The organism is Marinobacter sp. UBA3607, from assembly GCF_002375525.1.
GTDB classification, from domain to species: Bacteria; Pseudomonadota; Gammaproteobacteria; order Pseudomonadales; family Oleiphilaceae; genus Marinobacter; species Marinobacter vinifirmus.
Map to the genome: position 1 here is coordinate 1 of NZ_DFLY01000023.1, position 56,754 is coordinate 56,754.

General features: G+C 60.0%; 53 protein-coding genes (1 of these 53 only partly in view). 30 read left to right on the forward strand and 23 right to left on the reverse strand.

The window, feature by feature from the left end; all coding sequences use genetic code 11:
- Window positions 1-74: 74 nt before the first annotated feature.
- Window positions 75-1,466: a deoxyribodipyrimidine photo-lyase gene (gene phrB / locus B2589_RS08055; RefSeq protein WP_286816201.1), complete on the reverse strand. Its 1,392-nt coding sequence runs from the start codon at window positions 1,464-1,466 to the stop codon at window positions 75-77.
- Window positions 1,467-1,604: 138 nt separating this feature from the next.
- Between phrB and B2589_RS08060 the strand changes: the two genes are divergently transcribed.
- From B2589_RS08060 to astD, 6 genes are read left to right on the forward strand one after another with little or no spacing between them, the layout of a single operon-like run.
- Window positions 1,605-2,423 (forward strand): hypothetical protein, encoded by an 819-nt coding sequence (locus B2589_RS08060; RefSeq protein ID WP_286816202.1) that lies wholly within the window; start codon window positions 1,605-1,607, stop codon window positions 2,421-2,423.
- 23 nt (window positions 2,424-2,446) lie between these two features.
- Window positions 2,447-3,334: a mechanosensitive ion channel family protein gene (locus B2589_RS08065; protein ID WP_286816203.1), complete on the forward strand. Its 888-nt coding sequence runs from the start codon at window positions 2,447-2,449 to the stop codon at window positions 3,332-3,334.
- Window positions 3,315-3,806 (forward strand): ATP-dependent zinc protease, encoded by a 492-nt coding sequence (locus B2589_RS08070; RefSeq protein ID WP_286816204.1) that lies wholly within the window; start codon window positions 3,315-3,317, stop codon window positions 3,804-3,806. Before B2589_RS08065 ends, B2589_RS08070 begins: the two co-directional genes overlap by 20 nt.
- A gap of 2 nt (window positions 3,807-3,808) precedes the next feature.
- A complete protein-coding gene (rimK, locus tag B2589_RS08075) occupies window positions 3,809-4,714 on the forward strand; it encodes a 30S ribosomal protein S6--L-glutamate ligase (protein ID WP_286816205.1) in 906 nt (301 codons plus the stop codon).
- Between the two features lie 6 nt (window positions 4,715-4,720).
- Complete coding sequence (locus tag B2589_RS08080; RefSeq protein ID WP_058340343.1) at window positions 4,721-5,788, forward strand: succinylglutamate desuccinylase/aspartoacylase family protein; 1,068 nt, start codon at window positions 4,721-4,723, stop codon at window positions 5,786-5,788.
- Window positions 5,789-5,818: 30 nt separating this feature from the next.
- Window positions 5,819-7,288, forward strand: coding sequence for a succinylglutamate-semialdehyde dehydrogenase (astD, locus tag B2589_RS08085; protein WP_286816206.1), 1,470 nt, complete (start codon window positions 5,819-5,821; stop codon window positions 7,286-7,288).
- 7 nt (window positions 7,289-7,295) lie between these two features.
- Here the strand turns inward: astD and B2589_RS08090 are convergent, their stop codons facing one another.
- The gene (locus B2589_RS08090) at window positions 7,296-8,249 is read right to left on the reverse strand and encodes a biotin-dependent carboxyltransferase family protein (RefSeq protein WP_286816207.1); all 954 of its coding nucleotides are present in this window, start codon (window positions 8,247-8,249) and stop codon (window positions 7,296-7,298) included.
- On the reverse strand, window positions 8,246-8,935 hold the full coding sequence (pxpB, locus tag B2589_RS08095) for a 5-oxoprolinase subunit PxpB (protein ID WP_286816208.1): 690 nt from the start codon (window positions 8,933-8,935) through the stop codon (window positions 8,246-8,248). Before pxpB ends, B2589_RS08090 begins: the two co-directional genes overlap by 4 nt.
- A gap of 321 nt (window positions 8,936-9,256) precedes the next feature.
- Between pxpB and B2589_RS08100 the strand changes: the two genes are divergently transcribed.
- The 4 genes from B2589_RS08100 (at window position 9,257) to B2589_RS08115 (ending at window position 15,704) form a co-directional block, all read left to right on the forward strand.
- Window positions 9,257-10,234 (forward strand): TAXI family TRAP transporter solute-binding subunit, encoded by a 978-nt coding sequence (locus B2589_RS08100; protein ID WP_094624636.1) that lies wholly within the window; start codon window positions 9,257-9,259, stop codon window positions 10,232-10,234.
- 79 nt (window positions 10,235-10,313) lie between these two features.
- Complete coding sequence (locus B2589_RS08105; RefSeq protein ID WP_094624637.1) at window positions 10,314-12,509, forward strand: TRAP transporter permease; 2,196 nt, start codon at window positions 10,314-10,316, stop codon at window positions 12,507-12,509.
- Between the two features lie 94 nt (window positions 12,510-12,603).
- Entirely contained in the window at window positions 12,604-14,355 is a 1,752-nt protein-coding gene (locus B2589_RS08110; protein WP_286816312.1) for a sensor histidine kinase, read from the forward strand.
- Window positions 14,352-15,704: a sigma-54-dependent transcriptional regulator gene (locus tag B2589_RS08115; RefSeq protein WP_273134182.1), complete on the forward strand. Its 1,353-nt coding sequence runs from the start codon at window positions 14,352-14,354 to the stop codon at window positions 15,702-15,704. Before B2589_RS08110 ends, B2589_RS08115 begins: the two co-directional genes overlap by 4 nt.
- A gap of 10 nt (window positions 15,705-15,714) precedes the next feature.
- On the opposite strand, the gene B2589_RS08120 is transcribed toward B2589_RS08115, so the two are convergent.
- From B2589_RS08120 to B2589_RS08140, 5 genes are all read right to left on the reverse strand, one after another.
- The gene (locus tag B2589_RS08120) at window positions 15,715-17,373 is read right to left on the reverse strand and encodes an acetolactate synthase large subunit (protein WP_286816209.1); all 1,659 of its coding nucleotides are present in this window, start codon (window positions 17,371-17,373) and stop codon (window positions 15,715-15,717) included.
- 52 nt (window positions 17,374-17,425) lie between these two features.
- Entirely contained in the window at window positions 17,426-19,039 is a 1,614-nt protein-coding gene (locus B2589_RS08125; protein WP_286816210.1) for an FAD-dependent oxidoreductase, read from the reverse strand.
- A 110-nt stretch (window positions 19,040-19,149) separates the two neighbouring features.
- Window positions 19,150-20,535: a PhoH family protein gene (locus tag B2589_RS08130; protein WP_206768803.1), complete on the reverse strand. Its 1,386-nt coding sequence runs from the start codon at window positions 20,533-20,535 to the stop codon at window positions 19,150-19,152.
- 24 nt (window positions 20,536-20,559) lie between these two features.
- Window positions 20,560-21,051, reverse strand: coding sequence for an HPP family protein (locus tag B2589_RS08135; RefSeq protein ID WP_286816211.1), 492 nt, complete (start codon window positions 21,049-21,051; stop codon window positions 20,560-20,562).
- A gap of 81 nt (window positions 21,052-21,132) precedes the next feature.
- Window positions 21,133-21,870 carry an START domain-containing protein gene (locus B2589_RS08140; RefSeq protein ID WP_286816212.1) on the reverse strand — a complete coding sequence of 246 codons (738 nt, stop codon included), beginning with the start codon at window positions 21,868-21,870 and terminating at the stop codon, window positions 21,133-21,135.
- Between the two features lie 137 nt (window positions 21,871-22,007).
- Between B2589_RS08140 and B2589_RS08145 the strand changes: the two genes are divergently transcribed.
- Entirely contained in the window at window positions 22,008-23,015 is a 1,008-nt protein-coding gene (locus B2589_RS08145) for a DUF2804 domain-containing protein (protein ID WP_286816213.1), read from the forward strand.
- A gap of 14 nt (window positions 23,016-23,029) precedes the next feature.
- Here the strand turns inward: B2589_RS08145 and minE are convergent, their stop codons facing one another.
- The 5 genes from minE to B2589_RS08170 all read right to left on the reverse strand — a co-directional run bounded on the left by minE (window position 23,030) and on the right by B2589_RS08170 (window position 25,597).
- Window positions 23,030-23,281: a cell division topological specificity factor MinE gene (gene minE / locus B2589_RS08150; RefSeq protein ID WP_094624645.1), complete on the reverse strand. Its 252-nt coding sequence runs from the start codon at window positions 23,279-23,281 to the stop codon at window positions 23,030-23,032.
- A gap of 3 nt (window positions 23,282-23,284) precedes the next feature.
- On the reverse strand, window positions 23,285-24,097 hold the full coding sequence (gene minD, locus B2589_RS08155) for a septum site-determining protein MinD (RefSeq protein ID WP_094624646.1): 813 nt from the start codon (window positions 24,095-24,097) through the stop codon (window positions 23,285-23,287).
- Window positions 24,098-24,162: 65 nt separating this feature from the next.
- Window positions 24,163-24,933 (reverse strand): septum site-determining protein MinC, encoded by a 771-nt coding sequence (minC, locus tag B2589_RS08160; RefSeq protein WP_094624647.1) that lies wholly within the window; start codon window positions 24,931-24,933, stop codon window positions 24,163-24,165.
- A 23-nt stretch (window positions 24,934-24,956) separates the two neighbouring features.
- Window positions 24,957-25,319 (reverse strand): HopJ type III effector protein, encoded by a 363-nt coding sequence (locus B2589_RS08165; RefSeq protein ID WP_286816214.1) that lies wholly within the window; start codon window positions 25,317-25,319, stop codon window positions 24,957-24,959.
- The gene (locus B2589_RS08170) at window positions 25,319-25,597 is read right to left on the reverse strand and encodes a DUF1244 domain-containing protein (protein ID WP_058340325.1); all 279 of its coding nucleotides are present in this window, start codon (window positions 25,595-25,597) and stop codon (window positions 25,319-25,321) included. Before B2589_RS08170 ends, B2589_RS08165 begins: the two co-directional genes overlap by 1 nt.
- Before the next feature lie 114 nt (window positions 25,598-25,711).
- Between B2589_RS08170 and dinB the strand changes: the two genes are divergently transcribed.
- A complete protein-coding gene (gene dinB, locus B2589_RS08175; protein WP_286816215.1) occupies window positions 25,712-26,776 on the forward strand; it encodes a DNA polymerase IV in 1,065 nt (354 codons plus the stop codon).
- Here the strand turns inward: dinB and B2589_RS08180 are convergent.
- Entirely contained in the window at window positions 26,751-27,332 is a 582-nt protein-coding gene (locus B2589_RS08180) for a phosphatase PAP2 family protein (RefSeq protein ID WP_286816216.1), read from the reverse strand. The genes dinB and B2589_RS08180 overlap by 26 nt on opposite strands.
- The gene (locus B2589_RS08185) at window positions 27,298-28,545 is read right to left on the reverse strand and encodes a glycosyltransferase family 4 protein (RefSeq protein ID WP_286816217.1); all 1,248 of its coding nucleotides are present in this window, start codon (window positions 28,543-28,545) and stop codon (window positions 27,298-27,300) included. Before B2589_RS08185 ends, B2589_RS08180 begins: the two co-directional genes overlap by 35 nt.
- Window positions 28,546-28,646: 101 nt before the next feature.
- Here B2589_RS08185 and B2589_RS08190 point away from each other — a divergent pair, with 101 nt between their 5' ends.
- The 4 genes from B2589_RS08190 (at window position 28,647) to B2589_RS08205 (ending at window position 33,038) form a co-directional block, all read left to right on the forward strand.
- The gene (locus tag B2589_RS08190) at window positions 28,647-29,684 is read left to right on the forward strand and encodes an NADP(H)-dependent aldo-keto reductase (protein WP_058340322.1); all 1,038 of its coding nucleotides are present in this window, start codon (window positions 28,647-28,649) and stop codon (window positions 29,682-29,684) included.
- Between the two features lie 196 nt (window positions 29,685-29,880).
- Window positions 29,881-30,234, forward strand: a complete 354-nt coding sequence (locus tag B2589_RS08195; protein ID WP_058340321.1) for a hypothetical protein — start codon at window positions 29,881-29,883, stop codon at window positions 30,232-30,234.
- Between the two features lie 114 nt (window positions 30,235-30,348).
- A complete protein-coding gene (locus B2589_RS08200; protein WP_286816218.1) occupies window positions 30,349-32,562 on the forward strand; it encodes an acetyl-CoA hydrolase/transferase C-terminal domain-containing protein in 2,214 nt (737 codons plus the stop codon).
- Window positions 32,562-33,038: an FKBP-type peptidyl-prolyl cis-trans isomerase gene (locus tag B2589_RS08205; RefSeq protein WP_058340319.1), complete on the forward strand. Its 477-nt coding sequence runs from the start codon at window positions 32,562-32,564 to the stop codon at window positions 33,036-33,038. The genes B2589_RS08200 and B2589_RS08205 overlap by 1 nt, the downstream gene beginning before the upstream one ends.
- On the opposite strand, the gene B2589_RS08210 is transcribed toward B2589_RS08205, so the two are convergent.
- Window positions 32,998-33,810, reverse strand: a complete 813-nt coding sequence (locus tag B2589_RS08210) for a lysophospholipid acyltransferase family protein (protein ID WP_286816219.1) — start codon at window positions 33,808-33,810, stop codon at window positions 32,998-33,000. The two genes, B2589_RS08205 and B2589_RS08210, sit on opposite strands and share 41 nt — an antisense overlap.
- 6 nt (window positions 33,811-33,816) lie before the next feature.
- Complete coding sequence (locus B2589_RS08215; RefSeq protein WP_286816220.1) at window positions 33,817-34,578, reverse strand: GNAT family N-acetyltransferase; 762 nt, start codon at window positions 34,576-34,578, stop codon at window positions 33,817-33,819.
- A gap of 243 nt (window positions 34,579-34,821) precedes the next feature.
- Between B2589_RS08215 and B2589_RS08220 the strand changes: the two genes are divergently transcribed.
- The 3 genes from B2589_RS08220 (at window position 34,822) to glpK (ending at window position 38,919) form a co-directional block, all read left to right on the forward strand.
- Window positions 34,822-35,556, forward strand: a complete 735-nt coding sequence (locus B2589_RS08220) for a response regulator (protein ID WP_286816313.1) — start codon at window positions 34,822-34,824, stop codon at window positions 35,554-35,556.
- A 53-nt stretch (window positions 35,557-35,609) separates the two neighbouring features.
- Window positions 35,610-37,178 (forward strand): ATP-binding protein, encoded by a 1,569-nt coding sequence (locus B2589_RS08225; protein ID WP_286816221.1) that lies wholly within the window; start codon window positions 35,610-35,612, stop codon window positions 37,176-37,178.
- A 259-nt stretch (window positions 37,179-37,437) separates the two neighbouring features.
- Window positions 37,438-38,919, forward strand: a complete 1,482-nt coding sequence (glpK, locus tag B2589_RS08230; protein ID WP_286816222.1) for a glycerol kinase GlpK — start codon at window positions 37,438-37,440, stop codon at window positions 38,917-38,919.
- An 11-nt stretch (window positions 38,920-38,930) separates the two neighbouring features.
- Here glpK and B2589_RS08235 read toward each other — a convergent pair whose 3' ends face one another.
- Together B2589_RS08235 and argF are read right to left on the reverse strand one after the other, a co-directional pair.
- Window positions 38,931-40,004 carry an ABC transporter ATP-binding protein gene (locus tag B2589_RS08235; protein WP_286816223.1) on the reverse strand — a complete coding sequence of 358 codons (1,074 nt, stop codon included), beginning with the start codon at window positions 40,002-40,004 and terminating at the stop codon, window positions 38,931-38,933.
- Between the two features lie 3 nt (window positions 40,005-40,007).
- Window positions 40,008-40,922: an ornithine carbamoyltransferase gene (gene argF, locus B2589_RS08240; RefSeq protein ID WP_286816224.1), complete on the reverse strand. Its 915-nt coding sequence runs from the start codon at window positions 40,920-40,922 to the stop codon at window positions 40,008-40,010.
- Window positions 40,923-41,129: 207 nt separating this feature from the next.
- On the opposite strand from argF, the gene grxD reads away from it, so the two are divergent.
- Window positions 41,130-41,456, forward strand: coding sequence for a Grx4 family monothiol glutaredoxin (gene grxD / locus B2589_RS08245; RefSeq protein ID WP_036219402.1), 327 nt, complete (start codon window positions 41,130-41,132; stop codon window positions 41,454-41,456).
- A 9-nt stretch (window positions 41,457-41,465) separates the two neighbouring features.
- Here grxD and B2589_RS08250 read toward each other — a convergent pair whose 3' ends face one another.
- The 4 genes from B2589_RS08250 to B2589_RS08265 form a co-directional block, all read right to left on the reverse strand.
- Entirely contained in the window at window positions 41,466-42,224 is a 759-nt protein-coding gene (locus B2589_RS08250; protein ID WP_286816225.1) for a TonB family protein, read from the reverse strand.
- Between the two features lie 5 nt (window positions 42,225-42,229).
- Window positions 42,230-44,431: a DUF1631 domain-containing protein gene (locus B2589_RS08255; RefSeq protein ID WP_286816226.1), complete on the reverse strand. Its 2,202-nt coding sequence runs from the start codon at window positions 44,429-44,431 to the stop codon at window positions 42,230-42,232.
- 126 nt (window positions 44,432-44,557) lie between these two features.
- Window positions 44,558-45,838, reverse strand: coding sequence for an HlyC/CorC family transporter (locus B2589_RS08260; RefSeq protein WP_286816227.1), 1,281 nt, complete (start codon window positions 45,836-45,838; stop codon window positions 44,558-44,560).
- A gap of 75 nt (window positions 45,839-45,913) precedes the next feature.
- The gene (locus B2589_RS08265; protein ID WP_094624664.1) at window positions 45,914-46,720 is read right to left on the reverse strand and encodes a cytochrome C assembly family protein; all 807 of its coding nucleotides are present in this window, start codon (window positions 46,718-46,720) and stop codon (window positions 45,914-45,916) included.
- A 159-nt stretch (window positions 46,721-46,879) separates the two neighbouring features.
- On the opposite strand from B2589_RS08265, the gene ffh reads away from it, so the two are divergent.
- From ffh to recJ, 10 genes are all read left to right on the forward strand, one after another.
- The gene (gene ffh / locus B2589_RS08270; protein WP_022988903.1) at window positions 46,880-48,265 is read left to right on the forward strand and encodes a signal recognition particle protein; all 1,386 of its coding nucleotides are present in this window, start codon (window positions 46,880-46,882) and stop codon (window positions 48,263-48,265) included.
- Between the two features lie 164 nt (window positions 48,266-48,429).
- A complete protein-coding gene (gene rpsP, locus B2589_RS08275) occupies window positions 48,430-48,669 on the forward strand; it encodes a 30S ribosomal protein S16 (protein WP_058340306.1) in 240 nt (79 codons plus the stop codon).
- 29 nt (window positions 48,670-48,698) lie between these two features.
- Entirely contained in the window at window positions 48,699-49,226 is a 528-nt protein-coding gene (gene rimM, locus B2589_RS08280; protein WP_022988901.1) for a ribosome maturation factor RimM, read from the forward strand.
- 3 nt (window positions 49,227-49,229) lie between these two features.
- Window positions 49,230-49,988 carry a tRNA (guanosine(37)-N1)-methyltransferase TrmD gene (gene trmD, locus B2589_RS08285; RefSeq protein WP_058340305.1) on the forward strand — a complete coding sequence of 253 codons (759 nt, stop codon included), beginning with the start codon at window positions 49,230-49,232 and terminating at the stop codon, window positions 49,986-49,988.
- A 25-nt stretch (window positions 49,989-50,013) separates the two neighbouring features.
- Window positions 50,014-50,370, forward strand: a complete 357-nt coding sequence (gene rplS, locus B2589_RS08290; RefSeq protein WP_022988899.1) for a 50S ribosomal protein L19 — start codon at window positions 50,014-50,016, stop codon at window positions 50,368-50,370.
- Between the two features lie 100 nt (window positions 50,371-50,470).
- Complete coding sequence (gene xerD / locus B2589_RS08295; RefSeq protein ID WP_022988898.1) at window positions 50,471-51,382, forward strand: site-specific tyrosine recombinase XerD; 912 nt, start codon at window positions 50,471-50,473, stop codon at window positions 51,380-51,382.
- Window positions 51,383-51,509: 127 nt separating this feature from the next.
- On the forward strand, window positions 51,510-52,244 hold the full coding sequence (locus B2589_RS08300) for a DsbC family protein (protein ID WP_199456292.1): 735 nt from the start codon (window positions 51,510-51,512) through the stop codon (window positions 52,242-52,244).
- A 145-nt stretch (window positions 52,245-52,389) separates the two neighbouring features.
- Window positions 52,390-53,691 carry a homoserine dehydrogenase gene (locus B2589_RS08305; RefSeq protein WP_022988896.1) on the forward strand — a complete coding sequence of 434 codons (1,302 nt, stop codon included), beginning with the start codon at window positions 52,390-52,392 and terminating at the stop codon, window positions 53,689-53,691.
- Between the two features lie 11 nt (window positions 53,692-53,702).
- Entirely contained in the window at window positions 53,703-55,103 is a 1,401-nt protein-coding gene (thrC, locus tag B2589_RS08310; RefSeq protein WP_199456293.1) for a threonine synthase, read from the forward strand.
- A 6-nt stretch (window positions 55,104-55,109) separates the two neighbouring features.
- Window positions 55,110-56,754 carry the 5' portion of a single-stranded-DNA-specific exonuclease RecJ gene (gene recJ / locus B2589_RS08315; RefSeq protein ID WP_286816230.1) on the forward strand. 89 nt of this gene lie beyond the right edge of the window, so 1,645 of the gene's 1,734 nt are visible here — the first part of the coding sequence; its start codon is at window positions 55,110-55,112; its stop codon lies off the right edge, out of view.

A 56,754-nucleotide genomic window follows, 5' to 3' on the forward strand; every position in this document is an offset into this window, starting at 1 on the left:
CGCTTCTGCTCCGCCATCCATGGCTCCGCAAATTTTTGGAAAGGCGAACCCAACCCCGCCCACCAGCTTCTGAGTTAGTCCTTTAGCGCCTGAAACCTTGCTATGGCTTCTTTTCGGGATTCTTTCAGGTCCACTATGGGTCTGGGGTAGCCTTTCGGGATAACGCCCCCCTTGGATGGATCATGAATCCGCTTGTTATCCAGTTTGGCCAACTCCGGCACCCACTGCCGAATAAATTCCCCTTTCGGGTCAAAGCGCTCGCTCTGTGTTACCGGGTTAAACACCCGGAAATAGGGCGCTGCATCTGTACCGGTTGAGGCACTCCACTGCCAGCCGCCGTTATTGGATGCTAGAAAACCATCCACCAGATTCTGCATGAACCAGGCCTCACCCAACCGCCAGTCTATGAACAGGTTCTTGGTCAGGAACATGGCGGTGATCATTCGCAGACGGTTGTGCATCCAGCCGGTCTCCTTCAGTTGGCGCGTACCGGCATCCACAATCGGGATGCCGGTACGACCTTCTTTCCAGGCCTCAAAGTGCTCCCCCGGCTCGTTCCAGACTAAAGCCTCTGTTTCTTCCTTGAACGCCCGCCCCATGCTCACTCTCGGGTAGTGGTAAAGGATGTTGATGTAAAAATCCCGCCAGGCTATTTCGTTTATCCAGGTTTCGATGCCATCACCAGAGGCACCGGACTGTTTGGCGGCGATGAGGCACTGTTTGCCGGACAGTACGCCGTTTGCCAGGTATGGCGATAGCTGGCTGGTGCCGTCCAGGGCCGGGAAGTCTCGGTTGTCTTTGTAGTCTTTGGCTCGCTCGGCCAGGAATTCTTCCAGCTGGTCGTGGGCGGCGTCTTCTCCGATGGGAACCAGGGGTTCCGGTGCATCGCTGAACGGTGCGGGTAGAGTGTCGGTCTGCTCGGCCTGTACTTCAGGGGCCTGGGCTGAGGGCGCCGGGTAAAGCGTGGGCTGGGTTTCTTCTATCCAGGTGCGCCAGCGCCGCGAAAACGGGGTAAACACCGAATAGGGTTCGTTCTGCTGGGTAAGTATCTGGCCCACCGGTGCCACGGTCTGGTCACGGTATTTGTTTACCTTTATAGACAGTTCGTCCAGGCGGTCGTGGACCTGCTTGTCGCGGCGGCGTTCGTTGAGGCCGTACTCTTCGTTGAAGTGCAGGGCGGTAATGCCATGCTCTTTGCAGAAAGATTCAAGCGTGCCGAGGCTGTCGGCAAAGGTGTCGGCGTTCAGGAATGACAAGCCTATGCCCAGCCTGGCGAGCTGCCGGGCCAGGCTGTTGGCGTGTTCCAGCACAAACTGTACCCGGGCCGCAGACCAGTCGTGTTCCTGCCACTGTGTCGGGGTAACAATAAAGCAGGCCCGAACGGGGTTGCCGCTGCGGCAGGCCGCGGTCAGGGCGGGGTTGTCGGCAAGGCGCAGATCGTTGCGGAACCAGACCAGCTGTGTCATTGGAACATCCATTTTGGCCAGAGGGTGAATAAGGGTAATTACACTCTTAAATCATTGGCTTGTATATTCGCTGCCGGGGCGATACTGGATTATAGTTAAACATCACGGCCTGCCATGAAAAGGAGCATTTTCCGCAGCATGACTGTTTACCCCGAAGGCCAGCGCGACGGTGTCTGGGCACACCCGTATCAACTGGCTTCCGGCCAGACCCAGCAACACCGGTTGGGGCATACGCATTTGTGGGTCACCCTGCTGGACCAGGAGTGGCAGGTGCGTTTTGTGGTGCAGCAGCCGGAAGATTCGGCAGACCCGCTTACCTGGTTCGAGACCATCGGCCACAGCCTGCCGTCGTCGGAAATCCCTGTTCAGCGCTTCGTGCGTTCCGGTGATAACGGCGAGGTGTGTTTTATTCCCGCAATGGCCAGCTTGCCCACAGTCATCCGCCCGTCCCAGCCTTTAACGGTACCGGCCGGTGGCCGCTGCGTGCTTTATGTGGGGACCAATCTCTGGATGAAGGTATGCGTGGGCGAAGGCCGTAGTGAGCTCACAGAAGTGCCGCTGGCGGTGCCGTCACGCACCTGGCTTGGCCGGAACTCGATGGAAGGGGAAATCTGCTACGCATCTTCCACCTATGGCCGGCTGGCCCTGGAGGCAGTACCCAAGCGGCCGTGGCGGGCGGTTACGCCAGTTACCATCATCAACCGCCGGGAAAGGCCTTTGTTGCTTGAGCGGTTCAGCCTGCCCACACCGCTGCTGTCGGTGTACCGTAACGGCCAGGGACTGCTCTGGACGCCGGGGATAACCGTCGAATGCGAAACGGATATGAACTCCGCCAGCCTGCGAATTGATCAATCAGCACCGCAGGCTGCCGGTGAATGCGAGTTGCTGGCACCGGCCAGGGAAAAACTCGCCAAGGGCCGGAGACTGGTGCGTGCGTTTGATCATATATTCGGTTAATCACGGCACAGGGAGCCGAGAAGGTGCTTGAAACGTTACAGACAACCATCGCACAGGTGATCGGAAGTATTGCCTGGGGCAAGTGGCTTTCGGCGGGCTTTTTGCTGGTGCTGGGTATTGTGCTGGCCACCTTTGTTGCCCGCAGTGTCGGCCGCCTGGTAGAAACCAGGACAACCCGCCATCACCAGGTGATGATCCGGCGGGTGTTCTTTTACCTGGTGTTTCTGCTGTTTGCCATTGCCGCGCTCAGGGAGGCCGGTTTCTCCCTGGAAGTGGTGTTGGGCGCTGCCGGTATTCTCACGGTCGCTATCGGATTTGCCTCCCAGACCTCCGCCTCCAACATCATCAGTGGCCTGTTCCTGGTGATGGAAAAGCCGTTCGAGATTGGTGACACCATCGAGGTGGATGCCACCATCGGGGAAGTGGTAGCAATCGACCTGCTCAGCGTGAAGCTCAGGACGGCCGACAACCTGTACGTGCGCATACCCAACGAAACCCTGATCAAAACCCGGGTGATCAACCGCTCCCGCTTTCCAATCCGCCGGATCGACCTGGTTCTGGGCATCGCCTACGCGGAGGACGTGGAAAAAGTGCAGGATTTGCTGCTGGAACTGGCGCAGCAGAACACCGTGTGCCTGGAAGAGCCGAAACCCTTTGTTCTGGTTACCGGGTTTGGGGCGTCTTCGGTCGATTTACAGTTCTCCTTCTGGGTGCCCAGAGAAGAATTCCTTGATGGTCGGGGCAGCATGATGATTGTCGTCAAGAAAGCCCTGGACGAGCACGGCATTGAAATACCTTTCCCCCATACCAGCGTGTATGCCGGTAGTCATTCCGAGCCCTTCCGGGTGCAATTGATGGCCCCGGAACAACAAAAAGATAAGGATTCCCCGGATGTCGACAGAAACGACTGAAGTGATCAAAACCACTCCGCCCACCGAAGCTGAAAACAAGGTGTCACTTGGCTGGCGCGAATGGGTGGGCCTGCCGGACCTGGGCATTAGCCGGATCAAGGCCAAGGTAGATACCGGCGCGCGCACCTCGTGCCTGCACACGTTCCGGACGGAACCCTACACTGAAAACGGCGAGCGCCGGGTGAAGTTCTGGGTGCACCCGATACAGAACGACCTGCACCATGTGGTGGAATGCGACGCCCGGGTGCTGGATGAACGCACCGTGTCGGATTCCGGTGGCCACAAAGAACAACGGCTGGTGATCGAAACCACCCTGGTACTGGGTGACGAGAGCTGGCCCATTGAAATGACCTTAACAAACCGGGACTCCATGCGGTTCCGGATGTTGCTGGGGCGCACTGCCATGGCGGGGCGAACCACCATTTATCCCGAAGCTTCTTACCTTGCCGGCAAGCCGGCACCAAGGAACTGATTATGAAAATTGCGGTACTGTCGCGAAACCGTCACCTGTATTCCACCCGTCGCCTGGTGGAGGAAGGCATCAATCGTGGCCACGAAGTGAAGGTGATAGACGCGCTGCATTGTTCCATGAACATCACGTCTGCCAACCCGCTGATCCATTACCACGAAGAAGTGCTGGAAGACTTCGATGTGGTGATTCCGCGAATCGGCGCCTCGGTGACGTTTTACGGCACCGCGGTGTTGCGCCAGTTCGAGATGATGGGTGTATTTCCACTCAACGAATCGGTGGCCATTACCCGCTCCCGTGACAAGCTGCGTTCCTTGCAACTGCTGGCCCGTAAGGGCGTGGGCATGCCGGTAACCGGGTTTGCCAACAAACCGGACAACGTGCCGGAGCTGCTGAAGATGGTGGGTGGCGCGCCGGTGGTCATCAAACTGCTGCAGGGTACCCAGGGCATTGGTGTGGTGCTGGCGGAAACCCGCAAAGCCGCCGAGTCTGTGATTGAAGCCTTTATGGGCCTGAAAGCCGACATCCTGGTGCAGGAATTCATCAAGGAAGCCGGCGGTGCCGATATCCGCTGCTTTGTCATCGGCGACAAGGTTATCGCCGCTATGAAGCGCCAGGGCGCGGAAGGTGAATTCCGCTCAAACCTGCACCGGGGCGGTACCGCTTCGCTGGTGCGGATTACCCCGGAAGAGCGCCGTACCGCCATTACCGCTGCCAAGGCCATGGGCCTGAACGTGGCCGGTGTGGATTTGCTGCGTTCCAGCCGTGGCCCGCTGGTGATGGAAGTAAACTCTTCACCGGGCCTGGAAGGCATCGAGAGTGCTACCGGCAAGAACGTGGCCGGCATGATCATCAACTGGACTGAAAAGAACTACAAACCCTGGAAAACCAAGACCCGGGGCAGAGGATAAGCGCGCATGGCAAGAGCACCGTTCGAGATTGCCGGAGTACAGGTAAAGCCGGGTACCCGTGTGACTGTGGAAGTTCCGGTAGCCAAACTCTACACCCACACCCCGCTGCATATTCCGGTGGAAGTGGTGCATGGCCGCCGTGACGGGCCTGTTCTGATGGTGTGTGGAGCCATTCATGGCGACGAGATCAACGGTGTGGAAATCATCCGCCGGGTACTGAAGAACGGCGCCTTGCGGCACCTTCGCGGCACCCTGGTGGCGGTGCCGATCGTCAACATTTTCGGCTTTGTGCAGCGCACCCGCTACCTGCCGGACCGGCGTGACCTGAACCGGTGTTTTCCCGGCAGCGAGAGCGGTTCGCTGGGTGGCCGTATTGCCTACCTGCTGCGCACCCAGATCATGGAAAACGTTACCCATATTATCGACTTGCACACCGGGGCCATTCATCGGTTCAACCTGCCGCAGATCCGCGCCGAGCTGAAAAACCCGGAAACCTCCCGCATGGCAGACGCCTTTGGTGCGCCTATCATTATCAATGCCGGTTTGCGGGAAGGCAGCCTGCGGGCCTACGCCGACTCACTGGATATCCCGGTGATCACCTTTGAAGGTGGCGAAGCCCTGCGCTTTGATGATGTGGTGATTGCCAGCGGCGTAAAAGGCATCATCCGGGTGATGCGCGAGCTGGAAATGGTGCCCGCCAAGAAAGGCCCGAAAGCGCCGAAAAAACGCTCGGAAACCGCCGCAAACTCACAGTGGGTGCGGGCAGATATGGACGGCATCATGCGCCCGGTGGCCAGCCTTGGCCAGAAAGTGCGTAAAGGCCAGAAGCTGGCCATGGTGGCGGACCCCTTCGGCGAAACCGAAGTGGCCATTACCTCGCCCTGTTCCGGCATTGTTATCTGTGTGAACAACCTGCCGCTGGTGAACGAGGGCGAAGCCATCTACCACATCGCCCGATTTGACGAGCTGGGTGAGGCAGAAAAAGCCATGGACTATTTCCGAAGCTCGTTCGAGAGTGAAGTATCGGAAGACGCAGTGGTGCCCGTACACCCGTGGGATGAACTGCAAAAATAGTTGTGATGGCCGCCAAAAGGAGTGCCAGATATGACATTACCGGTTCTTATCAATAACCAGTGGCAAGAAGGCAACGGGCCTTCTTTATCTTCCCTGAACCCAGCCACGGGAGAAGTGTTCTGGCAGGGTAATGCGGCCGATGAGGCCCAGGTGGCGAGTGCCGTAGAGGCCACCCGGGCGGCCAGTACCGGATGGTCCCGGGCAGGGTTTGAGCATCGGGTGGCCATCGCCCGCCGTTTTGGCGAACTGCTGGGCGAAAATAAAGAAGCCATGGCCCGCTGCATCGCTTCGGAAACCGGAAAGCCGTTCTGGGAAGCCCTGACCGAAGTGGCGGCCATGATGGGCAAAATCGAAATCTCGGTGAAAGCCTACAATGAGCGTACCGGCCAGCGCAGTACCGATATGCCGGGCGCAAAGGCTGTGCTTCGGCACAAACCCCACGGCGTGGTTGCAGTATTTGGCCCCTATAACTTCCCCGGCCACCTGCCCAACGGGCATATTGTTCCGGCCCTGATTGCCGGCAACACCGTGGTGTTCAAGCCCAGCGAACAAACCCCGGCCGTCGCCGGCAAAACAGCCGAGCTGTGGCTGGAAGCCGGGTTGCCCGCCGGAGTCCTGAACCTGGTGCAGGGCGCCAGGGAAACCGGCATCGCCCTGGCCAATCATCCGGATATTGATGGCCTGTTCTTTACCGGCAGCTCCCCGACCGGTGAAATTCTGCACCGGCAATTCGCCGGCAATCCGGGCAAAATCCTGGCCCTGGAAATGGGCGGCAACAACCCGCTGATTGTGGATGACACCGTAGACGTCACCGCCGCCGTGCACGAAACCATCCAGTCTGCCTACATTACCTCCGGCCAACGCTGCACCTGTGCCCGACGGCTGATGGTGCCGGCAGGAGAGTGGGGCGACAACTTCCTGGATGCCCTGGCCCGGGCCGTGGAAGCGATCCAGGTGGGTGGCGCCTTTGACGAGCCGGCGCCATTTATGGGCAGTGTCATTTCCGAAGCAGCCGCGCAGGGTGTGCTTGAGGCCCAGAGCCGGCTGCTGGAACTCGGTGGCCGTGCACTGGTAGCGAGCCAGCACCTGAAACCCGGCACAGGCCTGCTGTCACCGGGGCTGATTGATGTCACCGCTGCCGTGAATGTGCCCGACGAAGAGATCTTCGGGCCGGTACTTCAGGTTTACCGCTACCGGGACTTTGACGAAGCGATTCGACAGGCCAACAACACCCGTTTCGGGCTGTCTGCCGGTTTATTCAGTGAAAGCCGGGAGGGCTTTGAAGACTTCTACGACCGGATTCGGGCCGGCATCGTTAACTGGAACAAGCAGCTGACCGGTGCTTCCAGTGCCGCGCCCTTCGGTGGCATCGGCGCCAGCGGAAACCACCGTGCCAGTGCTTACTACGCGGCAGACTACTGCTCGTATCCGGTGGCGGGCATTGAGGCAGACCAACTGGCGTTGCCGGCCAGTCTGTCGCCCGGCCTTAAAATCATTTAAACAGGCTTTAGCGCTGGCTTCCGGTTGCGGTGAAGAAGGAAAGAAACTGTCTCTCCTCGATCTGCGCCTCGTGCAGCGTAACCGGCCGGAACCTGAGCGTTGTGCCTGGTGTTCGCTGGGCCAGGGCATCCAGGCTGCGGGGTGTAACGGCTCCGAGCTTTGGATATCCGCCGATGGTCTGGCGGTCATTGAGCAGCACGATCGGTTGCCCGTCGGCCGGAACCTGAATGGCGCCCAGGCTGGTGCCTTCTGAGATCAGGCGCTCTCCCAGCGGTTCCAGTGCCGGGCCTTTCAGGCGCGCACCCATGCGGTCGGTTTGCCGGGTCAGGGTGTAGGGATTGTTGAAAAAGGTGTCGAGAACGGACGCAGGAAAACGGTCGATCTGGGCACAAGGAATCACCGAAAGCACCAGCTCTTCCTTATAGTCCGGCCGCCAGCGCTCCGAGACTTTTCGGTTCAGAACCCTGGCGCTATCCGCGTGGCAGGGCAGGTGGTCGCCTTCCTGCAGTGGGCGACCATCCTGATTCAGGCCTCCGAGCCCCTCTCGCGTAAACGTGGCACAGCTGTTACCCAGCCCCGGCGCTACCTGAAACCCGCCAAGCACTGCCAGATAGTTTCTTATCCCCACCTTCGGTGCACTGAGGGCAATTCTGTCGCCGGCCTGAATATTGATAACGCTCCAGAGCGGCCGGGACTCGCCGTTAACCCGGCATTGTACTTCTGCTCCGGTAATCGCGATCTGGGTAGCAAGGTGACTGGTGAACTCAACCCCGCCGAAAGTGATTTCCAGCGCGGGCGTGCCGAAGGGATTATCCAGCAACCGGTTGGCCCAGGCCCAGGCGTTCCGGTCCATGGCGCCGCCAGTCGCCAGCCCCAGGTGCATCACACCCTGGCGCCCGCCATCCTGCAGCAAACTGAGAAAGCCGGGTTTTGTAAAAGTCAGGCCTGGCTGGGTGCTCATAGCTGGCCTCCGAGTGCCAGGTATTCCTCCCGGCCGATGGGCCGAAAGCGAACCCGCTGGCCGGCTTGAAGCAGGGAAGGCTGGCCCCGGCCAGGATCAAACAGCGTCAGAGGCGTTCGGCCGATCAGGTTCCAGCCACCGGGGGACTGCAGCGGATAGATGGCGGTTTGGGTATCTGCAATGCCCAGGGTTCCGGCTGGTACCCTGGCGCGCGGCGTTGCCAGGCGAGGTGTGGCCAGCTCCGCCGGTACTTCACCCAGATAGGCAAAACCGGGCGCAAAGCCGATGGCAAACACGTAGTACTCTTCAGCAGAATGCTTCTGGATGACCTGTTCCCTTGATAACCCGGCCTTGGCCGCAACCGCGTCGAGGTCCGGCCCTGTGGAGGGATCATAGTAAACCGGAATCTCTACAACATCGCCTTTGGCCGCGTTGGTTCCAACCTCGGGAAGCGTTGCTAACGCGTTGGTGATATCCGCCACCAGCGAGGCCAGGTCATCTTCCAGCACGTTGTAGCGCAGCAGCAGCGTGGTATAGGAAGGCACCATATCGATCAACCGGGGGCCCAGCCTGTGCGAAAGTGCCCGGGCGGCCCGCTGGATCCGCTCGGTCAGCGCAATATCAATAGCATCACCGAAGTGAAGCGTAATGGTATCAACGCCGGTTACTTCATATCGCCAGAACATTGCGGCTGTTCTCCGGGGGCTTTGGGTGGCTCTTTCCATGCGAAGAATACTATCTGACCCCCGAGGTATCACAAAGCCTGTTACCACGGGCCGAGTGTGTTTCAAAGAACTGAGTTGATGGGTGGAATCCCACCCAAATCGACTTCCATGACGGGTGAGATTTCACCCAACGGATGCCGGCGGCGCCGGCCTCAAAAATCCAACAGTCTGTTTTATAAGTATTTTCCCTGACTGGCCCGCTGCTTGCTCCCATATTTGCCAGCGAGGCCATCAAGGTCTCTCCAGCACCCAACCAACAAAATGAATCGGGAGCATTCCTTTATGAAACTTCAAACCGTTCTGGCGGCTGCGCTCGCCACCTCCGTTGTTGCAGGCCCTGTGGTTGCCCAGGACCGTGACGGCTGGCCGGATAACTTCACTGTCGGTACTGCCAGTCAGGGCGGCACCTACTTTGCCTACGGCTCTGGCTGGGCGAACTTCGTGGCTGAAAACCTGGGCGTATCCGGCGGTGCCGAAATCACCGGCGGCCCGGTTCAGAACATGGCACTGGTGCACACCGGTGACCTGAAGTTTGGCCTGACCACCATGGGCCCGGCCCGGGAATCCCGTGACGGCGAAAGCCCGCTGGCTCCGGGTATGAAGATGGATAACGTGTGCGCGATGTTCCCGATGTATGAAACCCCGTTCTCCATTACCGCCCTGTCCAGCTCCGGCATTGCGTCTATCTCTGATATCCCGGATGGCGCCACCATCGGCTTTGGCCCGGCCGGTTCAACTTCTGACACCTACTTCCCGCGCATGATGGAAACCCTGGGTGTGAAGTTCGAGCGTCGTAACGGTAGCTGGTCTGATCTGGGCGGCCAGCTGCAGGATGGCCTGATTGACGTGGTGGCCTTTGCCGCCGGTATTCCGATTCCGGCTGTTAGCCAGCTGGAAGTGCAGACTGACGTGAACATCATCGGCATGAACGATGACGAGGCGAAGAAGGTGATCGAAAACTTCCCGGTCTCCGAGTTCATCATCCCGGCCAGCACTTACCAGTCCCTGGAGGAGCCGTCCCGCGTGGTGTCCATGTGGAACTTCGCCATGGTGAACTGCGACATGCCGGAAAGCTTCGTGTATGAAATCACCAAGCTGACCATGGAAAACAATGACAAGATGGTGTCTATCCACAAAGCCGCCCGTCATTCCATTCCCGAGAACTACACCAAGAACAACGTGCTGCCCTGGCATCCGGGTGCTGCCCGCTGGTTTAACGAAAACGGTTACACCATCGAAGCAAGCGCCATCAAGCAGTAAGGCCTGAGCCCGGGGTGCCTGCATGGCGCCCCGGGTCTGGTTGTTCGAATTACCGCCTTACCTCCAGGCAGGACTTAACATGACCAAAGAACACACGCATTCCGAGGGTGAACAGCAACTGGCTGAGAACCTGACGATCAACGAAGACCACCTGCTTGCCCACAACGTGGATGAAGAGCCGGTTGAAGCCAACCGCCGGATGTTCACCGGGTTGCTGCTCAAGTTTGTGGTAATGCTGGCCATCGCCTACTCGGTGTTCCACCTGTACACCCTGAACGTAGCGCCCATGGAAACCTGGTCGTTCCGGATTGTGCACGTAGCCGGTGCCCTGGTACTGGGCTTTATCCTGTTTGCCGGCGCCCGCTTTGTATCAGCCGAAGAAGGCCCTGCCCGGCACAAGTGGACCACCTGGATTGGCGGCGCAGCCATGATTCCTGCGTTGTACGCCCTGTACCAGACCTGGTCTTTCAACCAGATGGTCCAGAACGGCACCATGCGTATTCCTGCCGAGCTGGAAACCTGGCATTTTGGCTGGCCGTTGCTGGCGGCGTCTGCCATTGGCATTGTCATGAGCTGGTTCCACCAGCGTGACCGCGCCCGCTTCAGCGTGCCCGACCTGGTGCTGATTGTGTGTTCAGTTGCAGTTGCCGCCTACCTGCTGATTGTCTTTAACACCTCCATGCGGATGACCACCGGCACGGCGTTTGCCCCGGTCGGCATTTCCTTTGCCGCAGTTGCCGGCACCGCGCTGATTATGGAACTGACCCGCCGGGTGGCTGGCCTGGCCCTGGTGGTTATCGGGCTGGTGTTCCTGGTTTATGTGTTCGCCGGGCCGTACCTTCCGGGCTTCCTGGGTTATCCGGGGCTGTCTGCCCAGCGTTTCTTCAGCCAGGTGTACACCGATGCGGGCATTCTTGGGCCCACCACCGCGGTGTCATCTACCTACATCATTCTGTTCATCATCTTTGCGGCCTTTTTGCAGGCCTCCAAGGTGGGTGACTACTTTGTGAACTTTGCCTTTGCAGCAGCCGGTCGCTCCCGTGGGGGCCCTGCCAAGGTGGCGATTTTTGCCTCCGGCCTGATGGGTATGATCAACGGCACCAGTGCCGGTAACGTGGTGTCTACCGGTTCCCTGACCATTCCGCTGATGAAGCGGGTAGGTTACAGCAAGGAATCGGCTGGTGCGGTGGAGGCTGCAGCCTCTACCGGTGGCCAGATCATGCCGCCGATCATGGGTGCCGGCGCCTTCATCATGGCGGAGATTACCGGTATTCCCTATACCGAGATTGCCATTGCCGCGATTATTCCGGCCATCCTGTACTTCGCGTCTGTGTTCTTCATGGTGGACTTTGAAGCCAAGAAGCTGGGCATGCGTGGAATGCGCAGTGACGAACTGCCGAACCTGCGCCTGATGATGCGCCAGGTGTACCTGTTTGCACCGATCATTATCCTGATTGTGGCGCTGTTCCAGGGCTACTCCGTGATTCGGGCCGGCACCCTGGCGACCGTATCTGCAGCGGTGGTGAGCTGGATTTCACCCAACAAGATGGGGTTGAAGTCTATCCTTCGGGCCTTTGAAATCGCCGCCTACATGTCTATCCAGATCATCGTGGTGTGTGCCGCGGCGGGTATCATTGTGGGAGTTATCTCCCTGACCGGTGTGGGTGCGCGTTTCTCGGTACTGCTGCTGGATGTGGCCGCCCACAGCCATCTGCTGGCACTGGTGTTTGCCATGTTCATCTCGATCTTGCTGGGTATGGGCATGCCAACCACGGCCGCCTATGCGGTGGCGGCCTCTGTGGTAGCGCCGGGCCTGGTGCAGCTGGGTATCGAGCCACTGACCGCGCACTTCTTCGTGTTCTACTTTGCCGTGGTGTCTGCCATCACGCCGCCGGTTGCCCTGGCGTCTTACGCTGCGGCCGGTATTTCCGGTGCCAATGCCATGTCTACCTCGGTAGCGTCGTTCCGCATCGGTATTGCCGCGTTCATCGTGCCGTTCATGTTCTTCTATAACGGTGCGCTGTTGATGGAAGCCGGCTGGGTCGAGATCGCCCGGGCACTGGTTACCGCTACCTTCGGCGTGTACCTGTTGTCTGCCGGTGTGCTGGGCTGGTTTGCCCGCTCTGCCGCCCCGGTTCTGGTGCGCCTGTTGCTTGTCGCCGCTGCGCTGATGACCATCGAAGGCGGAGTGTGGACAGACCTGGCCGGTATCGGGCTTGCGGTGGTGGCGTTCCTGATCCAGCGCAAGCGGGCACCCGGGTTGGCTGCGGCCTGATATGGCAAGGCAAGGGCAGGGCAGCGGTCATGACGGCCTGTTGTCCTGCCCGGATTCCGGCGCTAGTCTAGAGGCTTTGCCGGAATCCGAACCCATGCTTAACCGGATCAGCATTACTGTTGTTCTGATTATTACCCTGCTGCTGTCCTGGCTGCTCGGGGGCTGGTCTGGTTACCGGCAACTGGAGCAGGACAGCCTGCAGGAAGCCTTTCGTTATCGCCAGCTGGTCGCCAACGAGCTTAACCGCTACCTGCCGGTGCCTGCCCTGATTGCCGAACACCCCCTGCTGGCGGACGCCCTGAAAGAACCGGATAACGCCGTTACCCTGCTCCGCGCCAACGAGCAGATGCAGCGGATGGCCACCATTGTGGGCGGCTCCGATATCTACCTGATGGACCTGACCGGGATGACCATTGCGGCCAACAATTTTGGCCAGCCAAATACTTTTGTGGGCAACAATTACGCCTTCCGGCCGTATTTTTCAGAAGCGGTTGCCACCGGCGGGTCGGTAGCCTACTTCGCCCTGGGCAATATCTCCTCGGAGCGGGGCCTGTATTTCACCAACCCGGTTCGTGACCAGCGCGGCAATATGCTGGGTGTTGTTGCTATCAAGGTTCTGGTACACGAGCTGGAATCCCAGTGGCACCGGCCGGAATCCCGCCAGCAGGCGGAGATGGTGGTGCTGGATGGCGACGGCATCAGCTTTTTGTCCAGCCGGACGGACTGGCTCTATCGGGATTTCAGGCCGACGGATAATGCCGAAGAGAATGCCAGGGTTCGCCAGCGCTATCCCGAGCGGGAACTGAAGCCCGTTGACTTTGTGGAGCAGGGCAAGCCCTGGGTGCTGGCGGACGAGTCAGCCCGCATCCGGTTAAGAGAAAGTGACAAGGCCGGAACCTACCTGACGGTTGAAACCGGTTTGCCCCGGCTGGACTGGAGCCTGCTGGTGCTGACTGACACCCGGCCGATACTGTGGACCCGCATCGGGTTTATGGCCGGTGGCCTGGCCCTGTTCCTGGCCTGTTTCCTGACCTGGCTGTACCTGCGCGAGCGTTATCGCCGGGAGCGGGAGCTGGCACTCAGGGGTGAACAGCTGGAGCGCCGGGTGGCCCAGCGCACCGCAGATCTCCGTGAAACCCAGCAGGAGCTGATCCAGGCCGCCAAGCTGGCGGTACTGGGCCAGATGTCCGCCGGCCTGAACCATGAAATCAACCAGCCCCTGACGGCGATCCAGGCCTATGCCCGTAACAGCCGGAAGTTCCTGGAGCGGGGTGCCACCGACATGGTGGATGCCAACCTGGGAGAGATTGTTGCCCTGTGCGACAAGATGGCGGAGCTGATCCGGCAGTTCAAGGTGTTCGCCCGCAAGTCTGAGGGGCCGCCGTCCGTGGTGGATCTGCGCCTGCCGGTTGATGCGGCGCTGAAGATTATCCGCGCCCAGAACGCCAGCGAGGGCATTAACATTCGCTGGCAGCGACCGGACAACCCGGTGATGTGCCACGGTGACCTGATCCGGGTGGAGCAGGTGATGGTTAACCTGCTGGCCAATGCGGTCCAGGCGGTGGAAGGCTGCGAGCAACCGCAGATTGATATCCTGGTTGCCGATGAAGACGACGACTGGCGCTGCGTGGTGAAGGATAACGGCCATGGCTTGCCGGGTAATTCCGAGCAGGTGTTCGAGCCGTTCTTTACCACCCGATCGGTCAAGCAGGGGCTGGGGCTCGGCCTGTCGATTTCCCGGCAGATTGTCGAAGCACTTGGCGGCAGCCTGACCGGCCAGAACCGGGTCGACGGCCCCGGGGCGGAGTTTGTTCTGACACTGAAACAGCGTAAGGCAGAGGGATGACAATACCATCAGTGATTTTTGTGGATGATGACCCGGATATCCGGCCGGTTATGGAACAAACCCTCACCCTGGAAGATATCCCGGTAGCCTGTTTTGCCGACGGAGCATCGGCGCTGAAGCTGGTGCAGCCAGAGTTCGAAGGCATCGTCCTGTGCGACTACAACATGCCGGGCATGGATGGCATGCAGCTGTTGCACGAGGTACGGAAGATTGATGAAGACATCCCGGTGATTCTGCTCACCGGCCAGGGCGACATCAGCACGGCGGTGTCGGCCATGCAGCAGGGGGCCTATGACTTCATTGAAAAGCCCTTTGACCACGATGAGCTGATCGAACTGCTGCGGCACGCCCTGGAAAAACGGCACCTGGCACTGGAAAACCGGCGCCTGAAGGCCCAGTTGCGGCAGCTGGCCAAGCCCGGGCCGCGGGTTTTGGGTGATTCGCCGGCGATGCAGGCGGTAATGTCGACCATCGGGCCGATCCTGGATATTTCCGCAAACGTGCTGCTGCATGGTGAAACCGGTTCCGGTAAGGATGCCCTGGCCCGGTACATTCACGAAAGCAGCCCCCGCAGTGCCCACAACTTTGTCGCCATCAACTGCGGCGCGGTGCCCGAAAACCTGATCGAGAGTGAGCTGTTCGGCCACGAAGCCGGGGCCTTCACCGGTGCCGAGAAGCGGCGGATCGGCAAGATTGAGCATGCCCACCGGGGTACTTTGTTCCTGGATGAAGTGGAAAGCATGCCCATGGCGCTGCAGGTGAAACTGCTTCGGGTGCTTGAGGAGTTGCGGGTGGAGCGGCTGGGCAGCAACCAGTCAATAGATGTGGATGTGCGCATTATTGCTGCCACCAAGGCCGACCTGAAACAGCTCAGCGATGAGGGAGAGTTCCGGTCTGATCTCTACTACCGGCTGAATGTGGTGAAGGTGGACATTCCGCCCCTGCGGGAGCGCAAGGAAGACATTCCCACGCTGTTTCACCACTTTGCCCTGATTGCCGCCGCCCGTTACGACCGGGAGAGCGTTCCGCTGGATGCCCGGCAGGCGGCCCGGCTGATGCAGCACTCCTGGCCGGGCAACGTGCGGGAATTGCGGAACCTGGCGGAGCGTTACGTACTGCTGGGGCCGGCAGCCCTGGATGGTGGTGACAGTTCCGAACAGGGCAACCTGTCCGGCCGCCAGACACTATCCGAGATGATGGACGGGTTTGAACGCACGGCCATCGTGAGCGCGCTCAACGCCAGCCATGGCAGTATCAAAGACACCATGCTTCAGCTGGGAATTGCCCGCAAAACCCTGTACGACAAGATGAAGAAGCACGGTCTGGACAAGGCCCAGTTCAAAGACTAGCGCCCCTCAATCAGGGCGCAATCTTCTTCTTTAGTGCCTTGGTCAGCGGCCGTGGCAAACTCGGCAGCGACTTCAGCAGCCAGGGCAGTACCTTCCGTTTAACGCCATTCAGTGACTCCGGCACCACCGCTTCAATGAGGTGGGGCCCGGGGTGCGCCTGGGCGTACTCCATGGCTTTGATCAACTCTTCCGCCGTGCGCACTCGCACACCGTGCACACCCATGCTCTGGGCCAGCTGGGCGTAGTGGGTGACCGGCCCGCTGATGTCCAGCTGGGACTTTGCCTTGGCGCCGGCTTCTTCTGCGCCTACTCGTTCCAGCTCCACGTTCAGGATGGAGTAGGAGGCGTTGTTGAAGATGATGCTGGTCACGTTCAGGTTTTCCCTCGCCATGGTCCACAGGGCCTGGATGGTGTACATGGCGGTGCCGTCGCCGATCAGGGCGAACACCGGGCGGTCCGGGCAGGCGATGGCGGCGCCCACGGCATTAGGCAGACCCTGGCCGATGGCGCCCCCGGTGAGGGTGATCATGTCGTGGCGCGGAGCGCCTGCGGTCATGGCGTTGAGCATCAACCCGGAGGTGATGGATTCATCCACGATGATGCTGTTCTCCGGCATCAGCTCGCCCATGGCCCGGCACACTTTTTCAGCGGTCAGCTTGCCCTTGGGCAGTCCCGGCCGGCCTTCGGCCTGCAGCCTGGGCTCGGCACCGGCCGCGCCCAGGGCTTCAGCCAGTTTGTTCAGGCTGGCGGCGGCGTCTTGCTCCGGAGTGCTGAGCGTGAGGGCGGTGCAGTTGTCAGGCACCAGGTAACTCTGCTTGCCCGGGTAGCCAAAGAACGACACCGGCGCCTTGGCGTCTACCAGCACCAGGTGGTCGAATTCAGACAGCTGCAGGGTGGCCAGCTCTGCCAGGTAGGCAATTCGTTCCACCGGCGGTAAGCCGGCTCCCCGTTCAATTCGGGTCGGGAAGGTTTCGGCAAACAGGGTAACGCCACTGTGGGCGGCAATGCGGGCCGCGGCCATCAATGCCGGCTCGCGCAGGGCGCGGCCACCGAGTAACAGGGCGGTTTTCCGGCCACTGGCGATGGCGTCTTTTACCGCCTGAACGGCGGCATCGTCCGCCGCCTGGGCTTCCGGCTGTGGCAGTGGCGCACAGGGTTGGCCGCCTTCGCCCCAGGATACATCGGCGGGCAGGATCAGGGTCGCTACCTGCCCGGGCAGGCCCTTGGCCACTGCGATGGCTTCGGCGGCGTCCTCGCACAGGGCTTCGGTGCTTTGAGAGGTGCGCACAAAGCCCGGAGACACGTTGCGGGCCACGGTTTTGATGTCGGATTGCAGCTGGGCGTCGTACTTCACATGGTAGGTGGCGTGGTCGCCAACAATGTTCACCACCGGCACCTTGCCTTTGCGGGCGTTGTGCAGGTTGGCCAGGCCATTGCCCAGGCCGCAGCCCAGGTGCAGCAGCGTTGCTGCCGGCTTGTCGGCCATGCGGGCGTAGCCGTCGGCCGCACCGGTGGCCACACCTTCAAACAGGGCCAGTACGGCGCGCATTTTCGGCTCGCTGTCCAGGGCGGCCACAAAGTGCATCTCGCTGGTGCCGGGGTTGGTAAAGCAGACTTCAATGCCGGCATCGACCAGTGTTTTCATCAAGGCTTGGGCGCCGTTTGGCATGTTCTCTCTCCTGATCCTGTCGGATTCTTGTTTTCGCTTGATAGTCGGTTAGTTAACGGCCGCTGACGATGGACCTTGCCGCCGCCCGGGCGGTCATGATGCAGCCGGGCAGGAAGGTGCCTTCCAGTGATCGTTTACCATTGGCGCCACCACCACCAAAGCCTGCGGCTTCGCCTACACAGTAAAGCCCGCTGACCGGCTGGCCGCTGGCGTCCAGCACCCGGCTTTGCAGGTCGGTACGAAGGCCGCCCAGGCTTTTTCGGGTGGTCAGCTGCATGTGGATGGCAATAAACGGCCCCGCGCCGGGTTTCTGCAACGGCGCCGGTTTGCAGGTGCGCAGCTTGTCTGGTCCCCACTGGCGGGCATGCAGGATTTTGCGGATTTGCGGGTCGTTATTCAGCTGGCTGCCCTTGCTGAAATTGGCGTCGAAGGCATCGGCGGTGGCTTTCAGGGTGGTGGGGTTGATGTCCAGCGAGCTGGTGAGCGCGTTCATTTTCTCTGCCAGTCCTTCCAGGGTGTCGTCCACCAGGAAGTGGGGGCTTTCGTGGGCCATCTGGTTGACCAGCGGTTTGTTGCCCAACAGCAGTTCTTTCAGGAACAGCGGGAACTGCTTGTCGCGTATGCGGGCGTTGTGCTCGGCGCCGGAGATGGCAAATTCTTTCAGGGCAATGCGCCGGTTCAGCAGGTGCCAGGTCCAGGGCTTTTCCTGCTCCGCTACGCGCTGGCACAGCCAGTGGGTGTCGAAACCGGTTACCAGGGGCTCCGGCCCGATGCGCTCACCACGATGGTTCAGCCACAGGGCGGATTTGCACGGAATGGTCGACAGACCGTGGCCGGGAAAGTGCGGGTAGGGGTGGGGAAAGCCTGCTGCGTAGTTCCACATTTCGCCGGCGTGGGTAATTTTTGCGTCCAGGTGGTCTTCGGCCCAGTGGTGCAGCTTGCCGTCGGCAAAGGGGTGGGCGCCATTGAGCAGGGTGGCCGGTTGTGGCCGGTCTTTGGGCCAGTTGGCCCGGCATTCGGCATGGCTGCCGTTGATGCCACCCATGGCCAGTACCACGGTGGGTGCGCTCAGCCGGACTTCCTCGCCAGTGGATTCCTTGATGGCGACGGCGCCGCTGATGTTGCCCGCCTGTTGCTCCAGGGCCGTTACCTTGTGGCCGTGCAGGATGGTCAGGCCATGTTGGGTGTCGGCGTTGTGCAGGGCATTGATCATGCGGCGGGTCAGTTCCCGGGACGTGCCCCAGACTATGTGGTAGCGGGGTACGGAGTTGCCGTCACCAAACCGGCCGCGTTCTACCCAGTTGACCGCCGGCATGAATTTCAGGCCTTCGTCGATCAGCCAGTCGTGCACCTCGGCGCGGGAGTTTTCCACGTAATAGCGGGCCCACTGCATGGGCCACTCGTCGGTCGGGTCCAGCTCTCCGAAGCTTATCCAGTCTTGCAGGGCCCGCTCCGGGGAATCGGCAATTTTCATGCGCCGTTGCAGGGGGGTGTCGATCAGCGCCATGCCGCCAAAGGCCCAGAGTGCAAGCCCGCCAAGGCGCTCCGGGGTGTCCCGGTCGACAATGGTCACGGTTTTGCCGGCCCGCAGGGCTTCCAGGGCGGTGACAATGCCGGCCAGGCCGCCTCCGGCAATTACGATGTCTGAGGCTATGTGTCTGGCCATTAACGCTATCCCCTTTGTTTTTTGGTGTTTTTATAGCAGAGACAATATACCGCAAGACAGGATTCTGAATTGACCTTCGAGGCCAACATGGTTGGCCTCGAATGCCATGATCAGAGGTTGGCTTCGGCGAACTCCGCCAGTACCGAGCGCGGTACGCCCTGAAGGTGGATGTGGCCGCCATGGCGGAAGCCCTTGAAGCGTTCGGTCATGTAGGTCAGGCCGGAGCTCAGGGGGCTCAGGTACGGGGTGTCGATCTGCGCCAGGTTACCCAGGCAGATCACCTTGGAGCCGTTACCGGCCCGGGTGATGATGGTCTTGATCTGGTGCGGGGTCAGGTTCTGGGATTCATCAATGATGATCAGGCTGTGCTGGAAGCTGCGGCCCCGGATGTAGTTCATGGATTTGAAGTGCAGGGGCACCTTGCTGAGGATGTAATCCACGCTGGCAGTCATGTTCTCGTCGTCTTCATGCAGGGCTTCAAGGTTGTCCACGATGGCGCCCAGCCAGGGCTCCATTTTTTCCGCCTCGGTGCCCGGCAAAAAGCCGATATCTTCGTCCAGTCCCTGGGTAGATCGGGTGGCGATGATGCGCTTGTAGAGCTTGCTGGCCACAGTCATTTCAATGCAGGCTGCCAGGGCCAGGATGGTTTTACCGGAGCCGGCAGAACCGGTCAGGTTCACCAGGTGGATATCCGGGTCCAGCAGCAGGTGCAGGGCCATGGCCTGGTAGATGTCCCTGGGTACCAGGCCCCAGACTTCTTCGTTCATCAGGTCGTGCTGGTGCAGGTCTTTGATCACCAGCTGGTCGTCCGAGATATCCACCACCTGGCCGATAAAGCCCCGCTCATCAATCACGAATTCGTTGATGTTCAGCCTGGCCAGTTCGCCTTCCCGTTTGAGCAGGTGTTCGGTCACCCCTTCCCGCTGCACGGTTTCCACCTTGGCGATGTTGTCCCAGAAGGAATTCGGAAATTCTTTGTAGCCCCTGGGCAGCAGGTCGATGTCATCCAGCAGCTGGTCGTTGTGGTAGTCCTGGGCTTCTACGCCAAAGCCCCGGGCTTTCAGCCGCATGTTGATGTCTTTGCTGACCAGGATGATGTCGCGGGATTTGTGCCGGGCCTGCAGGGCCGCCAGGGTGTTGATGATCTTGTTGTCGTTCAGGTGTTCGGGTAGCGAATGGGTGCCGGCACCCTCGGTACTCATGATGATCGACAGGCTACCCAGTGGGTCCGCTTTTTTGCCGCGCAGAATGGGTACGCCTTTTTCAATGTCCTTCGGGCTGGCATCGCCCAGCAGTTTGTCGATGTTGCGAATGGCCTGGCGGCAGTCGGCGGCAACGGTCTGTTTGCCGGACTTCAGGCTGTCGAGTTCTTCGAGGACGGTCATCGGAATGATGACATCGTGTTCTTCAAAGTTCAGGAGGGCATTCGGATCGTGGATCAGGACATTGGTGTCGAGGACGTACATTTTCTTGCGAGCTTGCGGTGCTCTGGGCATAGGGTGAGTTACCTCTCTGGTGGCTCAGTCGTTCTCGGCGCAGCGCCGGCTCAGTTCCTGGTTGGAAACCAGCTTCAGCATGTCGTAGGTAGTAATGATGCCGGTGATTTTTGAATCCCGGGTGACAAAGATCCGGTGCAGGTGTTCGCGCATCATGATGTTGGCAATGTCTCGCACCGGGGTGTCCTCGTCAACCGAGAGTACGATCGGTGTCATGATATCCCGCACTTCTACCGGTACCTTGCCCATTTCCTCGAAAATAACCATGCGCAGGCGCCTGGCTTCTTTCTGTTCTTCTTCGGTGAGCTTGGGCTGGTCTCCGGAGCGGGCAGCATTCCAGCGGAATTCGGTGATGTCTTTGAGGGTGGCAATGCCGATGATATCGCCGTTGTCATCGGTTACCGGGCTGCCGGTAATTTCGTTATCGGTGAGGAATCGGGCCAGCCTGTCCATGGTCCAGTGGTGGGGGACGGCTTTGATGGTGGGGGTCATGATCTCATGGGCGAGAACAGTCATTGGCAGGCGTCTTCCATTTGCGGTGCTTTTGCTGAAGCTTAGTCGTTCCGTGGCCCGCAGTCACCCCTGTTTGTGCGCCGGTTAGCGGTTGTCAGGCACAACGCCTTGCAGGTTGCCGTCTTCGGCCCATTCCAGCCGGTAGCCCTGATACTTGTCAGACTGAGCCACTGCTTCCAGCGCCTGCATGGACTTGACGGGGATATCCACCAGGAGGTTGTTCACCAGCCAGCCGGGCAGGGAGCCGTTGGGCTCGGTGTGCTGTACCCACACCAGGTGGGTGCGCTCGCCCCGGGGCGTGAACTGGTAGAGGGTATTGGATACGTCAACCCGAACCCGGCTGCTGTACTCTGCCCGCATGCCCGGGGTGGCGTTCAGGTCCATGATGACCTGGCCGGTGTCGGCATCGCCCCGGGTGCGGATGCGCAGAACATAGTCCCGGTCGGTTACCGGCCAGGGCATGTCGTTTACCGAGTAGGCGTAGCGGTCGTGGAAATCTCCCTGGCCGAAGGCATAGGATTCTGAGCAGTTGAGCACCCATTCCTCGCAGGATTCCGGGTTGATCATGACCGCCATCAGGTTTTCGACAGAGGCGTCCAGTTCGGCGACGGCTTTGAAGGCCTGGAAGCCGGAACCGGGCTGGTCCATTGTGTAGATGCGGATGTTGTCGACTTCTTTCTGCAGGGCCCATTGCGCGGCGTCGATGGCCGGCAGGTTACCCGTTTCGGCGCCTGTGGCGGGGGCGGACAGGACAATGCCGGTAACAAGGCCGGCCAGACTGATCAAGGAGGCCCTGAAGCCAAGGGCTCTGGTAAACAGCATAAGCTACACTTTGATGAGGAAGTTGGCGGCAGTCTATCACGGAGCCCTGGCGGCCTTTGGTGCCGGAACAAGGGTTTGTGAACCAGGTAACTTACTGAATCGCCCGAGGGCGCAATTGGCCTGATCTGACGGAAAATATGACAAAACAAACACTGATCGATGCAAAGGGGCGGTTCACCCCCGGGGTCCTGGACCAGCCGGTGGAAACCATCAATTACCTGGATTACGACCTGCGTACGGTGATGGACAAGCCGCGGTCCCGGCTGGCAAAGCGCTGGCGGTTCAACCAGTTCCAGTTTGTCAGTGCCATGGCGCCGGGCTGGGTGTTCGGCATGGCGATTGTGGACCTGAAGCTGCTGGGCAGCGGGTTTTTCTACCTGTTCGATTTCGAGAGCGGGCAGATGTTCGAACAATCGTTCATGCAGCCGTTGGCCCGGCACACCGTGATCGAGCCATTCCCGGAACATGGCGCGTCCCGCTTTCGCAAGGGCGAGGTGAGCCTGTCCATCGAGCCGACGGAGGGTGGCCGCAAGGTACAAGTGACAGCACCGGGAACAATCCGGGTAGACCTGACGTTGCAGGATACCGACCAGCCCCTGCGGCTGGTGTGCCCGGCTGGTTACAACGGCTGGGTGTTTACCCGGAAATCCGCCGGGCTGGCGGTGGAAGGGGAGGTACGCTGGGGCGGGCAGGCGTGGCGTTGTGACGAGCAAACCCGGGCGTCCATCGACTGGAGTTGTGGCTTTATGCGCCGGGAAACCGCCTGGAACTGGGCCTGCCTGGCCGGTGTGGCCGAAGATGGCACGTCCATCGGCCTGAACCTGGCCGCTGGGGTGAACGAAACCGGTATGACAGAAAACGCCCTGTGGCTGGATGGCCAGTGTATCAAGCTGGGGGCGGCCCGCTTTGTGTTCGACCGGTACCGGGCCGGTAGTGAATGGCGGGTAACCACCGGGGACGGCCGGGTAGACCTGGCCTTTGAGCCGGCTGGCGTGCGCAAGGAGCGGTTGAATGCCTGGGTGCTGGCGTCCAACTTCCGGCAGTTTGCCGGCACCTTTAGCGGTACGGTGACAGATGAAGCGGGCAAAAAAATCCCCGTAGCCGGGCTACGGGGATTGGTGGAAGATCACTTCGCCCGCTGGTAACGCGGGCGCCGCCGTTATTTTTCCGGCAGGGTGACGTTCAGTTCCAGTACCGAACAGCTTTCGTTACGGTCCACATCTACCTGGACCATGTCGTCGCTGATCTGCACGTATTTGCGAATCACATCCAGCAGTTCCTGCTGCAGCTGTGGCAGGTAATCCGGCATGTCGCGCTGGCCCCGTTCGTGGGCCACGATGATCTGCAGGCGTTCCTTGGCCACGCTCGCGGTGTTGTTCTTCTTGCTTCTGAAGTAATCCAGAAAACTCATCCCTTAGCCCCCCTTGAACATCCGTGAGAAGAAACCCTTTTTCTGGGCCGTCATGAAGCGGTGCTCCCGGTCTTCACCCAGCAGCCGCGCTACCGCGTCGTCATAGGCCTGGCCGGCATCGCTGTTTTCTTCCAGGATCACCGGAAGGCCCTGGTTGGAGGCGTTCAGTACCACCTGGCTTTCCGGGATAACGCCCAGCAGGGGGATGGCCAGGATTTCTTCAACATCTTTTACAGACAGCATTTCGCCACGGTCTACCCGGTCCGGGTTGTAGCGGGTCAGCAGCAGGTGTTCTTTCACCGGGTCCTGGCCCATTTCGGCGCGGCGGGACTTGCTCTGCAGAATGCCCAGAATGCGGTCAGAATCCCGCACCGAGGACACTTCCGGGTTGGTAACCACGATGGCCTCATCGGCATAGTACAGGGCCATCTGGGCTCCGTGCTCGATGCCGGCCGGGGAGTCGCACACGATGTAGTCGAAAGTCTGCGACAGCTCGTTGATGACCTTCTCTACGCCTTCCCGGGTGAGGGCTTCTTTTTCACGGGTCTGGGAAGCCGGCAGGATGTACAGGGTTTCTACCCGCTTGTCCTTGATCAGCGCCTGGTTCAGGGAGGCTTCGCCCTGGATCACGTTTACGAAGTCGTAAACCACCCGGCGCTCGCAGTTCATGATCAGGTCGAGGTTACGCAGGCCCACATCGAAGTCGATGACGACGGTCTTGTGGCCGCGCTTGGCAAGGCCGGTGCTGATTGAAGCGCTGGTGGTGGTTTTACCAACGCCGCCTTTTCCTGAGGTAACGACAATGATTCTAGCCAAGGTTCAATTCCTGTTTCGCAGTGGATTCGTCATGTCTTCATATGTTGTTTTTGGCTGTCACAACATCAGGCCTTGTCCAGTGGCGTTACCACCAGCAGGTCGTCCCTGAGCTGGATCTGCACAGCGCTTTTCCAGCCATTGTCCTGAAGATCTTCGGAGATTTTATAGTGTCCGGCGATGGACACAAGCTCCGCTTCAAGTGACTGGCAGAATACCCGGGCGCTCTCGGCACCGTGGATACCGGCCAGTGCCCGCCCGCGCAGGGGGCCGTACACGTGAATATTGCCTGCGGCCAGTACTTCGGCACCTGCCTGCACCGGCGCCAGGATAATCAGGTCTCCCTCCGGGGCATACACCTGCTGGCCGGAACGCACCGGCTGGCTGATGATGCGGGCCGGGGCCGGTTCTGCGGTTGACAGCGCAGCGGCCGGCGTTTCAGCCACCGGGGCCTCTTCGGCCGCAGCTTCCGGTTCCGGGGCTGCCGTTTGTGGCTTTTCGCGTACCGTACCGCCTGGCAGCAGGGCCAGGGAAGCGCCCCGGGCCAGTCGGCGCTGGTCTTCATTGCCGGCACGAACGCCAATCACGTGGATGTTGTGGCGGCGACAGGTGCCGATGATCTTGAAGAAATCCAGTTCGCTGTCCAGGCCTTCGTATTTCTCCAGGCTGATGATCAGCGGGATGTCTTTGAAGAAACCCGGTGCCTGGCTGATCTTGTCCCGCAGGTTGGCTTCGAACTCATCGTTGTCGAAGTAGTAAAGCTCCAGGGCCGTCAGTGAGACGTTTGCGCTTTTCAGCTGGAAACTCTGTTTTACCCCGGAGGTGGCGGTATCGCTCATGAATAGCAGTCTTCCCTGGTGTTTTACGAGTTGGTTTCGTTTCTCGGGCGCAATGGCTGGCCGTCAAAGCGGATTCCGGACCAGCCGGTGCTGATGAACTGGCGGATGTTGCCGTGGCTGTCGCCGGCCGGGTCGCCCAGTACCTGCTGGTAGTGCTGGGCAAACAGCTGCAGGGTATCGGATTCGTTCAGGTTGCAGTACTGGCCCAGGGCAAACACCCGGCAGGAACCGGCGTTCTCGCCGGCCTCGTTACGCAGCGGACCGTTGTTGAAACCGGTGGGCTGGAACTCGAAGTGCTGGTCGATCAGTGCCAGGGTATCGTCAAAACTGGCGTGGCCGCCCTGCAGGGAGGCCAGGTGAATGCGAACGGCTTCAGCAGCGTTCATTATTTGTGGTCCTGTTTCGGGCCGATCTGGTACTTCGCTTTCCAGTCTTCGTAAGGCATGCCGTAGATTTCTTCGCGGGCGGCGGGGTCTGTGATCTCGAACCCGCGTTCGGCGGCTTCGGCGCGGTACCACTTGGACAGGCAGTTGCGGCAGAAGCCGGACAGGTTCATCAGGTCGATGTTCTGTACGTCGGTGCGCTCGCGCAGGTGCGCAACCAGGCGGCGGAAGGCGGCCGCTTCGATTTCAGTGCGATCGTTCTCGGGGATGGGATTAGTCATGGAGCCTCACAGTGATGTACCGGGTTATGTTCTGGGTTTCCTGACATTCTCGGCATGTTACCGTAAGATACAAGGCTGTATAAACGTACAGATTGTTAACGTGAGCCTGCCTGTATGGCCCAGCGCAAGATCATCCATGTAGATTGCGACTGTTTTTACGCCGCTGTCGAGATGCGTGACGACCCGTCTTTGCGGGACGTTCCGCTGGCTGTGGGCGGCGCCGGCGGCCGTGTTGTGGTGACTACCTGCAACTATAAGGCCCGGGCTTTTGGCGTGCGCTCGGCCATGCCGGGCAGCGAAGCCCGGCGCCTGTGCCCCGGGCTGGTGATGGTGCCACCGGACCTGGGCAAGTACCGGGCGGTTTCCCAGCAGGTGATGGCCATTCTTCGTGATATGACCGACCTGGTGGAGCCGCTGTCGCTGGATGAAGCCTTCCTGGATGTCTCCGACATTAGCGACCATAAAGGCAGTGCCACCCTGATGGCCCGGCACCTGCGGGAGCGGGTGAAGCGGGAGGTGGGCATCACCATTTCCGCCGGTGTGGCACCAAACAAGTTCCTGGCCAAAATTGCCAGCGACTGGCGCAAGCCCGACGGCCTGTTTGTGATCACACCGGAGGAGGTGCAGGCGTTTGTAGAGGCGCTGCCGGTGGAAAAACTGTTTGGTGTGGGCCAGGTGACGGCGGGCAAGTTGCACGCGCTGGGGGTCGAAACCTGTGGTGATATGCAGGCTTTAGGCGCCGATGTGCTGATCGAGAAATTCGGCAAACAGGGCTACCGGCTGTTCGAAATGGCCCATGGCCGGGATGAGCGCCCGGTGGTGGTGTCGCGGGTGGCGAAATCGGTCAGCGTAGAGCGCACCTTTTCCCAGGATTTGCCGGGCAAGGAGGCCTGTGAATCGGTGATGCCGGCGCTGGTGGCCGATCTCAACCTGCGCCTGGCCCGCAAGGGCCGGGACAAACCCATTCACAAACTGTTCGTGAAAATCCGTTACAGCGATTTTTCGACTCACACCCTGGAGCGGGTGCGGGATACGGTGGCGGAACCGGCTCCGGAGGATTACCAGCCGTTACTGGATGAGCTGGTCAGCAACCGGGATCGGCCGGTGCGGTTGATGGGGGTAGGGGTGCGTTTTCGGAACGACGAAGCGCCGGTTACCCAGTTGCGACTGTTTGACTGAGCTGCAGCAGATCGCCGAACAGCTGTACCGAAGTCCAGCCCATCAGGCCGCCAATCAGGGCGCCGGCCGCCACGTCACTCGGATAGTGCAGCCCCAGTACCACCCGGGAGGCGGCTACAGACAGGGTAAACGGCAGGATGGCCCAGGCCAGCGCCGGCAGGGTGGCAAACAGCATGGCCTGGAAACACACCGCGTGCAGGGTGTGGCCCGACGGGAAGCTGTAGCGATCCAGTGGGGGTGTAGCGCAGTTGATGGCCGGGAAAGAAATAAATGGCCGCTCGCGGATCAGCCAGTGCTTGAGGCCTTTATAGCTAATGGTGCAGGTCAGCCCGGTAAACGCCATCAGTACAGCGATGTTCTGGCCGTGGGCCGGTGCCATAAAGGGAATAGAGAGAATCAGTGCGTACCAGAACCAGCCATCACCCAGCCGGCTGACCAGCTGGAAGTAGCCTTTTACCGGCCGGAAACGAATGGTGCGGTTGATAGACTGGCACAGGGCGTATTCACGCTGGTCTGCCAGTTCAAAGAGTCTGGATGCTTTGCTTGTTGACGCCATGGTATCGGGCCTGTGCAGGTTGGTTGAGTACCAGTTGTTCGAATTGTTCTATCTGGCTGTGCCAGCTCAGCTCCAGTGCGTCCAGCCGGGCCTGGGCCCGGATCCGTTGCAGCAGGCTGGGTTGGTCTGCCAGTCGCAGGGCGTTGTTGATAAAGCTTTCGTCTTCGGTGAGCGGCGCTTTCAGGCCGTTCTCCTCGTGCCGGATGTGTTCCGCCGCAGCGGCATCGTCAAACGCCACTACCGCCAGGCCGCTGGCCATGGCTTCCAGCACCACGTTGCCGAAGGTGTCGGTTTTGCTGGGGAACAGGAACAGGTCGCCGGAGGCATAGTGCCGGGCCAGGTCGTCGCCTTGCCGGGTACCACAGAAAATGTAGTCCGGGTGTCGCTCTTCCAGCTGACGCCGCAGTGGCCCATCGCCCACCAGGATAAACCGGGCGTTGGCATGCAGGCCTTTGATGCGCTCGAAGCAGGCCACGGCTTTGCGGATGTTTTTTTCCAGTGCCAGGCGCCCCACATAGAGCACGGCTTTGTCGTTTTCGCCCAGGCCCCAGCCCTTGCGCAGGCCTTCATCACGCTTGTGGGGAGTAAAACGCTGACAATCCACACCCCGGGCCCACAGGCCGGCGTTGGTGATGCCCATGCTGCGGGTAACCGCCTGCATTTTCCGGGTTGGCACCAGGGTCAGGGCCGTGCGGTTATGGAACCAGCGGCCGTAGGCGCACAGCAGGCGTTCCAGTGCGCCCACGCCGTAGTAGCGGGAGTAGCTGTGAAAGTTGGTGTGGAAGCCGGAGATGACGGGGATCTGCAGTTTTCGTGCGGCAGACACCGCGGCAATCCCGAGGGGCCCCTGGGTTGCCACGTAAACGGCATCCGGCCGGCGGTTCTGCCACAAATTCTTCAGGGTGGCGGGGCGGGACAGGCCGAACTGCAGGTCTTTGTAGCCGGGCAGGGGCAGGCCGGAAACAATCAGCTGCCGGGAACACAGGCCGTCGCCGTTACAGTCGAACAGGCCTTTGTCTTCCCGGCGCTGGCCAGGGCGAACCACCGTAACCACATGCCCACGCTGCACCAGCCCCTGGCACAGGTGTTTCATGGTGTTGGCCACGCCATTGATTTCCGGCGGAAACGTCTCGGAAACAATGGTAATGTGGTGCGCGCGCCGGTCAGTTGGCGGGAGTTCTGTCACGGCTTGTCCTGAAGGTTTTTCTGTCATGCCTCCACTATGGAAACCGGCCATGACAGTAATGCGACAGCCCTGTGACAATCCCTTTACGTATTGTGGTTACTGATCTCTCATGCAAACGAGGAGAATTCATGCAAACGCGAAAACTTGGAAATACCGACATCGATGTCAGTCTGATTTGCCTGGGCACCATGACCTGGGGCGAACAGAATACCGAGCAGGAAGCGTTTGAGCAGCTGGACTACGCCACCGGCGCCGGCATCAACTTTATCGACGCCGCCGAGATGTACCCGGTGCCGCCCCGGGCTGAAACCCAGGGCCTGACCGAAACCTACCTGGGCAACTGGCTGGCCAGCCGGGGCAAGCGGGATGACCTGGTGATTGCCAGCAAGGTGGCAGGCCCCGGCAATGGCCTGGGTTACCTGCGTGGCGGCCCCAGGCTGACCCGGGATCACATCCGTGAAGCCTGCGAAAGCAGCTTGAAGCGCCTGCAAACGGATTATATCGATTTGTACCAGGTGCACTGGCCGGATCGCAGCGCCAATTTCTTCGGCAAGCTGGGTTATGTGCGCAACCCCAGTGAAACCATGACGCCGATCGAGGAAACCCTGGGTGCCCTGGACGAGCTGGTCAAAGAGGGCAAAATACGCCACGTGGGCCTGTCGAACGAGACGCCCTGGGGCACCATGGAATACCTGCGGCTGTCACGCGAGAATGGCTGGCCCCGGGTGGTGTCCATCCAGAACCCGTACAGCCTGCTGAACCGTTCGTTCGAATCCGGACTGGCGGAGTTTGCCCACCGTGAAGGCACCGGGCTGCTGGCGTATTCGCCGCTGGCCTTCGGCATGCTTACCGGCAAGTACCTGGGTGGCAAGTGGCCGGAAAAGGCGCGGCTGACCCTGTATGAGCGTTTCAGCCGGTACACCGGAGAGCATGCTGCCGACGCCACCCGGGCCTATTGCGAACTGGCGCACCAGAATGGCCTGTCGCCAGCGCAGATGGCGCTGGCCTGGGTAAACAGCCGGGAGTTTGTTACCAGCAATATCATCGGCGCCACCAGCATGGAGCAGCTGAAGGAGAACATCGGTTCTGCCGAGATTAACCTGAGCCAGGATCTGGTCGCTGCGATTGAGGCGATCCACGCCGAGTTCACCTACCCCTGCCCGTGATCAGTGCTGCCCGGGTAACCGGGCAAATGTTACAGAATGCAAAATAACTGATCATTTCTTGACAAAAAAGTGCCGTAAATGCGCCAGATTGCTGGCGCATTTGTGTGCAAATTCACATCAATTTCGTGGATAATCACTAGACTTTCGTACAGTAGCCTTTCGGCCAATTTAACGAACCCGGGTCTGTTGTGTTGTCATGATTATCCGCCTGTTTCTGATTCTTCTGGTGCTCAACCTGGTTGCCTTCGCGGTACGCGCAGAGGCGGCAGAACCGGTTTTATCCGAGCCCATGCTGTCGGAACGCATGATGGCCGAGCGTGATGGTGCCATGTCGCCCGAAGATATCTACGAATTCCAGGAATGGATGTCTGGGGATGTTGAAGAAGACCGCAGTGATGCCTTTGCAGCCATTGGCTCCAGGCTTCTGAGCCTCGGCCTTGTGCGCTCCCGCAATTCCGGTAAATCCTACGCATCTGACGGTGCCCAGGCTGACCACGGTATTGCCCTGCTCAATGAAGGTGCGTGCCTGAACCTGCGCTGGAATTTCTGATCCCCTTTTTTGCCCCTCCTTTCTGCCGTTTCTCCTGATCTGACGCATTGTCAGCCTCGTTTGCTCGTGTGATCATCACGACTGTTGAGATTCTCATCGAACGAGGAGCCGGAAATGGCCGAGCAGAACGGAATCTATTCCGATAACGCAAATGACTGTGTAGACCGCGTGATCGAGCGGGTAGGCAAGCGGATTACCCTCGGGTTGCCGCTCGGGCTGGGCAAGCCGGTGCGCTTTGTGAACGCCCTCTACCAGCGCGCCAAGGACGACCCGGAAATCCAGTTGCACATTGTCACCGCTTTGTCCCTGCTTGCGCCGGAAGGCAGCTCCTCCCTTGAAAAACGCTTTATGGGCCCGTTTGCACGGCGGCTTTACGGCAACATTCCCGAGCTGGCCTACGCCCGGGATGTGACCAACAACCGGTTGCCGGCAAACGTGACCGTGTCTGAATTCTTCTTCAAGGCCGGCAGTTACCTGAATAACCGGGACCAGCAGCGCAATTACGTATGCACCAACTACACCCATGCGGTGCGTGACCTGATGGCCCAGGGCATCAACGTGATCGGCCAGTTGATGTCGCCGGGCGCCGAACACGACAGGCCCGGCGAGTTGAGCTTCAGCTGTAACCCGGACCTGACGCTGGATATCCTGCCTTTGATGCGGGAGCGGGAAGCGCAGGGCACCCCGGTGGCCATCGTGGGCGAAGTAAACAGCAACCTGCCCTGGTTCGGCCACGACGCGGCGGTGCCCGAGAACCAGTTCGATGTGGTGCTGGCAGATTCCAGAACCGATTATCCCCTGTTTTCAGCACCCCAGATGGCGGTCAGTCCCGCCGACCATATGATCGGCTTTTACGCCAGCACATTGCTTAAAGATGGTGGCACGCTTCAGGTGGGCATCGGTTCCCTGGGGGCCGCGCTGGTGCACAATGCCATTCTGCGCCACCACAGCAATGACGCCTGGCAGGCGGTGTACAAACACCTGAACGTGGCGGAAGAGTTCCCGGTGGCCAGCGAGTCTGGCGGTACCGGCCGCTTTGACGAGGGACTGTACGGCTGCAGCGAAATGATGGTGGACGGCTTTCTGTACCTGATGCAGGAAGGCATCCTGGAGCGGGAGGTGTTCGACGACGCCCGCCTGCAGGAGCTGATCAATCAGGGCGATATCAGCGGGCAGCCTTCGCTGGATATGCTGGATGCACTGCTCAAGGAAGGGCTGATCGAGTCACCCCTTCGGGCCCGGGACCTGCAGTGGCTGATCCGCTACGGGGTGATCCGAGCCGGTGTCGAGTTGCGCGGCGGGCGACTGGTCCTGGATGAACAGCTATCGGTTCAGGCCGACCTGGCCGATGCGGAAACCCGGCAGGCAGTGGCAGAGCATGCCCTGGGGGACAAACTGGCGGGCGGCATTGTCATGCACGGCGGTTTCTATGTGGGCCCGGAGAAGTTCTACCAGGCCCTGAGGGAATTGCCCCCGGAGCAGCGGGACCGCGTATGCATGACCAGCGTGAACTATATCAACCACCTGTATGACCACCGCTTCGGTAACCAGCGGCTGAAGGCCGCCCAGCGGGTTCACAGCCGGTTTATCAATTCCGCGATGATGTACACACTGAACGGCGCGGCGGTGTCTGACGGCCTGGCCGATGGCCGCGTGGTCAGCGGTGTGGGTGGCCAGTACAACTTTGTCTCCATGGCCCATGAGCTGCCGGGTGCCCGGTCTATCCTGGCCCTGCGGGCAACCCGTGTATCCCGCGGCGAAACCGTTACCAACATCGTCTATAACTACGCCCACTGCACCATTCCCCGGCACCTCCGGGACATTGTGATCACCGAATACGGCATTGCTGACCTGAGGGGCCAGAGCGACGAGCAGGTGATGCTGCGGCTGATCCGCATTGCAGATGCCCGTTTCCAGGAAGGGCTGCTGAAACAGGCCAAGCAGGCCGGCAAGGTGCGGGCTGACTTCAAGATACCGGCACACTGGAAAGACAACACGCCGGCGGCCGTGCGTAACGCCATGAATGCGGCGGGTGAGGGCGACTGGTTCCCGGCCTTCCCGTTCGGCCGGGATTTCACCGACGAAGAACTGACACTGGGGAAAGCCCTTAAGGGGCTGAAGGCCGCAACCGGCTCCCGTCGTGGTAAACTCGCCACCCTCTGGCAGGCCCTGCGGGCCGAGGATGAGGAAGGTCGCTACCAGGCGCTGCTTGAGCGCATGGGGCTGCAGCGGCCCTCCGGGTTGCGGGAAAAGCTGGACCGCAAGCTGGTCATCCACGGCCTTGAACGCCTGGAAACTCCGACACCGACAGGAAAGCCGAAAAACTGATGCAAGCACAAACCCCGCAAGAAAAGCCGGAAGTCTTTACCGTCCACTATGTGCTGAAAAACCGCATTGGCGAACTGGTGGATACCTCGGAAGGCAGCGAGCCGCTGCACTTTCTTTATGGTTCGCCAGAGATTATCGAAGGTATCCAGGAAGCGGTGAAAGACCGCAAGGTGGGAGACTGCCTGGAAGTGACGATTCCGCCGGAGATGGCCTACGGTGAATACCGGGACGAACTGGTACGCAAGGTGCCCCGCTCGCTGTTCGAAGGGGTGGAAAACCTGGATGTGGGTATGCGCTTCCAGACCAATTCCGGTGACGAAGCCCAGGTGGTCCAGGTGGTCGCGATTGACGGCAACCTGGTGAAGGTTGACGCCAACCACCCGTTGGCAGGATTCACCCTGTATTTTGACCTGGAAATCGTCGGTCGCCGCGAGGCTACGGAAGACGAGATAGCCCAGGGCCGGCCGCTGTTCTGACCGGCAGCGGTTCGCAGGTATCGAATTCGCCGGAATGAATCCGCTTCAGGCCGGCGCTGATCTCGTGGTGGATATGACGGCTAAGTTCGTTCACCGGCTGGTCTGCCGTGACCGGCGGGTGAAACACGATCTCGATGCAGGTTGGCGGCTGGCTGAGCAGGCGTACCAGGTGCCGCTGGAAGCTGTCGTCACCTACGAAGGGCGCAACCGGGTCTGGCCGCTGGTTACGCCGGTAACCGATGGTGACCGGCTGAACAGGAACCCCGGCGTCCCGCGCCGCAGTCAGCAATAACCCGTGCATCGGCAATACCGCAAGCCCGGAACTGGTGGTGCCTTCCGGGAACACCAGGACCGATTCCCCCGCCTGCAGGTGCTCCACCATTGTTTTCTTTATTCTCCGTGCCTGGCCGCCACCGCGTTTGATAAACAGGGTGCCGGCCTGCCGGGCCAGCCAGCCGATCACCGGCCAGTTGCCAACTTCAGCCTTCGACAGAAACCGCAACGGGGTGAGGCTGCCGAGTGCCGGAATGTCTGACCAGCTGATGTGATTGGCTACGTACAGGGCATTGCCGGAGGTTGGCTGGCCGTGTACCTGTACCTGCCAGCCCAGGCACCGGCAAGCCTGCCGGAAACAGAAAGTGGCCCAGGCATTCTTGTCTGTGGGCTGCTTTCTGACCCGGTCGGCCGCTAACAAAGCCAGGGTCAGCACACAGGTGCCGCACAGAAACACGGCAAAGGCTAGCAACCGGGTGACCAGTCGTATCCCGCTCATCGCAGCTCAGGCCGGTTTGCGCAGGAAGTGCCGGCTGTAGCGGCCGGCCAGGTTGCTGACTTCCAGCAGTACCAGTACATCCGCACAACGGAACTCCGGGTCCCAGCAAGGCTCGCCGCAGACCTTGGCGCCCAGGCGCATATAGGCTCGGATGAGCGCGGGGATGTCTTCGGTTTTGTGGGTTTCCGGATGGGTCAGGTGGGGTAGGGGGCGCAGCGGAGTAACCCGGCACTCAGGCGCAGATAAATACTGCTGCTGCAGGTGTTGGGCAATGCGCCAGGCCCGGCCGCCACCGTCCGCCATGCTGATGCTGGCACAGCCGATCAGGTAGTCGACCTGTCTTTCGGTGAGGTACTCGGCAATGGCCGCCCACAACAAGGTTATGGTGCCGCCATTGCGGTAATCCGGGTGCACACAGGTGCGGCCCAGCTCGGCCATGGTGCCGGGCAACTGGCCCAGGGCGGCCAGGTCAAACTCTCCGGCCGAGTAGAATCCGCCGATGGCAGCGGCGTTCTGCTGGTGCAGGATTCGGGTGGTGGCAACGGGTTCGCCGGTGTCTTCGTCCGTGACGATCAGGTGATCACACACAGCGTCGTAGGCATCGGCATCCAGCCCCGGAACCGTGGCGCCCAGGTCGCTGCCGTATTCCTCGGAAAACACCCGGTAACGCAGGCGCTGGGCGGCCTCTATCTGGTCCGGGCTGCGGGTCAGGCTGATTTTCAGGTTGCGGCCGCGGCGTGGTTGCGTGCGTGCAGTTTGTGCGGTCATGGCGTTGCCTCATTGTTTCTTGTTCAGGTCAAGGCTATGAACCGCGTATGACAGGCCGGTGACTTACCGGTGACGTGTCTGTGACAGCCGCAGGGGTGTGGCAAAAAGAGGAACTGTGTCACAAGCTGTAACCCCTTGCCGGTTCCATGTATATTTCTGAATAGCATGTATAATTGCTGTAACTGAACGTTGCCTGTATTGTCAGGGGCTGTAACCCCGAACAACGGTCACATAACAACAGAGATGGGTGGCGTGGAGCAGACAAACGAGAGTTGGCGAATCCTGATCGTAGAGGATGACGAGCGGCTGGCGGATCTTACCCGCGAGTACCTTGAGAGCAATGGCCTGACGGTCTCTCTGGAAACCCACGGTGGCGCCGCCGTTGAACGTATCCGCAATGAGCAGCCGGATCTTGTGGTTCTGGACCTGATGCTGCCCGGAGCAGATGGCCTGTCGATCTGCCGGCGGGTTCGGCCTTACTATTCCGGCCCGATCATCATGCTGACTGCCCGCACTGACGACCTTGACCAGGTTCTGGGCCTTGAAATGGGCGCTGATGACTACATCGGCAAGCCCGTTCAGCCCCGGGTTCTGCTGGCCCGGATCCGCGCCATGCTGCGCCGGGTAGAGAACACCCCGATGGCGGCTGAGGAAAACTCCGGCGAAGAACCTGTGCGTTTGCAGTTCAATGACCTGGTGGTGGACCGCTCCATGCGCGAAGCCTGGCTGAACGAACAGAGCATTGACCTGACCAGTGCCGAGTTCGACCTGCTGTGGCTGCTGGCCAGCAATGCCGGCCGGGTACTGAGCCGGGAAGAGATTTTCACCGCATTGCGCGGCATTGAATACGACGGCCAGGACCGCTCCATTGACGTTCGCGTGTCCCGCATTCGCCCGAAGATCGGTGATGACCCGATACACCCGCGCCGTATCAAGACTGTGCGCAGCAAAGGCTATCTGTTCGTCAAAGAAGCCTGATCGCCCCAGGCGCCGCCCGTTCGGGGCGGTGCCGGTTACCAGGGTTTGTTTCCATGTCCCTGAAGTTCTTCTTGAAAATCTACGCCCGACTGCTGGCCATTACCGCTGCAGTGCTGGTGCTGTGTGTGCTGTTGTTCAACGGCATCAATTCCGTGCGGGGCCAGTACTGGCATGAGCAGGCCGTCGAGCCGCTGATGCGCTGGCTGGCGGCGGTTCCTGACCCGGCCCGGCAATACCACTGGATGCCTTCGCTGTTCGGCCTGCACACGCTGCTTCCAGAACAGTTGCAAGACGCCCCGGTTCTGGCTGAGCGCCTGGCCTATGGTCAGGTGGTCGCGGAGCCGGCGGGCACCGGCTACCGGTTCTTTGTGCGTGCCGGCGACGGCAGCATTCTCAGCCTGTCGCTTGAGCAGACCTACCCTGAACTTACCCGTGCGCTGGCCCTGCTGGTGCGCTGGCACCTGGATACGGCTAATCCGCACCAGCTGAACCATATTGCCGAAGAGCTGGGGCAATCGCTGAATGTGTCTATCAGCCCGTTGCAGTCGGAAGATCAGTTACCGGACCAGGCGGTGTTGCAGGACCTGGGCGACCGCGGCTTTTCGGTGTTCCATGAGGGGCGCCGTGCCAGTGTGCTGCTCCGGTTGTCGGAGGGCGACCTGGTGCGAATGACCATGCCGGCGCCGTTCAATCCCTGGGGCTGGCCAATGCTGGTGCTGCTGGCTGCGGTGATTGGTGGTGTGCTGGCTCTGGGCCTGTATCTGGGATTACGTTTTGTGGATGGTCGCCTGCGCAAGGTCGAGGCGGTGGCCGTGCGTATTGCCCGGGGCGAGATGGGCGCCCGGGTGGAATCCGAGGCCGGTACGCTGGTGTCCCGCCTGGCCTCTTCGTTTAACGGCATGGCAGAACATATCCAGCGCCTGGTGCAGGTGCAGCGAGAAATGATCCACGCGGTCTCCCACGAGCTGAGAACGCCGGTAGCACGCATTCGCTTCGGTGTGCAGATGATCGAATCGGCAAGCTCCCCCGAGACCATGGAAAAGCAGTTGTCCGGTATCGACGGTGATATCCAGGAGCTGGATGAGCTGATTGACGAGATTCTCACCTATGCCCGGCTGGAGCAGGGTGGGCCGGTGTTCAGCCTGCGGGAAGGCTCGGTTACCGATATTGCCCGGCAGGTGGTGGAGGAACAACGGCAGATCCGCGAAGGCATCAACATTGAGTGCCGTATTGATAAGGCTTCTGAACGCTGGGCGCTGGCCGACATGGAACCCCGCTATATCCACCGGGCCATCCAGAACCTGGTTGGCAATGCTGCCCGCTACGCCGACAGCCGCGTGGTGGTGAACTGCCAGCTGGATGAAAATACCTGCCGCATCGATGTAGAAGACGATGGCCCCGGCATTCCCGAACAGGATTGGGAGAAAGTCTTCACCGCCTTTGCCCGCCTGGATGACAGCCGTACCCGAACTTCCGGCGGTTATGGCCTGGGCTTGTCGATTGTTCGCCGCATACTTTACTGGCATGGCGGGCAGGCGTTTCTGGGCCGTAGCGACGAGCTGGGCGGAGCCCGGTTCAGCCTGGTCTGGCCCCGTCGGAAGCCGGTGGACTCAGTTTTGTGAACCAGTGCTCGCGGCCTCACCAGATGTAACAAACCTCTACAGAACCGCTACTGAACCCGTGGGGCGGCTGGTCAATAATCGAAAACGTAAGGGATGACTTTTGAGGTTGTAGTTCTTACGAACTTTCCTTGTTTCATTCGTCATTTGAGGGCCGGTTTTTTCCGGCCCTTTTTTTTGCTTCCGGTTTTTGTCCCTTGTATCTGTTCCCCTCCACACAGCCTCGGCTGGTAGAATCTCCTGAAAACAACAGGAGAGTTCGATGTCCCGTTATCTCTTAGCCATTGATCAGGGCACCACCAGTTCCAGAGCGATTGTCTTTAACGAAACCGGTAACCAGGTTGCCGTGGCCCAGCAGGAATTCCATCAATACTTTCCGAAAGATGGCTGGGTAGAACACGATGCCCGGGAAATCTGGGACAGCACGCTGACAGTTTGCCGCGGGGCGCTGGACAAAGCAGGCCTGCAGGCGTCAGACCTGGCGGGAATCGGCATTACCAATCAGCGGGAAACCACCATCATCTGGGACCGGGCGACCGGAGAGCCGATCCATCACGCCATTGTCTGGCAGGACCGTCGCACGGCCTCTCTGTGCACCAAGTTGCGAGCCGACGGCTACGAATCGCTGGTGGTGGACCGCACCGGATTGCTGATAGACCCTTACTTCTCTGCCACCAAGATTGCCTGGCTGCTGGATAACGTGGAAGGTGCCCGGCAACGGGCAGAGGCAGGCGAGCTGGCGTTCGGTACGGTCGACAGCTGGCTTTTATGGAACCTGACCCGGGGCGAAGCCCACCGCACAGATGCCACCAACGCTTCCCGAACGGCCCTGTTCAATATCCACACCCAGGATTGGGATGACGAGCTCCTGAAGCTGTTCCGGGTGCCTGCTGCGTTGATGCCCGAAGTGCTCGACAGCGCGGATGACTATGGCCAGACCGCCGAGGAATGGCTGGGGGCAGCGGTACCGGTTGCCGGCATTGCCGGTGACCAGCATGCCGCCCTGATTGGCCAGGCCTGTTTTGAACCCGGCATGGCCAAGAGCACCTATGGCACTGGCTGCTTTCTGATGCTCAATACCGGTGACAAGGCCCTGCGCTCGGAAAACCGCCTGCTGACCACCATGGCATACCGGCTCAACGGCAAGCCCTGCTACGCCATTGAAGGCAGTATCTTTGTGGCCGGTGCTGCCATGCAGTGGTTGCGGGACGGTTTACAGCTGATTGCCCATGCCAGCGAATCTACCAGCCACGCCGAGGCTGTGGGCGCCGACAACGCGGTGTACCTGGTGCCAGCCTTCACCGGGCTGGGTGCGCCCCATTGGGATCCGAATGCCCGCGGCGCCATTCTGGGTCTGACCCGGGATACCGGCATTGCAGAAATCGTGACCGCCGGCCTGCAATCGGTCTGTTACCAGACCAAGGATCTTGTGCGGGCTATCCGTAACGACGGTGCCCGGCTGGAGTCCTTGCGGGTGGACGGTGGCATGGCGGTGAACGACTGGGTTATGCAGTTCCTGGCCGACATCCTGAATGTACCAGTAGACCGGCCCAGGGTGACCGAAACCACGGCACTGGGGGCGGCTTACCTGGCCGGATTACAAACCGGTGTGTTCGAGAACCTGGAGCAGATTACCGGAATGTGGGAATGCGAGCGCCAGTTCCGGCCGGATATGAAACCGGCTTTGAGGGAATCCCTCTACGCCGGTTGGCTGGATGCTGTGGAGCGGGTGTGTAATAACTGAGCGCGACCGACTCAGGCGGTGCGCTCGAAGGCGATCAGGTGGTCGGCCTCGACCCGCACCGGCACCTGCTCGCCGATGTGGAAGTCCAGGTGGCTGCGGAACAGGGCTTCAAATTCGGTGTCTTCCGAGCACCGGAAGCGGTACAGGGTAGAGGTACCGGCAAAGGTCTTTTCCACCACTTTGGGCTTGAGGTCGGAGTGTTCATCGTAAACGATGTCGTCGGGCCGGATCAGCACGTCTACCAGGGTTCCCTCTTGCCACTTGTAGGCACGGTTACCATGAATAATGCCCAGTTCGGATTCGATGGTATCCGGCCCCAGGGCCTTGCCGGGGATGAAGCCGCCCTGGCCGATAAAGCTGGCCACAAAGCGGTTGGAGGGTTCATGGTACAGGTTGTAGGGCACGTCCCACTGCTGGATCTGTCCGCTTTGCAGCACGGCAATCTGGTCACACATGGCAAAGGCTTCCTGCTGGTCGTGGGTGACCAGGATGGCGCTGATGCCCAGTGTTTTCAGGATTTCCCGCACGTCCAGGCTCAGCCTGCGGCGCAGGTCGGTGTCCAGGTTGGAGAACGGCTCATCCAGCAGGATCAGGGTAGGTTCCGGCGCCAGGGCCCGGGCCAGGGCTACCCGTTGCTGCTGGCCGCCTGACAACTGGTGCGGGTAGCTGTCGGCCAGGTCCTGCAGGTGCACCAGGTTCAACAGTTCCATGACCTTCTGGCGGCGCTCGGGCTTTTTCAGGTCTTTCAGGCCAAAGCCGACGTTATCGGCAATGGTCAGGTGCGGGAACAGGGCATAGTCCTGGAAGACCATGCCGATCTTGCGCTTTTCCGGCGCCAGCGTGCGCCCGGGCAGGCTGATGGCCTGGCCCTGCAGCTGGATCTCGCCATGGCTGATGGGCAGAAAACCGGCCAGGGCCCGGAGAATGGTGCTTTTGCCGCAACCGCTGGGGCCAAGCAGGCAACCGATATCGCCGTGGCTGAGGGCAAAGCTGACGTCCCGCACCACGGAATCGCCGCCGTAACCACAGGACAGGTTGTTCACTTCCAGTAACCAGCCGGAAGCCGGTGCCGGTGTATTGACCATGGATCAGTCCAGACGGTTCAGAATGAGGAATTCGAGCAGGGCTTTCTGGGCATGCAGGCGGTTTTCGGCCTCGTCCCATACCACAGAGCCGGGATGCTCCATCATGTCGGCGGAAATCTCTTCACCCCGGTGGGCCGGCAGGCAGTGCATGAACAGCGCATCCTTGTTGGCCTGGCTCATCAGTGCAGGGTTGATCTGGTAGTCCCGGAATGCCCGTTCCCGGGCCTTCTGTTCGTCTTCCTGGCCCATGGAGGCCCAGACGTCGGTTACCAGCAGGTCGGCGCCGGTGGCCGCTTCGCCCGGTGTGCGGTATACCGTCACCCGGTCGGCGTGGTCGGCCAGCAGTTTCGCGTCCGGCTCGTAGCCTTCAGGGCAGGCTACGTTCAGGTGGAAATCAAACTGTGCTGCCGCGTTGATGTAGGAGTGGCACATATTGTTGCCATCGCCAATCCAGGCCACGGTAGCACCCTTGATGCTGCCCCGGTGTTCCCGGTAGGTCTGCATGTCGGCGAGCAACTGGCAGGGGTGGAAATCGTCTGTCAGGGCATTGATGACCGGCTTGCTGGAGGCAGCGGAAAAACGCTCCACGGTTTCATGAGCGAATGTACGTATCATCACCGCATCCGCCATGCTGGAGATCACGATGGCAGAGTCTTCGATCGGCTCGCCACGGCCCAGCTGTGTATCACGGGGTGACAGGAACATGGCAGAACCGCCCAGCTGGGCCATGCCCGCTTCGAAAGACACCCGGGTACGGGTGGATGATTTTTCGAAGATCATCGCCAGGACTTTGTTTTTAAGGGAATCTCTGACGTTGCCCGCACGCCAGTCCCGGCGCAGGCGGGAGGCATGGTCCAGCAGGTCTTCAAGTTCGCTGGTGGACATGTCATTCAGTGTCAGGAAATGTCTTACTGCCATGGAAGGCCCCTTCAAGGAAACTCCGGAACGGATTGGTTCTGAAAAGGGCATCAAGTCTAGCCCTTCGCAACCGCTATGACAACGCTGCCCGGCAGGGCTTGCTCCGGATCAACCGGAGCCGCTTGGTGTGCGCTCCGGCAGGTGTGTACAATAGCCAACCAGAGCCGGAATGCGGCGCCCCCTATTTTCAATCAGAGGTGTATGTTCATGGACATCAATGAAACCATTAAAAGCCAGCTGGAAGAGAACCCGGTCATTCTGTACATGAAGGGTACTCCCCAGGCTCCGCAGTGCGGCTTTTCTTCCCGTACCGTCCAGGCCCTGATGGCGTGTGGCGAGCGTTTTGCGTTTGTAAATATCCTGGACAACCAGGAACTGCGTGAAGCCCTGAAAATCTACTCCAGCTGGCCGACCTACCCGCAGCTGTACATCAATGGCGAACTGCTCGGTGGCTGCGATATCGTCCTGGAGATGGCCGAAAGCGGTGAGCTGGCCAAGGTTGTTAAAGATGCGGTAAAGCAGGCCGAAGCCTGATCTGACCCTTCAGGTCCGTTTCGGGGTGAACACCAGTTTTACCTCGAAACGGTCCGATTCCTCTCCTTTCGGCTCCGGATAGGGGCTGGCGGCCAGCGCGGCCCGATAGGCGGCCTCGTCTATTCTTTGTATCCCCGTTGATCTGATTACCCGGGCCCGGGTCAGGGCACCGTTGGGCAGTAATGTCAGCTCAAGTTCCATACTTACCTGTTCCCCAAGCTGGGAGATTGCGGGTACCCGCTGCTGGTCCAGTTGTTCGGCCAGGTGGGTGGCCAGCAAAATCAGGTAGGGATCGCGCTCAGCGGGGGAGTCGGTGATCCGGGCAATGGTGTCGGCAGACTCCGGCTCGCCGGTGCGCGGGGCTGACTCGATGCTTGGCGTACTGGCCGGTGCTGGTGCCGGTTCCGGCCTTGGCGCGGGCTGGGGCGTTGGTTCGGGAGCTTCCAGGGCCGGCTCCGGGTCCGGTTTCGGATTCGCTGCTGGCCTGGAAGGCGCGGTAGTGGTGACGGCTTCGGGTGTGGCCGGTACTTCGAACTCGGGGTGGCGCGGCGGCTGGGCTGAGGAGCTGGCCGGGGTACTGGCCCGGGTGGCCTCAGAGGGTGAGCTGGCCAGACGGAAAACAACCCGGTGGCTGACCTCGCGGACTTCCTGCAAGGGGGCAGGAAGTCCGGCAAGCAACAGGGTGTGTGCCATAAAGGCCAGGGAGAGTGCCAGGGCCAGCCGGTAATGTACCGGAATTGCCGGGGCGGGTGGTGCTTTCTCCGGCATTACGATCAGGCGGTCTTGGAGCGCAGGCTGCCAACCATTGCGTTAAGCGCGCGATCGATGAGGGCACCCTGTTCCAGCAGTGTCAGCCGGCCTCTGCGCATTTCATGTGCCAGCTCTACCCGGGTTTTCTCGATCACCTTCAGGCCCATGCGGTTCACGAACACAAAACAGTCGGCTTCATCAATGATGGCGGACAGTTTGCAGCGGAAGCTGGTGCCGTTCACCAGGCTGAACTCTACCCAGTGGCCGATTTCCAGCTTGTCGAGCTGGGTAACGAACTCGGCGATGGCTGCGTCGTCCAGCTCCTGCTGGTGCTCGGCCCTGGAGTGCAGTGACATGGTTTCTTCCTGCACCGGTTCCGGTTCCTTGCGGGCCTTGATGGACGAGTTGGTGCGGAAGGCATCTGCCAGTTCGTGCTTGAGCTGGCCCATCATCTGGTCGAGCCGGTTGGCGTTGTAAGACACTTCTTCGAGCCCGGCGCGCAGGGTTTTCAGCAGGCCAGGTACAACCCGTACCCACTGGTCGCGCTCTTCGTCTTCTTCGTGGGGATGCAGGCACCAGATCAGGTCGTCGACCACCTTGGCGGTTTCCTGCCAGCGGTGCTCGGCATCGTCCCGCAGGTAGGCCAGGAACATTACCCGGCTCCAGCCGTGTACCAGGATGTCATGTGCGGATTCCGGCAGGTCGTAGCGGGCAACCTTTTCCTTCAGCAGGCGATCGACCGCTTCCTGGGCTTTCTGGGATTTGATGCGGCCGCGTTCGGATTCCCGGGTACGCTGCTCAACCAGTGAGGCTTTGCGGTTTTCCCGCTCCAGAAACTGCTCGAACTCCTGGTTCAGGGTTTCAAACAGGCTGATGTCGCCATCGAACTCGTTGAGGATACGATGCACCACGGTGTGGATCTGGTTGTACAGCTTGTCGCGGCTTTTCTCGTCGCTGCTGCTCCAGCCGATACCGGCGCGGGCCAGGGAGTTCAGGAGCTTGCGGGCCGGATGGGTGGCCTTGCTGAAGAAGCTCTTGTCCTTGATGACGACTTTCAAAATCGGGATCTGCAGGCGGCTGATCAGCACCTGCACCGGCGACGACAGGTTGTAGTCGTCCAGAATGAATTCGAACAGCATGGACACCAGGTTGATGAGGTCTTCATCCACCTCGCTCAGGGCAGCGGTTTTCTCGCCCTGGGCAGCATTTCGGGTAATCAGGCCCTGAATAACCTGGCGCAGGTCTACCGACACCGGTTCGCCGCTGCTGAGATCGCCGGACTCCGGCCACATCTGCTGTGCCGGCAGGGCGCCGAGCAGGTTCATCAGTTCCTGGCCACCGATCACCCGTACTGATGGATCGGCACGGCGGGTCGGCATGCCCGAGTTGGCCCGTTGCTGGGCGAGCATTTGACGGATCTGCTCAAACAGCGCGGAATCTTCTGCGCTGGGCTGGTAGCTGCTTTGTTGTTCCGGCGTGGCGCCCGACGGTTCCCCGGCCTTGGTGGTCGCGGCTTTCTGCTGGCCGGTTTTGCCGTGGTAGCGGAAATTGGGAATGATGCCCGCCTGAATCAGGATGCGGTTGGCTTCATCCAGCAGCATGCCCAGGTTGGAGACCACGTAGCGGTCAAATTGCTTGAGCACAATGAGCCGTTCACGAATCTGGATTTCCAGGGTCTGGATGGCTTCGACAAAGGCGCTGCAAAGGTGTTCCGGAGCCATGGGGTTAACCGGGGCAGTTTCGCTGGCATCCGGATAGACTTCGGTAAACCTGGCCTGAAGCTGTAGCAAGGGGCCTTGAAAGTGTGCCTTGGCCTTGCTGACCATGGCGTTCAGTGCCACCTGTTCTTCCAGGTCGTCGTCACCCACAAGGGACAGGCTGTCGGCATTTGTTGGCCGGGAAGCCTCTTCGGTGCGGACTTGACCGGTTACCGGTGGTGTCGCAAAGAACCGGGCAACGGCATTCTGGAAGTGGCGTTCGACGCCTTTACGCTTGATACGGATTTCCCGCATCGCCTCGAAGTAACGGTTTTGTTCATTGTTACTTCTGGAATTGTTTGCCAGCTCGAACAGGGAGTCGTCGACAGCATCGAACGCTCCCTGCAGTAAATCACCCAGCCCCGCGACAACGGTGTCACGGATACGGGCGACCTCCGGTGGAACCGGGCGGGTACTTGCCGCTTCCCTGTGTTCACGGAGGTAATGTATGCCGGACTGCTTTTTCATGGCCGACTCCTGTTTACGCCTTTAACCGGATACATGACCGAGCTGGGTTCTTGCCTGTTCTGATTTTGGTTAAATTTAGCGCATTTTACGCCGGAATGACATGATTAATCATCATTCCGGGGTCGGTTATGAGCCGGTGCTGCGCTTCTTCTTTTTTCGCGGGTGGACGATCGCGGCCTTCACCACGTTGTCCTTGATTTGCAGGACCTCCACCCGGTGGCCGTCTACTTTCAGGCAGACGTTGGTGTCCGGGATGTTCTCGAGGGTTTCGGTGATCAGGCCGTTGAGGGTTTTCGGGCCGTCGGTGGGCAGTTTCCAGCCCAGGGTTTTGTTGATCGACCGGACGGCGGCGCTGCCATCGATAATAAAGGTGCCGTTGTCCTGGGGAATGATGTCCATGGAGGTGGCTGCGAAGTCAGTGGTGAATTCGCCAACGATTTCCTCGAGGATGTCTTCCAGTGTGGCCAGCCCCAGTACGTCTCCGTACTCGTCCACGACAATGCCAAACCGGCGCCGGCCCTTCTGGAAATTCAGCAGCTGGGTGTTCAGCGGTGTGCTTTCCGGGATGAAGTAGGGTTCGGCGCACAGTTGCAGGACCATGTCTTTGTCGATGTCGTCCTGCTGCAGCAGGCGAGCGACGCTGCGCAGGTGCAGAATACCCTGGATGTTGTTGATGTCGCCGCTGAACACCGGAAGCCGGGTGTGCTGGCTGGTCTTGAGTTGCCGAAGGATGACATCGGTGTCGTCTTCCAGGTCGACACCGACCACTTCATTCCGGGGCACCATGATGTCGTTCACGGTGACGTTGTCCAGGTCCAGGATGCTCACCAGCATGTCTTTGTGCTTGGCAGGAATCAGGGCGCCCGCTTCATTCACCACGGTACGCAGTTCTTCCCGGCTCAGGTGATCCTCCGAAGCCTGGGCTGATGACACTCCGAGCAGTCGCAGGATTATGCCGGTAAACAGGTTGACGGCCCATACCAGCGGGTAAAGGATTTTCAGCAGCGGCCCCAGTACGTGGCTGGCCGGAAAGGCTATTTTCTCCGGGAACAGGGCCGCCAGGGTTTTCGGCGTGACCTCGGCGAAGATCAGGATAACGATGGTCAGCAGAACGGTGGCAATAGCGATGCCCGCATCGCCCCACACGCGAATGGCAATTACCGTGGCAATGGATGAGGCGAAGATGTTGACGAAGTTGTTGCCGATCAGGATAACGCCGATCAGCTGGTCGGTCCGGTTCAGCAGGTTCTGCGCCCGGCGTGCGCCCTTGTGTCCGCTTTTTACCATGTGTTTCAGGCGATAGCGGTTCAGGGACATCATCCCGGTTTCGGAGCTGGAAAAGAAGCCGGACAGAATGATCAGGCCGACGAGGAGGATGAACAGCGCCGTGAGCGATGTTTCGTTCAAAAGAGGAGCCCTTACGTTGACGACAAGTTGCGAAAATAGGGGGTGTGAAGCGCCGGTGTCAAGCGGTTTGCGGGATTACAGGCCCCGCTGAAACAGTACTTCCAGCACGAATTTGCTGCCGTAAAAGGCCATCATCAGCAGGGCGCAGCCGGCCAGGGTCCAGCGGCTTGCAGTCATGCCGCGCCAGCCCTTGGTGTAGCGGCCCACCAGCAGGCCGACAAATACGGCCAGGGAGAGCATGGAAAACAGGGTTTTGTGGGCCAGGTCCTGGGCAAACAGGTCTTCAATAAACATGGCGCCGGTAATAATGGCGAGGGTCAGCAGGACTACGCCCGCCCAGACCAGTTCGAACAATACCGATTCCATGGTTTGCAGTGGCGGCAGGTTGCGCACCAGCAGGCTGTTGTAGTTCTGCTTCAGCTGGCGGTTCTGGAAGTACAGCAGGGCGGCCTGAATGGCGGCCAGGGTAAACAGGCTGTATGCGGTGATCGACAGGGCGATGTGGGACAGCATGCCGTAGCTTTCATCCGGCACCAGTCGTGACGGCGTATGGGTGATCAGCGCCATGACTATGGTGGCCGCCGCCAGCGGATAAGCGCCCAGGAACAGGCTGCCCACCGGCTTGGAGAGATTCAGGCCCAGGAGCAGGAAAACGATCAGCCAGGCAATCAGTACCGAGCTTTTGAAGAAGCTGAAATCGAAGCCGCCATCCAGGTGGACCGTCTGGGCAATGAGCAGGCCGTGGCCTATCAGTGCAAGTACGCCAATCAGGGTGGTCAGTGCCAGGTTGCTTTGCACCTTGCCACGAAAATGGAGGGCCTGCAGGGCAGTGCCGACGCTGTACAGGAAAAGTGCGGTAACCGCGAGGATCAGCGTTCCCATGACGTCCTTTATGTTTGCCTTTTAACGTGAAAGCGGCGTGGAGTTGTTCAGAGGCTCCGTAGTCTGGGTATAATGTCGCGATTATGCAACAGGAATCAAGCGGCCGGCGCCGGCTTCTTGATTTGTGTGAACAATTTCTCCGGGGTACGGAAGAGCAACATGTTTGAGAATCTCCAGGACCGGCTATCCGGCAGCTTGCGCAAGATCTCTGGTCAGGCGCGCCTTACCGAAGACAATATCAAGGAAACCTTGCGTGAAGTGCGCATGGCCCTGCTGGAGGCAGACGTTGCGCTGCCGGTGGTCAAGGCGTTTATCGAAGGCGTGCGCGAGCGGGCCATCGGCCAGGAAGTGCAGCGCAGCCTGACGCCGGGCCAGGTATTTGTGAAAGTCGTCCAGCAAGAGCTGGAGCGGGTGATGGGCGAGGGCAACGAGTCCCTTAACCTGTCTACCCGGCCGCCTGCCGTCATTATGATGGCGGGTCTGCAGGGTGCTGGTAAAACCACCACCGTGGCCAAGCTGTCTCGCTTCCTTAAAGAGCGGCACAAGAAATCCGTGCTGGTGGTCAGTGCCGATATCTACCGCCCGGCGGCCATTCGTCAGCTGGAAACCCTGGCGGGTGAAGTGGGTGTCGAGTTTTTCCCCAGCACCACGGACCAGGACCCGGTCGACATCGCCAACGGCGCCATCGAAGCGGCGCGCCGCAAGCACATTGATGTGGTGATTCTGGATACCGCGGGCCGCCTGCACGTTGATGAAGACATGATGGGTGAGATTGGCCGCCTGCACAAGGCGGTGAATCCGGTGGAAACCCTGTTCGTGGTAGATTCCATGACCGGTCAGGACGCCGCCAACACCGCCAAGGCCTTTAACGATGCGTTGCCGCTCACCGGCGTGGTGCTGACCAAGACTGATGGTGATGCCCGCGGTGGTGCGGCCTTGTCGGTTCGCCACATTACCGGCAAACCGATCAAGTTCCTGGGTGTGGGCGAGAAGTCCGATGCCCTCGAGCCTTTCTATCCGGATCGGGTGGCTTCCCGCATCCTGGGTATGGGTGATGTGCTCTCCCTTATAGAGGAAGCAGAGCGCAAGCTGGACAAGAAGAAGGCCGAGAAGCTCACCAAGAAGATCAAAAAAGGTAAGGGCTTTGATCTGGAGGACTTCCGGGACCAGCTTCAGCAGATGAAGAGTATGGGTGGTATCGGCGGCCTGCTGGACAAGCTGCCGGGCATGGGTCAGATGGCCCAGATGGCGCAGCAGCAGGTCAATGACAAGTCTGTAGGCCAGATGGAGGCGATCATCTGCTCCATGACGCCGAAAGAGCGCCGTTACCCGGATGTGATCAATAATTCCCGCAAGCGGCGCATTGCAGCCGGTTCGGGTACGCAGATCCAGGATGTGAACCGTCTGCTCAAGCAGCATAAGCAGATGTCGAAGATGATGAAGAAATTTGGCAAAAAAGGCGGAATGGCCAACATGATGCGCGGTCTTGGTGGTATGATGCCGCCCGGCGGCGGTGGTGGCATGCCCCCGTTTGGCCGTATGTAAAAAGCCTTACATATAAAATGGGGAAACCACGCGTTTCCCTGTTTTCATTGGCGCGTTTTTGGCATAGAATAGCGCCCCTTTCGAGTATGGGTCTTCTCGTCAGCCGTTCTCGGCATGACGTGAATCGTACAAAGTTCGTACAACAGAACAGGATATTGGTCGAAATGGTAACAATCCGTTTGGCTCGTGGCGGCTCCAAGAAGCGCCCGTTCTACCATCTGACAGTCACTGACAGCCGTAACTCCCGTGACGGCCGTTTCATTGAGCGTGTTGGTTTCTTCAACCCGGTTGCCCGCGGTCAGGAAGAGCGTCTGCGCGTTGACCGTGATCGCGTTGAGTTCTGGCTGGGCCAGGGTGCTCAAACCAGCGATCGCGTTGCCCAGCTGCTCAAGACTGCTGAGTAATTGCAATCTGATACCGGGGTTTGACAGGCATGGCACAGCATCCACAGGAAACTGTGATCGGCCGGATCACCTCGGTGTTCGGGGTCAAGGGTTGGCTTAAGGTCTTCTCTTATACAGATCCCAAAGAAGGAATACTGAACTACCGCGACTGGACCCTGGTTCTGGACGGCAAGCGTATTCCTGCAAAGCTTGAGGAGGGTCGCCGCCAAGGGCAGGGGATCGTCGTCAGGCTTAAAGGTATTGATGATCGTGAGCTGGCCCGCAGTTATGGCGGTGCCGAGATCCGGGTTCCGACCGAGTTGCTGCCGGAGCTTCCCGAAGGGGAGTTCTACTGGCATCAGCTGGAAGGCCTGGAAGTGTTCACGGTTGACGGTGAGTGTCTGGGTAAGGTGCATCACCTGCTGGAAACAGGCTCCAACGATGTCCTGGTGGTGCACGCGACAGCGGGCTCCATTGACCAGCGCGAACGGCTCATTCCCTATCTGCCGGATCAGGTAGTTCAGGGGGTGGATCTTGAAAGCTCGCGCATGGTGGTGGACTGGGATCCGGAGTTCTGACGGGTGTGGATTGGCGCAGTCAGTCTGTTTCCCGACATGTTTTCTGCGGTGACAGATTACGGGATTACCGGCAGGGCAGTTCGTGAAGGTCTTCTGACCTTTAACAGCTGGAACCCCCGGGACTTCACGCATGATCGTCACCGTACTGTGGATGACCGGCCTTATGGCGGCGGCCCCGGGATGCTGATGAAAATCCAGCCCCTGCGGGATGCTATCCATGCGGCCCGGACATCGGCACCCGGCAAGGCCTGTGTGGTCTATCTTTCGCCCCAGGGTGAAAGGCTGGATCAGTCGGTAGTGGAGTCTCTCGCTGCCGAACAACAGCTGATTCTCGTTGCCGGTCGTTACGAGGGCGTTGATGAACGCCTGATATCGGCGGAAGTCGACCGGGAAGTGTCCCTGGGTGATTTTGTGCTCTCAGGTGGCGAACTGGCGGCGATGGCTGTGATTGATGCGGTAACACGCCTCATCCCCGGAGCGCTGGGTCATGCGCAGTCAGCAGAGCAGGACTCCTTTGCTGACGGTTTGCTGGATTGTCCGCACTACACCCGGCCCGAGGTATACGAAGGTCAGGCGGTGCCGGAAGTTCTTTTGGGCGGTCACCATGAACAGATCCGGCGTTGGCGATTGAAAGAATCGTTGAGGCGAACCCGGGAGCGACGCCCCGACCTGCTGGAACAGCGGGTGCTTACGGAAGAAGAGCGTCAGCTTCTGGATGAAATTTTGAACGAACCGGGTGCCTCTGAATCATCAGGGCATTGAAAGATTGGGTATCAGGAGCATTACGATGAGCGGCAAGAACAACATCATCAGTCAACTTGAAGCAGAACAGATGACCAAGGAAATCCCTGCGTTCGCGCCGGGTGATACCGTGGTTGTACAGGTTCGCGTAACTGAAGGTAACCGTGAGCGTCTGCAGGCGTTCGAAGGCGTTGTTATCGGCAAGCGCAACCGTGGCATGAACTCTTCCTTCACTGTTCGTAAGATCTCTTACGGCGTGGGTGTTGAGCGTACTTTCCAGACCTTCTCCAAGCTGATCGACAGCGTAAGCGTGAAGCGTCGTGGTGACGTGCGTCAGGCCAAGCTGTACTACTTGCGCGACCTGTCTGGTAAGGCAGCTCGTATCAAGGAAAAGCTTAACTGAGTTTGGCCTTCCGGCCAGCCAGTTTGAAAAAAAGCAGCCTCAAGGGGCTGCTTTTTTTGTGCTTTAATGCTGCCCAGACAGACATTAATGAGGTAATACCTTGCCGCGGCCGGATGACGAGCAGCTGATCAGCCAATTCTCGGATGCCATATGGCTCGAGGATGGTCTGGGTGAGAAAACCCGCCAGGCCTATGCCAGTGACCTGGCCCGGCTTTCCGGATGGCTGGAGCAACAGCCCGGAGCGCCCAGCTTGCGGTCCGCTAAAAGGACCGATCTTCTGGCCTGGATGTCCCGTGGGCTGGCGGAGGGCCTGAAAACCAGTACGGCAGCCCGGCGGCTTTCCGGTATCCGGCGTTTTTACCGGTATTTACTGCGGGAAGGTCTCATCGCCGAAGATCCTACCTTGCGAATCGACAGCCCGAAGTTGCCCCGGCGTTTGCCGGATACCCTTACTGAAGCCGATGTCGAGGCGCTGCTGACTGAGCCGGATCCGGAAATACCGCTGGAGTTGCGGGACCGGGCCATGCTGGAAATCCTGTATGGTTGTGGGCTGCGGGTGTCGGAGCTCACCGGGCTGACCGTAGACCGGGTGAACCTGCGCCAGGGCGTAGTGCGTATCAGCGGTAAGGGCGGCAAGGACCGGTTGGTGCCGCTGGGTGAGGAGGCTATCGACTGGCTGCTAAGCTATATGAAGGAAGCCCGGCCGGAATTGCTCAAGGGCAAGAGCAGTGATGCCTTGTTCCCCGGTAACCGGGCCAGTGCTATGACCCGCCAGACCTTCTGGTACCGGATCAAGCACTACGCGGTGCGTGCCGGTATCCGCAAGCACCTGTCGCCCCACACCCTGCGCCACGCCTTTGCCACCCATTTGCTCAACCATGGTGCAGATTTACGGGTAGTGCAGATGTTGCTCGGGCATTCTGACCTTTCGACCACACAGATCTATACCCATGTGGCCCGGCAACGGCTGCAGGATTTGCACCAGGCCCATCATCCCCGTGGCGGTGACTGATCTCGGGGTGAACTTTTGCCGGGGCGCCCTGTCGCAAGGTTCGGGAATGATGCCGGTAGTTGCGTACGAAGGCCCCGGGCAAGCAAAATGCCTGAATCTATTAACCGGAAAAGGTAGTTTCTGATCCATGAATCTTAAAATTGCGGCCGCGGTAACCGGCCTGATGATGTCCTTGGTGGCAGTGCCCGCCGTGTTGGCCGGTGAAACCGAAGACGCCATCGCCAAGCGGCTGACTGATGCGGTGCCGGGCCTGAAGATCAGTTCCGTGCAGAAATCTGAAGCGGAAGGCCTGTACGAAGTGCAGAGCAGTAACGGCGACACCATTTATACCACGGCCGATGGCGCCTACCTGTTCACCGGCGACCTGCTCAAGATTACCGACACCGGTATTGCCAACGTGACCGAAGAGTCCCGGGCGACCAGCCGTAAGCAGCAAATGGCAGCCTTCGGTAAGGAAGGGTTGATCTCTTACCCTGCCGACGGCGAAGAAAAAGCGGTTATCGATGTCTTTACCGATATCGACTGCCCCTACTGTCGCAAGCTGCATGACGAAGTTCCCCAGCTCAACAGCTATGGCATTACCGTCAACTATTACGCCTTCCCTCGATCCGGCCCCGGCACAGCGTCGTTCCGCAAATATGAGTCGGTATGGTGTTCGGACGACCAGCAGGCGGCCATGGATGCTGCCAAGGGTGGCAAAAACGTACCTCAGCAGAGCTGCGATAACCCGGTTGCAGACCAGTACCGCCTGGGTGGCCAGGTCGGTGTAACCGGTACCCCGGCAATTCTGCTGGAAGATGGCAACATGGTTCGCGGCTATGTGCCGGCCAGGAACCTGGCCGAAGGTCTGGGTCTGCTCTGACCCGTTATCGGAGCCGCAGCGCGGCTCCGGACTTCCTGTGTGACTTGTGACCGATTCAGGGCTTATTCAGCGGGCCCTGAACCGGTATACTATCCGGCCTTATTGCAATCCATCAGCACCCCGCATCGGGATCAGAGGTGAGAGCTTGAAAGACGTAAATGTCGGAATCTGCGGATTGGGAACCGTTGGCGGAGGTACATTCAATGTCCTGAAACGCAATGCAGCGATTATTGCCGGCCGTGCAGGCTGCAACATCCGTGTTGTCCGGGTAGCCAGTCGCCGCAGCCGGGATGACCTGGCGCTGGGCGATGTGCCCTTCAGTACCGACATTTTTGATGTGGTGAATGATCCTGCCGTTGATATTGTGGTTGAGCTGATTGGCGGCTATGACGCCGCCAAAGAGCTGGTACTGGCTGCTATTGCCAACGGCAAGCATGTGGTAACCGCCAACAAGGCGCTGATTGCCGTTCATGGCAACGAGATTTTCGAAGCCGCCGAAAAGGCCGGTGTGGTTGTTGCCTACGAAGCTGGCGTGGCCGGCGGTATTCCTGTCATCAAGGCCGTGCGCGAAGGCCTGGCGGCCAACCGCATCGACACCATTGCCGGCATTATCAATGGCACCGGTAACTACATCCTGACCGAAATGCGTGCCGGACGGCCCTTTGAAGAGGTGCTGAAAGAAGCGCAGGCGCTGGGTTACGCGGAAGCTGATCCGACCTTTGATGTGGAAGGCATCGACGCCGCCCACAAACTGACCATCCTGGCCGCGTCCGGTTTTGGTGCGCCCCTGCAATTCGACAAGGCTTTCACCGAAGGCATTTCTGCGCTGACCCCGAACGATATTGCCCACGCTGAACTGCTGGGTTACCGGGTAAAGCACTTGGGTATTGCCCGCCGCCGTGAAGACGGCATCGAGCTGCGTGTGCATCCGACCCTGGTGCCCAAGAGCCACCTGATTGCCCAGGTTGACGGTGTTCTGAACGCTGTTCTGGTGGATGGCGATGCGGTCGGCCAGACCATGTATTACGGCCCCGGTGCCGGTGACGAAGCCACGGCCTCTGCGGTGATTGCCGATGTGGTCGACGTTGCCCGTGCGGTAGCCAGCAACAGCCAGCAGCGAGTGCCTTATCTGGGCTTCAGCCCGGATGCACTGGAAGACCTGCCGGTATTGCCGATGGAAGATGTTCAGTCTGCCTACTATCTGCGCATCCAGGCCTTTGACCACCCGGGCGTGCTGGCCAAGGTGGCGTCGATTCTGAGTGAGCATGGCATCAACATCGAATCCATCATGCAGAAAGAATCCGAATTCAAGGATGGCCGTATTCCGGTCATCATCCTGACCCACACGGTTCAGGAGCGCCAGATGAACCTGGCCATCGAGGAAATGGAAGCCCTGGCCGACGTTGACGGCAAGGTTGTCCGCATCCGCGCTGAAAACTTTAACTGACAGGTACGCACGTGAGATACATCAGTACACGGGGTGAAGCTCCCGCTCTGGGCTTTGAAGACGTTCTTCTGACCGGACTGGCCACCGATGGCGGCCTGTATGTGCCGGAATCCCTTCCGCACTTCAGCCTGGAAGAAATCCGAAGCTGGCGTGGCCTGCCGTATGCCGAACTGGCCTACAAGGTCATGTATCCGTTCGTGGAAGATGCCATTCCGGCCGATGACTTCCGCAAGATGCTGGACGAAACCTACAGCGTGTTCACGCACCAGGCCGTCGCGCCGCTGGTACAGCTGGATACCAACGAGTGGGTGATGGAACTGTTCCGTGGCCCCACGCTGGCGTTCAAGGACTTCGCCCTGCAGCTTCTGGGTCGCCTGCTCGACTATGTTCTGGAAAAGCGTAACCAGCACGTGGTGATCATGGGGGCTACCTCCGGTGATACCGGCTCGGCTGCTATTGAAGGCTGCCGTCGCTGCGAGCACGTGGATATCTTCATCCTGCATCCGCACCAGCGGGTGTCTGAAGTACAGCGCCGCCAGATGACCACGGTGCAGGGTGATAACATCCACAATATCGCAGTCAAAGGCAACTTCGACGACTGCCAGCGCATGGTGAAGGAGAGCTTCGGCAACCAGTCCTTCCTGGGCGGCAAAACCCAGCTGGCGGCGGTGAACTCCATCAACTGGGCGCGGATCATGGCCCAGATCGTATACTACTTCCAGGCATCCCTGGCCCTGGGTGGCCCGGACCGCAGCATGGCGTTCTCGGTGCCCACCGGTAACTTCGGCGATATCTTTGCGGGCTACCTGGCCAAGAAAATGGGCCTGCCCATCAGCCAGCTGGTGATTGCCACCAACCGCAACGACATCCTGCATCGCTTTATGAGCGGCAACAAGTATGAGCAGCACCAGCTGGAGCATACCCTGTCGCCGAGCATGGATATCATGGTGTCCAGCAACTTCGAGCGCCTGTTGTTTGACCTGCACGGTCGTGATGGCGCTGCCGTGAAAGACCTGCTGGAGCGTGCCGCCAAGGGCCCGGTCAGCATCGAAGACTATCGCTGGAAGCACGCCCGCAAGCTGTTCGACAGCGATGCGGTGGACGACAAGACCACCTGCGATACCATCCGGGAAATTTACGAGCAGAACGAATACCTGCTGGACCCGCACACCGCCATTGGCGTGCGTGCCGCCCGCAACTGCCGTCGTGACAGTGCCGTGCCCATGATCACCCTGGGTACCGCCCACCCGGCCAAGTTCCCGGACGCCATCGCCGAATCCGGCCTGAGCGTGAAGCCCGAGCTGCCGGCCCACATGGCCGACCTGTTCGAGCGGGAAGAGCGTTATACCGTTCTGGACAACAGTGTGTCCGAGGTGCAGGGCTTTATTGCCAAGCATTGGAAGAACGCCTGATCCGGCATGACTCCTAAAAAGATCCTGCGTCGCCCCCAGCCGTCCGATGTGGCGGGCTGGGGGCAAAACCTGCCCCCCATCCTTCGCCGTCTGTACGCCGCCCGCGGTGTGCACTCCGACGACCAGCTCCAGTACACCCTGAAACACCTGGCTTCACCGATGCAGCTTCGCGGCATTGATCGCGCGGTTGAACTGCTGGCCGAGGCCATTGTGCAAAAACAGCGGGTGATGGTGCTGGGGGACTTCGATGCCGATGGCGCCACCAGTACCTCTGTGGCCATGCTGGGATTGTCCATGCTGGGCGTGGCAGCCATCGACTTCCGGGTGCCGAGCCGCTTCTCCGATGGTTACGGCCTGACGCCGGGCATCATCCACCGGTTGCAGGAAGAAGGCGATTTGCCCGACTTGCTGGTGACCGTGGATAACGGCATCTCCGCCATCGAGGGTGTGCGTGCCGCCCGGGAGTTGGGTATCAAGGTGGTCATCACCGACCACCACCTGGCCGGTGACGAACTGCCGGATGCCGATGCCATCGTGAACCCCAACCAGCCCGGCTGCCCTTTTCTGAGCAAGAATGCCGCAGGCGTGGGTGTGATGTTCTATGTGCTGACAGCCCTGCGCAAACACCTGCGAGACAACAACCTGCTGCCGGACCCGGAGCCCAACCTGGGCAGCCTGCTGGACCTGGTCGCACTGGGAACCGTGGCGGACGTAGTACCGCTGGACCACAACAACCGGATTTTCGTAGAGCAGGGCATCCGCCGAATCCGCAAGGGCGAAGCCCGACCGGGCATCCTGGCCCTGCTGGAAGTCGCGGGCCGCGACTACACCGAGATCAGCGCTACCGACCTCGGCTTTGTGGTTGGCCCGCGCCTGAACGCCGCCGGCCGGCTGGACGATATGAGCATCGGCATCGCCTGCCTGCTCGCCGACAGCCGCGACGAAGCCCTGCGCCTGGCCCGGGAACTGGACAACTTCAACCGTGAACGCCGCAGCATCGAAAAAGACATGAAAGCCCAGGCTCAGGACCTGCTGGCCTCCATGTCCCTCGACATCGAAGGCCTGCCCTGGGGCCTGGCCCTGTTCGACCAGGACTGGCACCAGGGCGTGATCGGCATCCTCGCCGCCCGCATCCGCGAACAGACCCATCGCCCCACCATTGCTTTTGCACCCGACGACGACGGCGAACACCTGAAAGGCTCTGCCCGATCCATCCCCGGCCTGCATATTCGAGATGCCCTGGCTGTGGTAGACGCGAAGAATCCGGGCCTGATGAAAAAATACGGCGGCCACGCCATGGCCGCCGGCATGACCATCGCCCGGGACGACCTGGAACGTTTCAGCAACGCCTTCGACCAGGCCGTGCGTGACACGTTGAAACCGGAAGACCTGGAAGCCGCCATCACCACCGACGGCCCACTGGCCCCGGAAGAGCTGAACCTGGACACCGCCTACCTGCTCAAGCGTGCCGGCCCCTGGGGACAGCATTTTCCGGAGCCGGTATTTGACGGCGAATTCCGCGTGGTAAGCCAGCGCATTGTCGGCGAGAACCACCTGAAACTGGTGCTGCAGCCGGTTGAGGGCGGGGGCATTATTGATGGCATTGCCTTCAATACCGGGCCTGAGGTGCCGGACTTTACCCGGAGCGGGG

Bases quoted from the DNA above. Each gene is read 5' to 3' on its own strand.
- phrB (WP_286816201.1), bottom strand. From the start codon at position 1,466: ATGACACAGCTGGTCTGGTTCCGCAACGATCTGCGCCTTGCCGACAAC.
- B2589_RS08060 (WP_286816202.1), top strand. From the start codon at position 1,605: ATGACTGTTTACCCCGAAGGCCAGCGCGACGGTGTCTGGGCACACCCG.
- B2589_RS08070 (WP_286816204.1), top strand. From the start codon at position 3,315: ATGTCGACAGAAACGACTGAAGTGATCAAAACCACTCCGCCCACCGAA.
- rimK (WP_286816205.1), top strand. From the start codon at position 3,809: ATGAAAATTGCGGTACTGTCGCGAAACCGTCACCTGTATTCCACCCGT.
- B2589_RS08080 (WP_058340343.1), top strand. From the start codon at position 4,721: ATGGCAAGAGCACCGTTCGAGATTGCCGGAGTACAGGTAAAGCCGGGT.
- astD (WP_286816206.1), top strand. From the start codon at position 5,819: ATGACATTACCGGTTCTTATCAATAACCAGTGGCAAGAAGGCAACGGG.
- B2589_RS08090 (WP_286816207.1), bottom strand. From the start codon at position 8,249: ATGAGCACCCAGCCAGGCCTGACTTTTACAAAACCCGGCTTTCTCAGT.
- pxpB (WP_286816208.1), bottom strand. From the start codon at position 8,935: ATGTTCTGGCGATATGAAGTAACCGGCGTTGATACCATTACGCTTCAC.
- B2589_RS08100 (WP_094624636.1), top strand. From the start codon at position 9,257: ATGAAACTTCAAACCGTTCTGGCGGCTGCGCTCGCCACCTCCGTTGTT.
- B2589_RS08105 (WP_094624637.1), top strand. From the start codon at position 10,314: ATGACCAAAGAACACACGCATTCCGAGGGTGAACAGCAACTGGCTGAG.
- B2589_RS08110 (WP_286816312.1), top strand. From the start codon at position 12,604: ATGCTTAACCGGATCAGCATTACTGTTGTTCTGATTATTACCCTGCTG.
- B2589_RS08115 (WP_273134182.1), top strand. From the start codon at position 14,352: ATGACAATACCATCAGTGATTTTTGTGGATGATGACCCGGATATCCGG.
- B2589_RS08120 (WP_286816209.1), bottom strand. From the start codon at position 17,373: ATGCCAAACGGCGCCCAAGCCTTGATGAAAACACTGGTCGATGCCGGC.
- B2589_RS08125 (WP_286816210.1), bottom strand. From the start codon at position 19,039: ATGGCCAGACACATAGCCTCAGACATCGTAATTGCCGGAGGCGGCCTG.
- B2589_RS08130 (WP_206768803.1), bottom strand. From the start codon at position 20,535: ATGCCCAGAGCACCGCAAGCTCGCAAGAAAATGTACGTCCTCGACACC.
- B2589_RS08135 (WP_286816211.1), bottom strand. From the start codon at position 21,051: ATGACTGTTCTCGCCCATGAGATCATGACCCCCACCATCAAAGCCGTC.
- B2589_RS08140 (WP_286816212.1), bottom strand. From the start codon at position 21,870: ATGCTGTTTACCAGAGCCCTTGGCTTCAGGGCCTCCTTGATCAGTCTG.
- B2589_RS08145 (WP_286816213.1), top strand. From the start codon at position 22,008: ATGACAAAACAAACACTGATCGATGCAAAGGGGCGGTTCACCCCCGGG.
- minE (WP_094624645.1), bottom strand. From the start codon at position 23,281: ATGAGTTTTCTGGATTACTTCAGAAGCAAGAAGAACAACACCGCGAGC.
- minC (WP_094624647.1), bottom strand. From the start codon at position 24,933: ATGAGCGATACCGCCACCTCCGGGGTAAAACAGAGTTTCCAGCTGAAA.
- B2589_RS08165 (WP_286816214.1), bottom strand. From the start codon at position 25,319: ATGAACGCTGCTGAAGCCGTTCGCATTCACCTGGCCTCCCTGCAGGGC.
- B2589_RS08170 (WP_058340325.1), bottom strand. From the start codon at position 25,597: ATGACTAATCCCATCCCCGAGAACGATCGCACTGAAATCGAAGCGGCC.
- dinB (WP_286816215.1), top strand. From the start codon at position 25,712: ATGGCCCAGCGCAAGATCATCCATGTAGATTGCGACTGTTTTTACGCC.
- B2589_RS08180 (WP_286816216.1), bottom strand. From the start codon at position 27,332: ATGGCGTCAACAAGCAAAGCATCCAGACTCTTTGAACTGGCAGACCAG.
- B2589_RS08185 (WP_286816217.1), bottom strand. From the start codon at position 28,545: ATGACAGAAAAACCTTCAGGACAAGCCGTGACAGAACTCCCGCCAACT.
- B2589_RS08190 (WP_058340322.1), top strand. From the start codon at position 28,647: ATGCAAACGCGAAAACTTGGAAATACCGACATCGATGTCAGTCTGATT.
- B2589_RS08195 (WP_058340321.1), top strand. From the start codon at position 29,881: ATGATTATCCGCCTGTTTCTGATTCTTCTGGTGCTCAACCTGGTTGCC.
- B2589_RS08200 (WP_286816218.1), top strand. From the start codon at position 30,349: ATGGCCGAGCAGAACGGAATCTATTCCGATAACGCAAATGACTGTGTA.
- B2589_RS08205 (WP_058340319.1), top strand. From the start codon at position 32,562: ATGCAAGCACAAACCCCGCAAGAAAAGCCGGAAGTCTTTACCGTCCAC.
- B2589_RS08210 (WP_286816219.1), bottom strand. From the start codon at position 33,810: ATGAGCGGGATACGACTGGTCACCCGGTTGCTAGCCTTTGCCGTGTTT.
- B2589_RS08215 (WP_286816220.1), bottom strand. From the start codon at position 34,578: ATGACCGCACAAACTGCACGCACGCAACCACGCCGCGGCCGCAACCTG.
- B2589_RS08220 (WP_286816313.1), top strand. From the start codon at position 34,822: ATGGGTGGCGTGGAGCAGACAAACGAGAGTTGGCGAATCCTGATCGTA.
- B2589_RS08225 (WP_286816221.1), top strand. From the start codon at position 35,610: ATGTCCCTGAAGTTCTTCTTGAAAATCTACGCCCGACTGCTGGCCATT.
- glpK (WP_286816222.1), top strand. From the start codon at position 37,438: ATGTCCCGTTATCTCTTAGCCATTGATCAGGGCACCACCAGTTCCAGA.
- B2589_RS08235 (WP_286816223.1), bottom strand. From the start codon at position 40,004: ATGGTCAATACACCGGCACCGGCTTCCGGCTGGTTACTGGAAGTGAAC.
- argF (WP_286816224.1), bottom strand. From the start codon at position 40,922: ATGGCAGTAAGACATTTCCTGACACTGAATGACATGTCCACCAGCGAA.
- grxD (WP_036219402.1), top strand. From the start codon at position 41,130: ATGGACATCAATGAAACCATTAAAAGCCAGCTGGAAGAGAACCCGGTC.
- B2589_RS08250 (WP_286816225.1), bottom strand. From the start codon at position 42,224: ATGCCGGAGAAAGCACCACCCGCCCCGGCAATTCCGGTACATTACCGG.
- B2589_RS08255 (WP_286816226.1), bottom strand. From the start codon at position 44,431: ATGAAAAAGCAGTCCGGCATACATTACCTCCGTGAACACAGGGAAGCG.
- B2589_RS08265 (WP_094624664.1), bottom strand. From the start codon at position 46,720: ATGGGAACGCTGATCCTCGCGGTTACCGCACTTTTCCTGTACAGCGTC.
- ffh (WP_022988903.1), top strand. From the start codon at position 46,880: ATGTTTGAGAATCTCCAGGACCGGCTATCCGGCAGCTTGCGCAAGATC.
- rpsP (WP_058340306.1), top strand. From the start codon at position 48,430: ATGGTAACAATCCGTTTGGCTCGTGGCGGCTCCAAGAAGCGCCCGTTC.
- rimM (WP_022988901.1), top strand. From the start codon at position 48,699: ATGGCACAGCATCCACAGGAAACTGTGATCGGCCGGATCACCTCGGTG.
- rplS (WP_022988899.1), top strand. From the start codon at position 50,014: ATGAGCGGCAAGAACAACATCATCAGTCAACTTGAAGCAGAACAGATG.
- B2589_RS08300 (WP_199456292.1), top strand. From the start codon at position 51,510: ATGAATCTTAAAATTGCGGCCGCGGTAACCGGCCTGATGATGTCCTTG.